Here is a 57,671-nt window from a genome sequence, read left to right on the forward strand (position 1 = left end):
ACAGGCCCGGGCTCGTGGAACCCCGCTCACCCGACGCGAGAGTCGGGCCGCCGGGCTGACCCGTAACTGAAAAGCATCAGTTGGTCGGCTCGCTACGCGACCCGACCAGACTCACGAAACATCGAGGTTAGCACTAGTGTTAGCAGATCGGACGACATCCTCACCGTGAACGACGATCAACCACGGTATCCCGATGCCAAAGAGCCCAGACCGCGCCAGGCCCGAGGATCGGAAGCCACCCGGCAATCTAAAGCACCCGGTTTAGGAGTCAGATGCGCTCCAGGGCGCAAACATGCTATCTACCTGCTGCGTTATCATGTTGTGTGTGACGCTGATGTGGTGGCTGTCATCTTCCCCCGCTTGGACTCGGTGCTGGTTTGAACGTGTCGAACATGAGGGCGTTGCGTTACGTGTAATCGCAAACCTGAACGTGCACCTGGCTGGCCAACTGGCCGAGCATAATCCAGTTCCTACCTACGCCCCCGAGCTGAACCCCGTCGAGGGCGTCTGATCTCTCCTGCGGCGAGCCTTGGGCCAACATCGTCGTCTCCGACCTGACAGGACTCCTCCGGCTCGTCAAACGCAAGCTCAAGAAGATCCAGTACGGCCTCAGCTGCTCACCGGATGTCTCACCCCAGACCGGGCCCACCTCGACACCCCAGCAGACCCAAGACCGACTCTACGAATTTAATCTGTGGTAGTCGTCGGACGACGATGGGATATCCATGCCGACCGCCCCAAGACACGGGCCTACCTCTTGTATCTTAATTAACTATCCTGCGCTCAGGGGTATGCCCTACGATGCTCTTATGGGTATGCCTTGGTCGTCAGACGGGATCACCACCAATACCGAGATCGCCCGTGGTGACTCCCTTACCGCTCTTCACGATCTGGAAGGGTTCCCGCCTTACGCGGCTTATGTTGCCAGAGGCAAGGAGATCGAGGAACTTATCTCGCTCACCTCGATATCATACGAGCTTTCCCAGCAACTTCTTTTCTCCACCCCACCGGAACAGCTCGCCGATGTTACGTTTGGCGAGTTGACGCCTGAGTGTTGGTCATATTCAATGGCCGATGTCGTCCTGAATGGCACTCCCGAAATGTCGGCTGCCTGGCTCAGATACGAAGAGTACGCACAGCACATGGATGGGACTCCCGAAGAAATAGCCAATCAGGCTAAGGCTGGCCTGCTTGGTCCGGTTCGGATCCATCCCTCCGATGGCGCCCCGGTCATTCTTTGGCCTCCCGAAAATGAGAGAGCAGTAGATTTTCAGGAGCCCGAACCCGGTACATATCGCTTCCAAATGGCAGCAAATGTTACGGCCAACGGCACTGTCGATCTATCGTTCGATCTATCTGACCCCGTACAACTCGAGGCGGCCCGCAAACATTACCTAAAATTGGCCACTTCCCTAGGAAAGGTTAACGAAGTGGCAAAACGAGCCAAATTCCTCCTATTTCGCGCAGCTTTCCTGCTCCAGTGGACCAGCTTCGAAGTCTTTCTCCGAGAGACGATTGAGGAGCTCTTGACCAGGCACCCCCAAGTAATACTTGAGTCTGCAGGAAAGAAGGGGACCCTGTCTTACGAGCAGTTGTTCTCGATGACCAATAAGCTCTCTACGATAGAGAGTCTACGCCGAGAGTTGATCGACATGGAGATTGAGAGGCTTCGCTCAAATGGTCGCTCGATCCATGGGATGCTCAATTTTCTGAAGGGCGCTTTCCGCTTCAAGAGCGATCCATACAAAGCCTGGTATGTATATAAAGGCGAGCGTCGCCAAGCATCCTATAACACGCTTATTGAGATCAAAGAACGAAGAAATACCCTGGTACACGAAGCTTCGGATAGCAGATCCGCTACATCAAGCAAGGAGGAACAGGAACTAGGCGACGAAGAATATATGAAATATATCCTGACCCTGCGCTCTGTCGCTTATAGTGTTTCGTTCAGTGTACACCACCAGAAATATGAAGTTCCAAATTCTGCCGGGCCTGCCTAGTCGTATCGATTGTCCACATATCTAGTGGGCAGCCCTGCATATCTATAAGCCTGGGACGCTCATTCTCTATCACACACTCCTTCGGGAACAGCGCCCTGAGCCTTGACATACCCTTCCTTGACCCACATAGATAAATTTCGTAGACGCCATCGGAATGGCCCGCCGCGCGACCCCCCTGAGGAAGTAATCGCCATGACGCACTGGAGAGGTTGTCAGTCGGTCAACTTGTGTTGGGAAGGATCAAGAAACTGACCGTCTTCGGGCGTTTGTCAAACGTGATGGAATCGATGGTCTCATCCATATTTCCCAACTCGCTAATCGCCAAGTCGAACACCTATCGGAGATAGTCACAGTCGGCGAGACGGTCACTGTCAAGATGACTGAGGTGAACCTTAACGTGGGCGGGTATCACCCTCACTCCGTGCGTTTCCCTGATGATCTACGCCAGTACGCGCTATCGCCATCCAATCGCCAGTCAAGCTTGCTCAGCCCGACGCCTCCGAAACTCTTGATACTGCGTATCTATCTCATTGCGCTGCGCAGGAATCACATAGATGTGATCAAGGAACGCCTTCGTTAGGGCAAGCGCATCTTCGATATCCGTCCGCCTGATCGGCTTACCTCCATGGTGGGCCCCGGCGTTTCTGAAGATCCGCAGGGCATGCGCCCAATCCAACAGTCGATTATCGATGATCGACTGTTCTCGAAGCTTGTTCAGCGCGACGTAGAGTTGCTCCGATGCGTTGTGATGGCTGCAAACTGCTTCAAGCGTCCGCCCAACTGCAACCGCAGCGGATTGATACTTCTTCAGTTCGAAACAGTCGAGCGCCTCTCTGAACTCTCGCCTGACGCCCTGTGGGATCGCCTCTGAGATCGGTTCCTTGGAATCGTCAGGCCAGATGACTTCGGGATCCCCCCAGTCTTCGCCATCGGGTACTTGCAGCGCGAGGAACGGAGCTTTACAGCGCCTACAGAGCAAGAGCGTCGCCTGGTACGGCTCCGCGTCCTCGTCTTTCCAGAAGATCGAGCGCTCCTTGGAGCCGGATACGGGACGCTTACACAGTGGGCAGTTCACCAGGAGAAACGGATCGTCGGACATATCCACCCATACGTTGCCAACCAAAGGTACCAGGATAGATCCAGATCACCCCTGTCAGGGCCCTACCTATGGAAGCTCGCTGTGTGCCCATGAGCGGGCCCCAGCTCCCCTCACCGCAGCCTTTGTGCCAGTCTGGAGGCACCTTTGGGTAGGGATAGCATCTGTGACTGTGCAGCGGCTTGCCCTATTCGACCTTGATAACACTCTCATCGACCTCAACGCCGCGTTCAGGGACTGGGCGGCTGAGTTCGCGCTCGACCGCCAGCTCGGGGCGGATGCCTTCGAGTGGTTGCTTGCCATTGATAAGGCCGGGCACCCACACCGTGCCGAGTTCTTCGCCACGATCCGCGAACGCTTCACCCTGGCCGAGTCGGTGGAAGGACTGTGGGCTCAGTATCGAACCCGCATGCCATACCTCGTCCACTGCCGGGCCGCGATCCTCGATGGCCTAACGGCTCTCCGGGCATCGGGGTGGTCAATAGGGATCGTGACCAACGGCATGGCTGATAACCAGCTTGGCAAGATTCAGCGGACCGGACTCGTTGATGTCGTCGATGCCTGGGCCATTTCGGGAGCCGAGGGCATCCGCAAGCCGGATATCCGACTCTTCGAGATCGCGGGACAACGGTGCGGCAAGTCCCTGACCGACGGCGGATGGGTTATCGGCGACAGCCTGACCTCCGACATCGACGGAGGCAACAAGGCAGGACTCCGAACTATCTGGATTAACTATCAGACCGTGTCTGACCTCGATCACGCCGCCCACCATGCTGTCCACCGAGTCGAAGACGCACTTAAACTGCTTCGAGACGCCACAGCACCGTAATGCTGATTTCCTTTAGTCTACGTTGTCGTCGCTACCTGTCCAATGTGGCGCGGGAGCGTATTGTGCGGAAGGTTTCGCGGAGGTCTGTTGCTTGGCGCAGGCGAAGGGCTTCAACGCCAGTGATGACCTCGGTGACTCGCCAATAATGTGAGGGCACCATGATTCCGCTGCTCATCGCTGTCATAGTGACGGCTGCGGCTTCGTCGGGCTGGTCTGTTGTAAGGAGCGCCAGGGCAAGGTCCAGGCGGGCGGCGAGTGCGCGGCGTGGACGTGCGGGCCCGTGGTGGGGGTGCTCCAGTCGGTCGAGTACCGCTCGTGCGTGGTGTTCGGCGGCGGTGTCGCCCAGCCAGGTGAGGGTGGTGGCGGTGTAGGCGTCGCTCTTGGCGGGGTCGTAGCGGTAGTGGTGTTCGGCCCTGTCGGGCATCGGCAGGTTGGCGGCGAGGTGTTCCACGTGGCTGAGCGCGCGGCGGGTTTCGGGGCCGTCGCCCAGGCGTGCCCATGCGCGTGCTTCCTGCGCGGTGGCCTGGATGTAGGCCGACCCACTCCGGGGGGCTACTTGGCGGGCGGCCTGGGACAGTTCCAGGGCGCGGCGGGAGTCTTGGCTGGTCAGGGATTGCCAGGCTTGTGTTTCCAGGCACCATGCCTGGATCTCCGGGCATTCGGCGTGCCGGCTCAACTGAGTGGCGGTGTCGAGCTGGGCATTGGCGGCGATGAAGCGGCGCAGGTCGATGTTGATGGTGGCGGCCAAGAGTGACAGCCACCCTCCCGCGACCAGCAAGCGCCGATGTTCGGCCAGCGTCTTCTTCGCGTCAAGCAGGCGGGCGACATAGGCCAGGTAGCGGCGGACGCGCACGTTCAGTTCCGCAGGTGGGGTGCGCGCGTAGGCCACCGCCAGGTCATCGACAGCCCGTTCCAGCTGAGTGAGAGTTACCTCGCCTACATCGCTGGCCATCGCGCGGCGGGCCAGTTCCATGACGGCGATCTCATCGTCATGGACGCCGCCCGGTAGCAGGCCAGGCTGGTCGTGCTCCTCGGCGAAGAGCTCGGCCTCGGTCATGCGGAAGACGCGGCAGTACAGCAGCCGGTAGGGGTCCTTGGGCTGGTGGTCTCCCGCTTCGTAGGACTTGACCCGCCGGAGGATGGTGTCGCGGCTGGGCAGGTGCTGGCGCAAGTTTCCGGTTGCGGCCTCTACCAGGGCCTTGACCATGTCGCGCTGGGACCAGCCCCGCTGCCGCCGCTGGGCGCGCAGCCGGACGGCCCAGGCGGGAGCCTCGCGTGGGGGATCGTCCTCGGTCGTCATGATGGGCCTTTTCCCTGGGGTGGGCCGGACACGAGTGCCTCCCCCTCAGTGTCCCCCGGGTGTCCCCCATCCGCACCTGCCCGCCACTGGCCTGCACCGACTGAATGGGAGGTGACCACAAGCACATAGACCCCTCACGGTGGGTGAACACCGGACGCGGGTCCAAGCCAGGAAACGAGGCCCTGAACCATGATGACCAGTAAAGCCACTCAGCGATCACCGAACACATTGCGCGGTGCGATCGATCTTCCCGGAGCCGCGATCGCGGTCCCCCAGGCTCGTGACTACGCCCGGCGCATCTGCGGCGAGCTACGGGAGGACCGTCTGGATGACCTGCTCCTGGTGATCTCGGAGCTGGTCGGGAACGCGGTGCGGCACTCGGAGTCGGGCCGCCGCCCGGATGGGCGGATTCGGCTGACGATCACCGAGTACGCCTATGCCCTCCAGGTCCTGGTGACCGACCAGGGCTCATCCTCCAGCGTCCCCCGCCTCCAGCCGGACGACGGCACCGTACGGGACCGGGGGCGCGGCCTTGCGATCGTGGAACAGCTGACCTCGGAGTGGGGGTGGCATGAGGAGCCGCCCAACCGGGTCGTCTGGTTCGACCTGGAGCTGACGCCATGACCACCGGACAGGTCCTCACCGGCCCCGCCGACACGACCGCACACAAGCAGAGCACAGTGGAGTTCTCCTGGCGGGACCGCCAAGTCATGCGCGCCCCCGAGATCCGCGAAAGAGCCGAACGCCGCCAGGAAATCGTCGAAGAACTGGCCCGGCGGATCACCAGCGGCGAACTAGCGCAGGGAGCGCCGTTCCCCACACTCCAGGAGCTGACGGGCCGCTACCTCATCACCCGTGCGATGGCCCGGCGTGTCCAGCGGAGCATCCGCGACCGCAAACTCATCCGCCGGGCACCGGGACAGCCCTACGTCGTCGGTGTCCCCGATCCGCCGCCGGAGGTTCCCCCGCCCTCGGTAGAGGAGCAGGTCTTCGAGGTGACGAGCTTTCTGGTGGAGCAGATCCTCAGCGGGCGGATCCGGCCGGGTGAGCGGCTGACGAGTAGGCGCCGATTGGTACGCGAGTTCGGGGTCAGCAGGTGGGTCGCCTGGCATGTGCTGTTCCGGTTACGCGCACGAGGCTGGGCCGTCGACTATCACGGCGGACGCCTGGGCACCTGGGTGCCCCCCGCCGACCAGTGGCCACCGCCCGACACCTCACTGGAAGAACATCCCATCCCCGACTGGCATGTCCCCAAGTCCAAGCGCACACCGGCAACCCAATCGGCACGGGGCACCCCACACGGTTGACCTCACCGAGGTCAACCAGAGCCCTGTCGATCCAGCAGCGCGGTTTCGGCAGGGCTGAGCCGGTTCGCCGAGGGTGGGCGCGATACTCAGCCCCAATCTCCGGTGGGCCGGGCTGAGGGACGAAGCCCGGACCGTCGATCGCCCCCAGCCAGCTACGGCGGCCGGCCACCCCGGGCGATCGTCAGGGCCGCATCAGTGCGGCGGTGGTTCTGCCCGGTGTTCAGGTGATCGGTTGTGCATCAGGGGGCGTTGCCCGCGCCGGGTGGGCGCGGGCCGGGACCGGCCGAAGGCCGCATGCCCGGCCCGCAGGTCCGCCCGGCGCGGGCGACGGCCGCGACGGCGCGAAGCGTCGTCGCCTTGAAGACGTGGAGAAAGTTCTCATCCGTCGGATCACTCAAGGCAGCCTGTGTCTATAGCTCCTGGGTTAGGTTCATCGCTCTGGCCTCTTGGTACGCCTTGCTGATCTGCTCGGCCGCCTCGTCTGGGGTCACGTCTTCTGTGCTGATGTGGAGATTGAGCGCCTCGTGGCCGTGGGTGTTGAGGTCGGCGAGTGTCTCATCCCAGGCGTGGAGTCGTCCGGCGGTGTCCGGGTCTCCTCGGCTGATCGATCGGCGTTCGCATTCTTCGCGGGAGATCCATAGCAGGACGGTCAGCCATGCCCCTCCGTCGATCAGGCGGCGGGTGTCGGGGATGTTGCCCATGTGGACGACGGGGACTTTCCCGGAGTCGGTGAGCGCCGCGATCTGGTGGCGGTCGATGGCGTAGGTGTTGCCGTAGCGGTGGGTCTCCGCTACGAGCCGTCCGGCTGTCCGGAGTTCTGCCAGGTGGGCTGGGGTGGTGAACTCGTATTCGCTGCCGCGTCGGTTTCCGGCCTTGAGCTTGCGCAGCAGGGTGAACCGCCGGTCGATGGCGGTGAGGGCGGTGGTGATGGTGGTCTTGCCGCTGGCGGGTGGCCCGTACAGGACGATGCCGGTCATGCCAGAATCCGGCGGAGGGTTTCGCGGGTGCGGTCGGCGAGGCTGATCGCCGAGCCGAGCCGGTTGTCGATGGTGATGTGGGCGGTGGGCGGGCTCTGGTCGGTGTTCAGGCTGCTGGTGTAGGTGTCCCAGTTGGCGAGTTTCCAGGCGTCGCGGCCCGCTCCGCGGAACTCGATGTACTCCCGCATGGATTCGACGTCGCAGCGGATCCAGATCACCGCGACGTCGATGCCCTTGGCCGCGCACCGGTTGGTAAGACGGGTCACCCAATCGGGGTCGGCGAGTTCGGCGATGAAGGGGGCCGACAGGATGGCCGAGGTGCCCAGGTCCAGGTTGTCCCACGCGGTTTCCATCAGGCACCGGTATCCCAGCGGGCGTACCTCGTGCAGGTACAGCTCAGAGTGACGGTCGTTCGGGTCGCCGCCGAGGGAGGTGAGGAGGCGTTCGGCCATGGGGCGGGTGATGGAGTCCTTGTCGAGGAAAGCCCAGCCGGTGATGTCGGACAGGAAGCGGGAGAACTCGGTCTTGCCGGATCCGGCGTAGCCGCCGACCAGGACAAGGATCGGTTTGGGGCTGCCCTGGCCGTGCCGCCGACGCCAGGCATCCAGAACGCGGCTGCGGAGAGCGTCCTGTTGGATGCCATCGGGGCTCAGGGCGGTGGAGACCTGGAGAAGGGTCTGCTGGATGAGCTGGGCCGCCTGGTTGTCGAGTGCGGGATCGGTGGGCTGTGGGAGTTCCGAGATGGAGTTTTCCACCCCGGGTTCTTCGCCGGGCAGGGGGTGGCGGAAACCGAGAGCGGGCTCACTGGCGCGATACATCAGGCAGTACGCGCGCCGGTAGTGCGGGCCGGGGTAGATGGTGCCACGTTCGTGTCCCCAGAGGGTCTGGAAGTTGGCGGCCGGGGCGGCCAGGCCGTGCCGGCTGGCCACCGTGCGGAGTTGATCGCCTGCCGCTTCCAGGCTGAGGCCGTGCGCCTCCCGGTGCTGGCGCAGGATGACGGGCTGCCATCCGGGGCGGGCAATCGTCTTCATTCCATCCATTCCGCTCGACGGCAACGAGCATGGCCGGTGGATATGAAAACGCATGTGTAAACGGTGTGGCGGCCGTTATGAAGAAGCTTGGCTAATCCGCCGTGATACTCAAAGCCGCGGGATCGCGATGAACTAGCGACATCCAGCCGGTGATGACCGGCCCGGTTGAAAGGGATGTCGATATGAGCAGCGATGGGCGGATTCTTGAAGAAATCCGGGCGATGCGGGCGGAATTGGATGAGCTGGTCTGCCGGGTCAGCGAGATTGCTTCCGCTCTGGGAACACGGCCTGTTCCAGATCCGCGATCCGGTCGCCCAGGTCCCGCAGGGCGCCCCTCATCTGGGAGAGTTGCTCGATGATCTCCGATTGCCCGCCTTCCGGCTGCTCAGGCTCTATGGGCTTGTCGGTGACGAACACGCCTTTGCCCTGCTGGCCGACAATGTATCCCTCGGTGCGCAGGACGCTGATGGCGGCTTTGACCACACTGGCCGAGACCTCGTACCGGGAGCAGAGCTGGGCGGTTGAGGGCAGGGCTGCGCCTGGCGCGAGTTCGCCGGTCTTGATCTTTGAGCGGAGGTCGTCGGCTATCTGGAGATAGCCCGCACGGCCGGTCTTTTGGACCAATTGCCCTTGCCCTTCGTGAGTGTGTGACCTTCAGTTCACCACAGCCTGACCGACACGCCAACCAAGTCCGCGTTGAATGCCTTGACAACTTAGAATGCTAAGTAGACCATGAGTGCTAAGCAGTTCTTGTAGTTCACCTCTGAGGAGCACCGACAAATGCGCAACATCCCTATCCCTGTCGACACCGCCCGCCTGACCATCACCTGCGTCAAAGCCCCGCAGCCCCGCGTCCTGAACCGAGACACCGGCGAGATCAAGACCGACAAGAACGGCCAGACCGTCTACGAGGTCACCGCCTCGGTGGAAGACGAGTTCGGCCGGATCGAACTGGTCAAGATGAGCGTCTCCGGCCAGCCGCCCATCACGATCGGCCAGCAGATCAACCCGATCGGCCTGGTCGGCTATGTGTGGGAGATCTCCGGACGGTGGGGCATCTCCTACCGGGCCTCGGCCATGCTGCCCGGCCGTCACCGGGGAGACCGCCGATGTCTGACCCGCTGCTCCCGGCGGTGATTACGGTCCTGGCCGGCTTGGTGGCGGGGCTGTGGGCCTGGCACCGCTACCACCACCGCTCGTTCTGGCTGATCTTCGGCTACCCCTCGACCGCCATCGCCGTCCGCTTCACCTGGCGACGGGTCGCCCTCGGCTGCGGCCTGACCAAGAAACGCGAACGCTTCTGGTTCACCCTCACCCCCAACCTGGTCCCCTCCACCGGGATCGTCAGCGTCAGACGGCGCTTCCAGAAGGTCGGGGTCGACACCAAGCCGTGGATGTGGTGGCCCCTCCCCACCCGCTACGGCTGGCGCGTCACCGTCTGGCTCCTGGAAGGACAAGTGCCCTCCGACTACACCAACGCAGCCGAACAACTCGCCCACGCCTGGGGCGTCCACGCCGTCCGCGTCTCCTCCCACAAGCGGGGCCGCGTCGTCCTCAACGCCATCATCCGCGACCCGTCGTCCGCGACCCGTTGTCCGCCATCGACCAGGTCCCGCCATCAACCGAGCTGCTCAAAGTCACCGTCGGACGACTGGAGACCGGCCAACCGTGGACGGTCGACTTCCGCACGATCCCGCACTGGATCAACGCGGGCGCCACCCAATCCGGCAAGTCCAACCTGGCCAACGCCCTCATAGTCGGTCTGGCCCCACAAGAGGTCGCCCTGGTCGGCTTCGACCTCAAAGGCGGCGTCGAACTCACCCCCTACGGGCCGCGCCTGTCGGCGCTCGGGACCACGCGATCAGAGTGCGCCAGCCTGCTTGATGACCTGGTCGCGCTGATGACCGACCGGATGGGGATATGCCGGATGGCCGGGGCGCGCAACATCTGGCAGTTGCCTCCGGCGCTGCGGCCGGTGCCGGTCGTGGTCCTGGTGGACGAGCTTGCCGAGCTGTATCTGATGGCCGACAAGTCTGAGAAGGAGGAGGTCGCCAAGACCTCGACCTCGCTCCTGCGGGTCGCTCAGCTGGGGCGGGCGTTCGGGATCTACCCTGTTCTGCTCCGGCCAGCGCATCGGCTCAGATCTCGGCCCCGGAGTGACCGCGCTGCGGGCGCAATGCTCGGGCCGCGTCTGCCACCGGGTCAACGATCCCGAGACGGCCACGATGACGCTCGGTGACCTGGACCCGGCCGCGCTGGAATCGGCGCGATCGATCCCGGCCGACACACCGGGGGTGGCGATCATCACCGGCTCGGACGGCCGGTGGTACCAAGCTCGCTCCTTCTACGTCACCGAGCAAGCCGCCGAACACGCTGCGCGCTCCCACGCTCACCGCGCCCCGAAGTGGGCGGACATCATCGCGGGCCAGCACACCGCGCCAATCGTCGCCGAGCAATCCGCCGCGTGATCCGGAGGAGGAAGCCCGATGCGTCGTCTTGCCGCCTGGCTGCTGGACAGCGGTCCCGTCCTGGTTCTGGCCCTCATCGCCGGTGCCGGCTCTTTCACCCACATCCGCGACACCGCCCACGACAGCGGCCAGACCGGATGGATGGCCTGGGCCGTGGCCGTCTGCGTCGACCTGACCTGCGTCATGGCCGCCCGGGAACGCCAGCGCGACAAGAAGACCGGACGTCCCCGGCATGGCTGGACGTCCTGGCCCACCCTCGTCCTGATCGCGGGAATCGTCCTGTCCCTGGCCGCCAACCTGCACCAGGCCGAACCCACCGTATGGGGCTGGCTCACAGCTGCGACCCCGGCCGGGGCGTTCCTGATCGCGATCTCGATGCTGGAGCGCCGGGCGTCCTCGGCCCGTCCCGAACCGTCCCCGGACGTCCTGGAGCCGTCCCCGGGCCAGGTGGCGACCTCACCTGAATCGTCCATGACCACCGGCATCCCAGCCTCATCTCTCGACGTGCCGTCTCCGAGCCCGCAGCCCGTCCCCGGTCATGAGGACGGGACGGATACGGCGTCGGCCCCGTCCCCGGCTCTGCTCGATTACGCCCGGCGGGTCGCTGAGGAACACCACAACCGGCACGGCAAGCCCATCACCCGCGATGCCCTGCGCGCCCGGCTCGGCGTCTCCAACCAGCTCGCCTCCGACCTGCTCCGCAACCTGCGGACCACACCAGAAACCGCCTGACCGAAAGGAACCTCAATGATCGACTTCAGCCGTACCGACTTCATCACCGGCCTGCGACACCTGGCCGACTTCCTGGACACCAACCCCGCCGTCCCGGCCCCGTCCTCGTCCTTGAACGTCTACTGCTTCCTTCCGAACGCCGAGGACGCGGCGATGGCTGCGGCCGTCGACCGTATCGCCGCCTACCTGGGCACCACCGTCGACCCCGACGACGTACGGCACGGCCACCACACCACCGCCATCTCCTTCGGCCCGGTCCGCTACGAGGTCGCCGCCCTCCTGTCCACCGCCCGCATCCGGCAGAAGGCCCTGCACGACCACTTCACCACCCCCGACGCCTGACCAGAAACGGAGAACCGATCATGCGAATCCGCATTGATGGCACCAGCACCGAGATCGCCTACGCACTCGCCGAACTCCGCCGACTCCTCCCCGTGGCCTCCGTCTCGGAGCCCATGGCCACCGATCAGCCCTACCGGTGGCGGATCTACCTCAACACCAACCCGGCACGCACGATCTGATCAGCCGCCCTCACGGAACCGCCATCGATTCCAACACCTCGTGCGCCCACTGCCACCGGGCCGGAGTCGACATCTACGGCGCATAGCCGTTGCGCCCCCCGCCTGGCCACACATCCGCCAAGATCCGCGCCAGGCCGGGGGCCATCCCAACCAGCTCACTGGACAGGACAGGACCCAATCTTGCCTACCACCAACACCCACGCGATAGCCGGGATCATCGAACGCCTCAACGACCCGCACTACGACCGCTGGGCCGCCCAGATCCGCCGGACCGGCGGCTGCCGACAACCGATCCACCTGCGCGGCCGAGTCGAACACTTCGACCGCACCACTGGCCAACTCCTCCACCGCTACACCACCGCCACCGAACCAGGCGGCGTCCTGCGCGTCCCGTGCAAGACCCGGCGCGCCTCCCGCTGTCCCGCCTGCGCCGAGGTCTACCGGGCCGACACCTTCCACCTGGTCCGCGCAGGCCTGATCGGCGGCAAAGGCGTCCCAGAAGCGGTCAGCACCCACCCATGCCTGTTCGTCACCCTCACCGCGCCCTCCTTCGGCCCCGTCCACGTCCACCGAATCAAGAACGGCAAGACCCTGCCCTGCCACGCCCGCCGCGACGCCGTCACCTGCCCACACGGAAGGGTGATGTCCTGCACTGTCAGGCACCGGCACGATGACGAGCAACTCGGCGAACCGCTCTGCCCCGACTGCTACGACTACACCGGCTCAGTCCTGTTCAACGCCCTGGCCCCCGAACTGTGGCGACGCTTCACCGAGGCCATCCGCCGCCGCCTGGCCAAGAACGCGGGCCTGACCCTGCGCGAACTCCGCGAACACCTGACCATCTCCTTCGCCAAGGTCGCCGAATACCAACGCCGGGGAGTCGTCCACTTCCACGCCGTGATCCGCCTCGACGGCCCCACCGGCCCCGACTCAACCGCCCCAGCCTGGGCCACCTCCGACATGCTCACCGACGCCGTCCAGCACGCGGCAGGCGCCATCTCGGTGCCCATCACCGTCCCCGGCGAACCGGCCCGTGTCCTACGGTGGGGCGCCCAGCTCGACGTACGCCAGATCACGATGAACGGCGAACTCACCGAACAAGCCGTCGCGGCCTACATCGCCAAGTACGCCACCAAAGCGGCTGAGTGCGTCGGCACCCTCGACCGGCGAATCAACGCGCTCGACGACGTGGCCAGCCTGCCCGTACGCGAGCACGCCCGGCGGCTCATCACCGAATGCCTCCGCCTGGGCTCCCTCGACGACCTCGCCGACCTCCGGCTGATCCAGTGGGCTCACATGCTCGGATTCCGCGGCCACTTCTCCACCAAGAGCCGCCGCTACTCCACCACCCTCGGCGCGCTGAGAGCAGCCCGCGAGGAACACCAACGCCAAGACGCGACCACCACCGGCCGCCTTCCGCTCTTCAACGAGGACACCGTGCTCGTCCTAGGCCGCTGGGAGTACGTCGGCATGGGTCTGAGCGCTGCTGACCAGGTGATCGCCAGATCTTCGCTCGGCGTCACTCCGTCTTCGGCGGGTGGCCGATGAATCGACTCCTTCTGACGGTGCCCGAAGCGGCGGCAGCCCTCTCGATCTCGCGGAGCAAGCTCTACCAGCTCATCGCCAGAGGGGCGGTCGAGTCCATTCGCATCGAAGGGTGCCGACGCGTACCTGTCACCGCCTTGCACGCCTACATCAACCGACTTGGAACGAAGGGGGACACCCAGTGAGCACGAACGACAAGCCACGCCGCAAGAAGGCAACCCCCAAGCTCCGCGACGGCGTGATGAAGCGCGGCAGCACATGGGCTTTTGTCATCCGCGTCAAGGATCCCGAGACCGGCGAGAGCAAGCCGAAATGGGTAAGCGGCTTCGCTAACGAAGACGACGCGAAAGCTGCCAGAGACGAGGCGCGCGTCAAGGCCAGGCGTGGGGAGTACGTCGATCGGAACACGATCACCGTGAGCCAGTACCTGGCTGACTGGCTGGATGCGCACGCAATGGAAGTCAAGCCGCGCACCCTCGACGACTACCGGAACTGCATTCGCCTGTACGTCACCCCCCGAATCGGTGACATGCGTCTTCAGGCGGTTCGGCCAACCACAATCACGAAGCTCTACCGCGATCTCAGTACGACGGGCGGCCGTTCCCGAAAGGGCCTCGCGGGCACCACGATCAAGCACCTTCATGCGATTCTTCGCAAGGCTTTCCGCGATGCCGTAGAAGTCGATGGCCTCCTCGAATCCAGCCCCATCGAGCGAGCCAAGCGGCCTCGAACTGATCCTGACGAGCCCGGGGTGATCTGGACCAAAGCCCAGGTCAAGGTGTTTCTCCAGGCGGCCAGCGAACATCGTCTGTCGGCCTTCTTCCATCTCGCGGCGTACACGGGAGCACGCCGAGGCGAGTTGCTGCATCTCCGCTGGGCGGATGTCGATCTCGATGGAAAGCAGATCACCATTACTGGCTCAACCGCTGTGATCAAGGGGGAACGGGTGAACGGCACGACCAAGAGCGGCCGGTCCCGCGTGGTCAGTATCGACTCTGAGACCATTCGCGTTCTGCGTGAGCACCGGAAACGGCAGGCCGCCGACAAGCTCTTGATCGGCAAGGAGTGGCGCGGCAAGGACGACTATGTGTTCACAACCGGCTGGGGCGAGCAGATCTATCCAGACACTGTCACGAGCCTGATGTCAAAGATCATCAAGGGCCACAACGACAAGGCCGACCCACCGGCCGTATCTCTGGCACACGCCAGGTTGCATGACCTCCGCCATGTCCATGCGACCACACTTCTCCTCGCGGGCGTCCCCGTCCACATCGTCGCGGCCCGCCTCGGCCACGCCGACCCGGCGATCACCCTGCGCGTGTACGCCCACGTCATCCGCCAGGCCGAGACGTCATGCGCCGACATCTTCACGAAGGCCATCACCGACGCCTGTTAGCACAGGTGTTAGCAAGATCGCAGATTTGTCCTGACAAACAAAGAGCCCCTGACCCGGAAATCCCTGGTCAGGGGCCTACTCGTAAGAGAGCCGCCTTGGGGAATCGAACCCCAGACCTACGCATTACGAGTGCGTCGCTCTGGCCGACTGAGCTAAGGCGGCGTGCCATGCGGCAGTGGAAGTCTACAGGGTTTGGGAGGGTTCTTGCGCGTGGGTTAGCAGCGGGTGCTGGGGGCGGGGGGTTTGCGGGTGATCATGTAGGTGTCGATGGCGGTGTCGATGCAGGTGGAGCCGGACATGTAGGCGGTGTGGCCGTCGCCGTTGTAGGTGAGGAGGACGGCGGAGGTGAGTTGTTTGGCCATGGCCTCGGCCCACTCGTACGGCGTGGCGGGGTCGCGCAGGGTGCCGACGACCACGATGGGCGGGGCGCCGTTGGCGGTGAGTTTGCGGTCGGGGTCGGCGGACTTGACGGGCCAGTAGGCGCAGGGCAGGGAGTCCCACATCACGAACTCGCCGAAGCGGGGGGACAGTTTGGCGGCGTCGGCGGCGGCGTCCTGGTACGCGGAGAGGTTGGCCGGGTAGGCGTGGTCGACGCAGTTGATGGCCTTGTTGGCCTCGGTCTGGTTGGAGTAGGTGCCGTCCGCTTTGCGGCCGAGCAGGATGTCGGCGATGCGGAGGAGGTAGGTCCCGTCGCCGGCGAAAGCGGTACGGAGGGCCTCGCGGAGCACGTCCCAGGAGTTGCGGTCGTAGAGCGGGGTGGCGATGCCGAACGCCACCCAGGTGTCGTTGATCTTCCGGTCGTCGAGGGTGTTGCGCAGCGGCGTCTTGTCGGCCCGGGCGAGCAGCGCGCTGATCTCCGCCAGGGCCCCGTCCACCGTACGGCTGGTGAACGGGCAGTCGGCGGCGGTCAGGCAGTTCTCCACGAAGGCGGTCAGGGCCACCTCGAAGCCCTTGGACTGTAGGGCGTTGGAGGTCAGCGCGGGGATGGCGGGGTCGACGGCGCCGTCCAGGACCAGGGCGCGGACGTTCTTGGGGAACAGGTCGGCGTACATCGCGCCGAGGTAGGTTCCGTAGGACTTGCCCAGGTAGGTGAGCCCCTCGTCGCCGAGGACGGCGCGGAGCACGTCCATGTCGCGGGCGGCGTCGACCGTCCCCACATGGGGCAGGAGTTTGGCGGATTTCTCCTGGCAGCGGGCGGCGAACTCGCGGGAGCCGCGGTCCATGGCGGTGGTTTCCGCCGGTGAGTCGGGGCTCATGTCGAGGCCGATGTACGCGTCGAGGTTCTTGCCCGACATGCAGGTGACCGGGGTGGAATCCCCGACACCGCGGGGATCGAAGCCGACGATGTCGAAGCGGTCGCGGAGTTTGGCGCTGATGTTGGATTCGGCGGATCTGGCGTAATCGATGCCGGAACCGCCCGGGCCGCCCGGGTTGAGGAGGAGAGAGCCGATCCGGTTGCCGGAGGCGGGGAGGCGGATGACGCTGAGCTGGATGCGCTCGCCGGTGGGCTGGTCGTAGTCGAGCGGGACCTCGATGCCGGCGCATTCGAAGCCGCCGTCGCAGTCGCGCCACTTGGGCTTCTGCTCGTAGTACGGCGCCAACGAGGCCTCGGGGGCCGCGATTCGGGGCGGTTCCTCCCCGTTGGAGCACCCAGCGCCGAGCAGAGCCATCAGAGCCAGAAGCACGAAGGGACGCGTCACCCCCAAAGAGTACCTACGACCAGCCCCTTCACCGGACCATCAGGCCGCGAACCCCAGTCCAGGGACCCCAACCGATCTACTCGTCCTCGGGCTCGGCCGGCGCCTCGTAGGCCGCCTCGTACGCCTTGCGGGGCGCGCAGACGCTGGCCTTGGAGCACGCGCACCGCCGCCCTCCGTCGTTGAGGCGCACGATCACCGAATCCGACGGCACGTTGTGCCCGACCACGACCCCGGGCCCTTCGGGCGTGTCCACCGCCAGGCCAGTCCGCGGCGCGGAAGCCCGGAATTCGCTGTACAGCGGGTGTTCGTACTTCAGGCAGCACATGAGCCGGCCGCAGGCCCCGGCGATCCGGAGGGGATTGACCGGAAGGTCCTGGTCCTTGGCCATGCGGACGGAGACGGGCTCGAAGTCCTTCAGGAAGGTGGCGCAGCAGAGGTCGCGGCCGCAGGGGCCGATGCCGCCCTGCAGCCGGGCCTCGTCACGCGGGCCGATCTGCCGGAGTTCGACCCGGGCGCGAAGGTTGCGGGCCAGGTCGCGGACGAGGGCGCGGAAGTCCACCCGGTGTGGCGCCGAGAAGTAGACCGTGTAGACGTTGTCCTGGTCCACGTAGTCGACGCCGATCACCTTCATGGGCAGTTCGTGGCGTTTGATCAGACGCTTGGAGACGCTCCGGGCTTCGGCACGGCGGCGGCGGTTGCTCTCGTCCCGGCTGAGGTGTTCCTCACCGGCGATTCCGGCGCAGACCGGCAGGCCGTCCACGTCCTCACTCACCCACTGGGGAGCCCAGACGCACTCGGCCACCTCGTTTCCGGCGTCCGTGGGCACCAGGACCTTGTCCCCGACCTTGGGGCTGTGGCCACCCGGATCCAGGTAGTACAACCGCCCGTACCGGGTGAAGCTCACGGCCATCATCATGCCCAAAGCCGGCCTCCTCGTCTGGTACAGCCACCCTACGTGGTGGGTGCGGCTGTCACCACGCGACGTCCGGGTTGGCGGGCGTCAACCACGCGGCGTCCTCGCCCGCCTTGAGAATCGGCCGGTACGTCCTCGCGTTGACCGTACCGATCTCGCCGGACCGCGCCAGCAGGAGGTGCTCCCCGGTTCCGTCCACGTCCAGGAGCTGCAGGCCGATGCCGGCGTTGGTCCGGTACAGAGTCTCCTCGATGTGCCCGTCCGCTGTGGAGATGGCCACGACGCCCGCGTCGCCGGACACGGAGGGCTGCGGGACGTTCAAGTCCGTCTGGCCGATGAAGCCCATCACGCCGATCAGCCGCTTGCCGTCCGGGGAGATCCGTACGCCGTGCGGGCCGCCGATGAGGCCCTCGAAGCTCGACGGGATGCTGAGCCTGCGGGCCTGGTCGAGGGTGTCGCCGGACTGGGTGATGTCCATTACGTACACCTCGGGCGACTCCGCGCAGTTCCAGACGATCTTGGTGCCGTTGGGGATCGGCTGTGCCGAAGGCAAGGTGTACGCGCAGGACGTCACCATCGGGGGCACCCCCTCGCCGGTTGGCACCGTATCCTCGGTCGCGGTGTCCATCGGAACCGGCTCCTCGAAGGGACGGACGGTCTCGGCGACCGCTGGGGACGGTTCGGGAATGCCCCAATAGGTGCCCGAGTCCTGCGGGGGCGGCCAGGCGGTCACTGCAGGCTCCGTTTTCGCGGCACCTCCGCCGGTCGGGATCGCGCTCGGCTCGACGCTGGGCAGCGGCTCTGCCGAGCTGACGGTCGCCATCGCGCTCGGCTCGATATCAGGCACCGGCAGCGGCTCAGCCGAAGTGATGGTCCCCTGCTCGGTCGCGATCGTCAGCACGGGTGAGGTGCGCCGGAACGCGAACTTGTTCCCGTCGGCGCTCAACGAGAGATCGAAGAGGTTGCGGTCGTCGGTCGAGGTCCAGACCCGGCTCTTCCCGGTCGCCAGGTCGGCGAGCACGAGCTTCTCACCCCTGGCGTTGACAGCGCAGGGCTGCATCCCGTAGGCGAGCTTCGTCCCGTCCCCGCTGACCGCGAGCGAGGTGGCCATGTACCCCGCCGCCTCGGTCATCGGCTCCTCGGCGAAATCCGTGATTCTCCCGTAGTCGTTGATCCCGAACCGGTAGAGCGACGACCCACAGGAGTTCTTTCCGGAGATCGCGTAGAACAGCCGGTTGTCCTGAGCGGCCTGAACCGCCACAACGCCCTTGCCGATGTCCGACCGCCGATCCGTCTCCGCGCCGTCCACCGCGGACCGGACGACGAGCGCGCCCGTCCGGGCGTCGACCAGGAAGGCCGGCGGCGCCGACGACCCGCCCACCCCGTCGGCCTGGTTGGGGCCGCCCCCGCCGTTCACCACCAGGGTTCCGGCGGCGATCGCCACCATTGCGGCGGCCGCGGCGGTGACTGGGACAAACCAATTCACTCTGGTACGGCTACCGCCGAGTTCCAGCGGCGGCACATTCGAGATGGTCTCCCCGGCCGCCTGGGTCGCGTCCCGCAGCCGGTCGATGATGTCGTTCACGAGCGTTCTCCCAGCAGGCGTCCCAGCGCGTCCAGCGCCCGGGACGTGGTGGACTTGACGGTGCCGCGGCTGACTCCCATGACCTTCGCGGTCTCTTCCTCCGACAACTCCGCGTAGTAGCGCAGGAGCAGGGATTCGCGTTGCCGGGCGGGCAGCCGGTGCAGGGCGGCCAGCACCTCACGGCGCTCGGCCCCGAGCAGCGCCGCCGACTCGGCCGACCAGACCGGCGGCTCGTACGTCCCGGCGAACCGCGAGGGCAACCGCCGGCGCCGCAGCACCGATCTGGCGTTGTTCAGTACGGCGCTGCGCAGATAGACCAGCGCCTTCCCCGGATCCTTGAGATGCCGGAACCGGCGATGCAGGCCCAGGAACGCCTCCTGCACCACGTCTTCGGCACTCTCCCGATCCCCCACCATGAGCAGGGCGAGCCTGGCCAGCCCGACCGCGTGCTCGGCGTAGAGCCCGCTGATCGCCTGCTCCTGATCAGGGGAGGTGTGAAGGTCCATGATTTCGGCCTGCATGTTCCAGAGACGCGGAAACGCGGCCGAGGTTGCTCAACCGCGCGGACTCCGTAGCGCGAGGGTCATGGCCTCCACCGCGATCTGCGGGTTGACGTTGGCGGCCAGGCGTTCCCGGCACTGGAGGATGGCGTCCAGGCGGCGGAGCGTGTCCTCGGGGGTGGAGGTGCGGGCGAGCGCCTCCAGGTCGGCGCGGCGCTCCTCGTTGGCGAGTTCGACGTGCGCGCCGAACTGCACGGCCATGACATCCCGGTAGTACGCCATCAGGTCGAGCAGGGCGAGGTCCAGCGATTCCCGCTTGATCCGGGTCGCGCGGGATTTCTGGGCGCTCTCCAGGTCTTTCAGGGCGCCCGCGCCACCCCGGATCAACCCCTTGTTGAGGCCCTTTCCTGAGGATCCCTCGCCGTAGAGGGCACGCAGTTCGGCGATCTCGGTCTCGTTGAGCTCGGCGGTCGCCGCGGCGGCGTCCTCGTCGGCGGTCTTCACCAGCCGTTCGGCCGCGTTGATGCAGTCCGCCACCCCGGTCAGGGTGCGGGGCAGGGCGAGTACGGCGTCCCGGCGGTGCCGTACCGACTCATCCAGGGCGAGGCGGCGGGCGCGGCCGAGGTCACCCTGGGCGGCGCGGGCCGCGGCCTCGGCGATGGGCGGGGGCACGTTGTCGCGGGTGACGAGCGCGTGGGCGACGGCCGGGGTGGCCGGGGTGACCAGGGTGATCACGCGGCAGCGGGAGCGGATGGTGACGATCATGTCGTCCGCGGCGGGCGCGCAGAGCAGCCATACGGTGCGCGGCGGCGGCTCCTCGATGGCCTTGAGCAGCGCGTTGGCCGCCTGCTCCGTGGCCCGGTCGGCGTCCTCGAACAGCACGATCCGCCAGCCACCGAGGGTGGCCCGGCCGGCGGCCCGCAGGATCAGCTCCCTGGTCTGCTTGACCCCGTACGACAGCCCCTGCGGCCGGACCGACTCAAGATCGGGATGCGAGCCCACCTCGACCTGATGGCAGGACTCACAGTGGCCGCACCCCTGGTCGGGACAGAGCAGCGCGGCCGCGAAGGCCTTGGCGGCCAGCGACCTGCCGGAGCCGGGCGGCCCGGTGAACAGCCAGGCGTGGGTCATCCCGGCGCCACGCCCACCGGCGAGGACTTCGGCCCCGGCCGCGGCCGCCCGCCGCAGCACGGCGCTCGCCCGCTCCTGCCCTACAAGATCATCAAACACGCCCACTCCCCCAGGTTAGTGAGAGACGGGCGGTCGTGGAGGACCTAGTCCTTGATCGCCGGAATGGTACCGGTGTTGGCCTCGGCGTCGGTCGGCACGGGATCGGGGAGGATCTCGCGCACCCGGTCCTGGATGAGGCGGGTGACCTCCCCCTGCGGGAGGGTGCCGTCGACGACCAGGTAACGGTCGGGGTTGGCGGCGGCCAGCGCGCGGAACTCGCGGCGGACCCGCTCGTGGAAGTCCATCGGCTCGGACTCGATGCGGTCGGCCGGGGAGGCGTGCCGGCGCAGCCCGACCGAGGGGGGCACGTCGATGAGCACGGTCAGGTCGGGCACCAGGCCCCCGGTGGCCCAGGCGTTGACCTTGGCCACCTCGTCCTTGTCGAGATCCCGGCCGGCGCCCTGGTAGGCGAGCGAGGAGTCCACGTACCGGTCGCAGACCACCATGGCGCCCCGGTAGAGGGCCGGGCGGATGACCTTCTCCACGTGCTCGGCGCGGTCGGCCGCGTAGAGCAGGGTCTCGGAACGGGCGGACAGGCCCTGGTGGGTGGAGTCCAGCAGGATCGCGCGCAGCCGCATGCCGACCTTGGTGGAGCCGGGCTCGCGGGTCTGCACCACGTCGAAGCCCTGGTCGCGGAGCCAGATGGCCAGCAGCCGGGACTGGGTGGTCTTGCCGGAGCCCTCCCCGCCCTCGAAGGCGACGAACATGCCGCGCGGCTGCTCGTCCTGCTCGGGCTCGAACCTGACGCCGCGCAGCGCGGCGATCAGGTCGACGCTGATCGGGATGCCGCGCCGGTCGTCCATCTGCTTGAGCGCGAGTGCGCCCACCACCACGGCGACCACCGAGCCGATGAGCAGCACCAGGTGGGAGCCGTCGAACGTGTAGCTCATCGCGCCGATGGTGAACGGGTGGCTGCCGAACAGCCCGGCCAGCGAGGCGGCGAAGGCCACCACCAGCAGCAGCACCACCCGGGCCAGCGACTGGAGGAACGCGAACGTCCGGCCGCGCAGCCCGTCCTCGACCTCGAGGCCGATCGTGGTGTACCCGATGATCCAGGCGATGCCCGCGCAGGCGCCCAGCAGCACGGTGAGCATGACCACGATCACCAGGTTGTGGATGAGCGCGATGGCGGCCAGGACCAGGCCGGCCGAAACGATCGCCAAACCGAAGAGCCGTCGCCGGGACAGCCCGCTGAGCAGCCGCAACCCGAAGAACATACCGAAGGCCATGCCCACGAAGACGGCCCCGAACACCGTCCCGTACGCCGCGTCCCCGCCCTGCTGCGCCTCCACGTACGCCTTGGCCACCCCGACCACGGCGCCGCCCGCGGCGAAGGCGCCCAGCATGCCGATGACCAGCCCGCGCACCACCTGGTTGGCGCCGACGAACCGCCAGCCTTCGACGATCTGCCGGAGCACCGAGGGCGCGCCCTGACGCGCGTGGCCCTTCGGGATGTCCCGCAACGTGAAGATCAGCACCGCGGAGACCAGGTACGCCAGGGCGTTGACGACCAGCGCGATGTCGGTGGGTTGCCCGCTGAAGGACGGCGCCGCCGACCCGACGAAGTCCATCGCCACCGACAGCACCGCGAACAGCACCGCCGCGACCGGCGCGGTGCCGTACGTGACGAGCAGGTTGAGCTGGTTGGCCTCCTCCAGCCGGTCCTTGGGCACCAGGTTGGGGACGGTGGCGTCCTTGGCCGGCACCCAGAACAGGTTCACGCACTCCACCAGGAAGGTGGCGATCACGATCCACTGGTAGCTGCCGATCACCGGGATGGACAGCACCAGGGCGAAACGCAGCAGATCGGCGAGGAACATGGTCAGCCGCCGGTCGAACCGGTCGGCGACCGCCCCGGCCAGCGGGCCGAGCAGGATCGCGGGCAGCATCTTGGCGATGAAGACGCCGCCGATGGCCAGGCTCTGGGTCTGGAAGCCGGCGTCCCGGGTGAGGTTTCCGGCGAGCGCGGTGAGGGCGATGATGTTGAGCCAGTCACCGAGGCTGCAGACCGACATCGCCGTCCACAACCTGCGGAAGGGGGCGTTGGCCAGCACATGCGGGGGTTTGCGGCGAGGGACCGCCCGGCCGGGGGAGCTCATGGTGTCAGCGTATCCAGGTGTTCGCGGGGCTAGGGGGAAGATCGGAGCGGGCCGGTTTTGCCCCGCCTGCTCATCGCATGAGGGTATTACGTCCGGCCTGTCCGGCGCAGTCAGGTCGGCACGATCGTCATCTCCGTTTCCGCCCCTTCCGTCCCACCGTTCGCCCTGCTCATCGGGCGGTTCACTGGCCCGGTCCCGTCGGAGTGCGGTGCTCAGCGCCCAGTTCGCGGGTGTGCGGTGTGTCAGGTCTGCAGTTCAACCAGGGTGAGCTCCGGAGGCGCGCCGACGCGGACCGGCGGGCCCCAGAAACCGGCGCCCCGGGTGACGTAGATCTGGGTGCCGTCCACCGTGTCCAGGCCCTGCACGACCGGCTGCTGCAACGGCACGATCAGGTTGAACGGCGCCATCTGCCCGCCGTGGGTGTGCCCGGAGAGCTGGAGGTCGACGCCGAACTTGGCCGCGTCGAACACCTGCACGGGCTGGTGGGAGAGCAGCACCACCGGGCGCGTGCTGTCCCGGCCGGTGAGCGCCTTGGCCATGTCCGGCCCGTCGTCCGCGACCTGGCCGTTGACGTCGTTCACCCCGGCGAGGTCGAGCACGGCTCCCGCGTGGTGGATCTCCACCCGCTCGTTCCGCAGCGACCGCACCCCGAGTGTGTCGAGCTCCGCGATCCATTCCTGTGGACCGTTGGCCGTGTAGTACTCGTGATTGCCCGTCACGAAATAGGCGCCGTAGCGGGATTCGATGCTCCGTAATGGTCGGGCCAGCGCGCCCAGTTCGGCGACCGTGCCGTCCACCAGGTCCCCGACGATCGCCACCACGTCGGGCTCCAGCTCGTTGATCATGCGGACGATGCGCTCGGAGTGCGTGATGCCGGTCAGCGGGCCCAGGTGGATGTCGCTCACCACGGCGAACCGCAGGCCGCTCATGCGCGGGTCCAGCCGGGGCAGCCGGACGGGCACCCGCTGGATGACCGGGTCCCCCAGCGCGGTGCGCACGCCGTAGCCCACCGTGGCCAGCGCACCCAGCCCGGCCACGGTGGCGGCCGTGCGGGACAGGAAGAGGCGGCGGTCCAGCCGGTGGACGGAACCCTCGGTCAGCGGGGTCTCGGCCAGCGTGGTCTCGATCAGCGCCGTGTCGGCCAGTGGCGTCTCGGTCAGGGGCCTCTCGGTCAGGGGCCTCTCAGGCTGGGGTGGGGCGGGCGCGCCGCCGGCGGGGACCGGCACCGCGACCACCCGCTCGGCGGGACGGCGCTCCCCGCGCTTCAGCACCAGCAGCGCGACCGCCCGCGGGATCTCCAGGACCACGAGGATGACCGTGAGGTAGAACATGACCGCCAGCCAGAGGTAGCCCGGCCAGGCCAGCAGGTGCCCCGCCTCGCCCAGGTCGAGCCCCCGGGTGCCGACCATGGCGACCATCAGCGCCACCAGCAGGCCGACCAGCACTCCTGTCAAGATCCTCCGGGCCCGCCCCGGCAGGGTCGTCGCCCGTACCAGGCGACGCCACAGGTAGTAGTGGACCCCGAAGACCACGGTCAGCACGACAACGAGAAAACCCACGACCTGCCCCACTCCGACCTCCGCCCTCCGGCGGACCGGCCGCCAACGTCCCCCGCCATGCTATTAACCCCTCACCCGCCGCGTTCCCCCCTCTCAGCCGGCCCTCAGCAACAGGCGCGTCAGGCCGGGATCGCGTCAGGCCAGGATGGGGAAGTTGGCGCGGAACACATTGTGCGGGTCGCGGGCCCGCTTCAGATCCCGCAACCGCCGCAGCGTCAGCTCCGGGAACGCCTGCGCGGCGCTCTCCCCGGGCGCGAGGAAGTTGTACGGCTTGCGCCCGCTGACGTAGGGCCCGAGCTCCTGGATGAGTTCCGCCTTCCGCGCCATCAGGCCCTTGGTCACCTCGGGCGTGGTCGGGCTGCCCGTCACGCAGAGCAGGAAGGGGTCCACCAGCCGCCCCGCCGCGCTGCCCCCGGGCGACTCCTCGGCCATGGCCCCGCCCAGCTGCCGGAGCTGCACGCTGACCAGCGGATCGATCGGCTTGGCCAGCAGCGTCTCGGCCACCTTGTCGTCCAGCCGGGACAGCAGCTCGGCCTGGCCGGCGCCCTTGGTGGGATCGGTGGGCTCGGCGCTGATGCCGAGCAGGTTGGCCAGCGGGAGCTCCCCCCGGCTGTCGGCGATGGAGTCGTCGATCTTGTCCAGCGGGCTGAGCAGTTCCCGACCCTCCCCGGCCTCGCCCAGGTAGGCGGCGTCGACGGCGACCATGGGCGGGGCGCCGGGGAACTGGAAGAGGTCGAACCAGAGGGTCAGCTCTTCCGGCGCGGTCGCGGTGATCTCGCGGAACGCGTCGAGCACGGCGGGGGCCCGGTCGACCGGCCAGAGCACGCGCCCGCCGTACAGCTCCGGGGCGGGGAAGAGCTCGAACTCCATGCTGGTGACCACGGCAAAGTCGCCGCCGCCGCCGCGCAGCGCCCAGAACAGGTCGGGGTCGGTGTCCTCGGTCACCCGGGCGGGCAGGCCGTCGGCGTCGACGATGTCGAAGGCGCGGACGCTGCCGGAGGCGAACCCGTGTTTGCGGGCGAACCAGCCGAAGCCGCCGCCGAGGGTGGAGCCGACCACGCTGACCGCCGGTGAGGTGCCGGGCAGCCCCGTCAGGCCGAGCGGCGCGGCGGCCGCCTGGACCTCGCCCAGGATGACCCCGGCGCCGACCCGGGCCTGCCTGGTCCTCGGGTTCACCTCGACGGCGTTCAGCCGGCCGGTGCGGAACAGGATGATGCCCTCGACGTTCCCGCTGGCGGTGTGGCCGGTGCGCTGGCCGCTCACGGTCATGCCGTTCTGGCGGGCGTAGGTCACCAGGGTGGCCACGTCCTCGGCGTCGTAGACCTCCACGACGGCCGCCACCGGCTGTTCGATGGCGAGGTTCCAGGGTTTGCTGGCCTGTTCGAAGCAGTCGTCGCCGCGGAGCAGCACCCGGCCCTTGATGGTCTGGCGCAGGTCGTTGAGAGCCATCCGTGTCCCCCCAAGTGACGTGGTCGGCAAAGCGGACATGAGCAGCACCGGCCGAGTCCCTCGGGGACCGCGCCCCTGCTGTCCTCTCATACCCGCCGACCCTAGACACCGCCACCGACAGAACCGGCTCGGCTCAACCCCAGGTCAACGCGGCATCAGCTGTGCCACGATCCACCCTGAAACCCGCCCAAAGACCAGCAAGACCCCCCGCACTCCCCCTCCCTCCTCGGGCGAAATTTCGTGACAAATCGCTTAAAAGTGGGCCAGGAAGCGGAACAGGCGGCCCCGCCAACGAGACCGCCTGAAAAGGTGGAGTCCCAGGACGATCACGCCCTGGGACGTCCGCGAAGCCGAGACTGCGCCGGGGACTACCCGGGATTACTTGGCCGCCGCCTTCGCCCGGGGAGCCCGCTTCGGCTTGGTCGCCGGCCCGCGCGCCCGCCGCTCCGCCAGCAACTCGGCCGCCCGCGCGATGGTGATGTCCTCCACCGTGTCCCCCTTCCGCAGGGACGCGTTGGTCTCCCCATCCGTCACGTACGGCCCGAACCGCCCTTCCTTGACCACCACGGGCTTCTTCGAGTTCGGATCGTCGCCGAGCTCCCGCAGCGGCGGCGCCGCCGCGGCCCGCCCGCGACCGCGTGTCTTTGGCTGCGCGAACAGCTCCTTGGCCTGCTCGATGGTGACCGTCAGCAGGTCCTCCTCGGCCGCCAGCGACCGCGAGTCGGTGCCCTTCTTCACGTACGGCCCGAACTTGCCGTTGTGCGCCACGACCTCCTCGCCGTCGATCACCCCGACCACCCGGGGGATCTGGAGCAGCAGCAGCGCGTCGTCCAGCGTGATCGTGTCCAGCGACATCGACTTGAACAGCGAGCTGATCCGAGCCTTGGGAAGATCGGCCTTCTTCGTCCGCTTCTTCCCCGTCTCGACCGGCGGCTCCTCGGGCAGCACCTCGGTGACGTACGGCCCGAACCGCCCGTCCCTGGCGACGATCGGGTACCCCGTCTCCGGGTCCTTGCCCAGCTCGCGGACCCCGCTCGGGCGGGCGAAGAGCTCCTCGGCCTTCTCCGCGGTGAGCTCGTCCGGCGTCATGTCCTCGGGCACGTTGACCCGAGCGCCGGCCCTGTCCAGGTACGGCCCATACCGCCCCACCCGGATGACGATGTCGCTGCCCCTGATCGGGAAGGAGCTGATCTCCTTGGCGTCGATGTCGCCAAGGTCGGTGACCATCTCCTTGAGCCCTTCCTCACCTTCGCCCTCGCCGAAGTAGAACCGGCGCAACTCGGGCACCCGCTCGGCCCGATCGTTGGCGATGTCGTCGAGGACCTTCTCCATCTCGGCCGTGAAGTCGTAGTCGACCAGGTTGCCGAAATGCTGCTCCAGCAGGTTGACCACGGCGAACGCGAGGAACGATGGCACCAGCGCGGTGCCCTTCTTGAACACGTAACCCCGGTCCAGGATCGTTCCGATGATCGAGGCGTACGTGGACGGCCGCCCGATCTCGCGGTCCTCCAGCTCCTTGACCAGCGACGCCTCGGTGTAGCGCGCGGGCGGCTTGGTGGCGTGCCCGGCCGCGTTGAGCTCCAGCGCGGTGAGCGGGTCGCCCTCGGCCAGGTTGGGCAGCCGCTTCTCGGAGTCGTCCCGGTCGGTGGCGGGGTCGTCGGCACCCTCCACGTACGCCTTCAGGAAGCCGTAGAAGGTGATCGTCCGGCCGGTGGCGCTGAACTCGGCGCCCTCCCGGTCGGCCAGCACCTTCACCGAGATCGACTCGCCCACGGCGTCCTTCATCTGGGAGGCCACCGTGCGCTGCCAGATCAGCTCGTACAGCCGGAACATGTCACCGGAGAGCCCGGTCTCGCCCGGCGTGCGGAACTCCTCCCCCGACGGGCGGATCGCCTCGTGCGCCTCCTGGGCGTTCTTCACCTTGCTGGCGTACACCCGCGGCTTGTCCGGCACGTAGGCGGCGCCGTACAGCTTCACCGCCTGGCTGCGGGCCGCCGCGACGGCGGTCTCCGACAGCGTGATGCTGTCGGTACGCATGTAGGTGATGTAGCCGTTCTCGTACAGCTTCTGGGCCACCTGCATGGTGTACTTCGCGGAGAAGCCGAGCTTCCGGCTCGCCTCCTGCTGGAGAGTGGTGGTCCGAAAGGGGGCGTAGGGCTTCCTGGTGTACGGCTTGCGCTCGACCGACCGCACCGCGTACGAGGCGCCGGAGAGACGGGCCGCCAGCGCGTCCGCCGCCGCCTGGTCCAGGTGGAGCACGTCCTTGGTCTTCAGCTGGCCGTTGGGCCCGAAGTCCCGGCCCTGGGCGACCCGCTTGCCGCCCACCCCGGTCAGCGTCGCGCCGAACCTGTTCGGGTCGTCGGCCTCCCTGCCGGTGTCGAAGACGGCCTGCAGGTCCCAGTACGCGGCCGAGGTGAACGCCATGCGCTCCCGCTCCCGCTCGACCACCAGCCGGGTGGCCACCGACTGCACCCGCCCGGCCGACAGCCGCGGCTTGACCTTCTTCCACAGGACGGGGCTCACCTCGTACCCGTACAGCCGGTCGAGGATGCGCCGGGTCTCCTGGGCGTCAACCAGCCGCAGGTCGAGGTCGCGGGGGTTGGACACCGCGTCCTGGATGGCCTGCGGGGTGATCTCGTGGAAGACCATGCGGTGCACGGGCACCTTCGGCTTGAGCACCTCCCGCAGGTGCCAGGCGATGGCCTCGCCCTCGCGGTCCTCGTCGGTGGCGAGGTAGAGCTCGTCGGCGTCCTTCAGGAGCTGGCGGAGCTTGGAGACCTGGGATTTCTTGTCCGGGTTCACGACATACAGCGGCTCGAAGTCGTGCTCGACGTTCACGCCGAGTTTGGCCCATGACTCGCCCCGGTATTTCTCGGGAATGTCGTCGGCCTTGCCAGGCAGGTCACGGATGTGGCCGATGCTGGACTCCACGATGTAGCCGCGCCCGAGGTACCCGGCGATCGTCTTCGCCTTGGCGGGCGACTCGACGATCACCAGGCGGGTTCCGCCGGCGTTGCCGTTGTTGGCTGGCACGCTGCTACCTACCTCGCTGTTCGCTGTCGTTTCCCCGTACTTACCGGAGCCGTGGACCCCGGTGGCCCCGTTTCGACGGTAACCCGTCGCCGGTAGTCCTTCCCCCTTGGGCTTCCTAGCCCCCGTGGGCTCCCGCCCTGGAACCGTCGCCCACGAGGACGCAGAATAGAGCCCAAGTGGTTCCACCGTCCCAACGGGAGACTAATCGCTGTGCTCGAGTACTCCTACATGGAGCTGTATCTGCCGCGCGGAACATCGCGAGAAACCGCACGTCAGGTACTTACCGAGCATGCCGAGCACGGTCACTGGGAACTGGACCGGCTGCGACTGTATCCCGACGGAAGCCGACGGGTCTGGCTGCGTCGCAGGATCATACGGGCGATCCGCACGATGTGACCATGTCAAGTCACGATGACATAACCGCGAAGTCACTGTGAAGTCACGGTGAAAATGGCTTTGCCCGCCCCGGGCCGCGCCCCCGGAACGGGCAAAGCTTCTGTGCTCACTTCCGCTGGATGCGGGGGAGCGTCCTTGGTCACCCCATGTGGGGTGAGAAAAACCGTTACCTCCGTAGGAGCGCCGCCTTACTTCCGGTCAACTCCTATATGGCCATTTTCTGCCAGCCGATTCCTCTGACCGGCCACTTTTCGGCCCACCACTCTTGGCCGACTACTCCCCCGGTCGGCTCGCGGTCTGCCTACTGGCGGCCCGGCGGCTGAGCTACTTGCGGCCGGGGCGGAGGCGACGGCTGGCGGCGAAGAGTGCCGCCGACACGGCCAGCAGCGCGCCGGCCAGCAGCGCCCCCAGCGAGCCCTCGTTCATCCCGGTGACGCCGACCGGCTGGGCGGCGCTCATCAGGCCGAGGCCGCTGACCGGCAGCGCGCCGCCCACGGGCAGCGTGCTGGTCAGGTTGCTGACCGGAGCGAGCGGGCTGGCCGCGGTGCCCCTGGACGGGGTGGCCGCCGGCGCGGTGGCGGTAGCGGTCTTGGCCGGGTTCTGGCCGCGGGCCGGAGTGCCCGGCAGGGCGGGCATCCCCGGCATCCCCGGCAGCGCCGGAAGGCCGAGCATGCTGGGCAGATCGCCGACGACGGGCAGCGCGGGCAGACCCGCGGCGCTCATCGGCTGGGTGAGGTTGCCGATGTCCTTGACCCCGGCCAGCGCCGGGACCGCCGGCAGGGCGGGCAGCATGCCCCCCGCCTGGGCGGTGTTGACCTTGTTCCAGCTCCGCGTCCAGTACGCGTACCCATCGTTGGCGAGGTCGGCGGACTGGCCCACCCGGGAGCCGCCCAGGCAGCCCGCGGCGGCGTCGCCCAGCACCGCGGCGGAGTTGCCGCAGGCGTTGATCGGGGCGGTGATCGGCGCCACCACCTGGTTGCCGGCCGCTACGCCGTACCGGCCGGAGGTGGTGTTCCCGCCGCCGCCGGGCCCGCCGTCAGCGGAGACCCCGCCCGCGCAGTGCGCCTCGGAGGCGGCCAGCGCGGCCACCGCGTTCCCGCAGGCGTTGATCGGCGCCGTGATGGGGGCCACCACCTGGTTACCGGCGAGCACCCCCGAGCGCCCGTCGGTACGGTTGCCGCCCGCGCCCCGGCCGCCGTTCTTGACCGAGGCCCCACCGCGGCAGCCCGCGAACGCCTCACCGGCGAGCGCCACCGCGTTGCCGCAGACGTTGATCGGCGCGGTGATCGGCGCCACCACCTGGTTACCGGCGAGCACCCCCGAGCGCCCGTCGGTACGGTTGCCACCGGCCGCCGTGCCCGGAACGGTGTTCTTGACCTCGGTGCCGCCCTTGCACCCGGCGATCGAGCCGCCGATCGCGTTCCCGCAGACGTTGACCGGCAGGCTGACCGGCGCGATCACCTGGTTGCCGCTGCCGGCCCCGAACCGCCCGTCGGTGTCGTTGCCCGTCGAGCCGGGACGGCCGATGCCGTTGTGGTACCGGGGCCCGGGCCCGCCGGTGGTGTTGGTGACCGAGGACCCACCCTTGCAGCCCGCGAACGCCTCACCGAAGATCGCGACGGTGTTGCCGCAGATGTTGATCGGGCCGCTGATCGGCGCGATCACCTGGTTGCCGCCGAGCACCGAGGACCGCCCGGAGGTGGTGTTCCCACCGGGCCCGACCCCTGTGTTGCTGACCGAGGTACCACCCTTGCAGCCCGCGGTCGCGCTTCCGAAGATCGCGATGGCGTTGCCGCAGCCGTTGATCGGTGCGCTGATCGGCGCGGTGATCTGGTTGCCGCCGAGCAGGCTGTGGTCGCCGTTGGTGGTGTTTCCACCCGCGCCGCCCTGCCCGGAGTTCTTGACGGACGACCCGCCCTCGCAGCCCGCGTCCGAGCCGCCGAACAGCGAGATGGCGTTGCCACAGGCGTTGACCGGCGCGCTGATCGGCGCGTTGACCTGGTTGCCACCGGCCACGCTGCTGTTGCCCGAGGTTCGCCCCGGGATGCCCTTGGTGGTGTTGCTGGCCGAGGCGCCGCCCTTCGACCCGGCGGTCGAGTCGCCGGCCACGCCGACCGCGTTCCCGCTGATGTCGATCGGGAGGGAGACGGGCAGGTTGAGCTGGTTGCCGCCACCGACCGAGCTGCTGCCCGAGGTGTCGGCGAGAGCCGTACCGCTGCCGAGGGCCATGACCCCGGCGGCGAGAAGCGCAGCGGGGGCAGAGCCCTTCGCCCACGTTCGCATGATGAATGCTCCTAGTGGTTCTATCTGGGGGTACCTGACAGCTCGCGACAGATGTCCATGCCGAGGTCACAGCGGGGCCATGGCGCGTCACGAGGATTGGGAGACTTCCGCGTCACCCGCGCGGGGAGCGGCGTGCCCGGTTGGCGGGCAGGCTGCGTCACCGGCCGGCTCGGAAAACGAGGGACCGGCGGGGAAGCGGGGTCAGTCAGGAGAGAAGGAAGGGTCGTCCGCCGCTGTGCGGACGACAGGGGAGACGAGCGCCGCAGGCACCGCGGGCGACTCGGTGAGCCGCGGGTCGGCGAAGGACCGCGCGACGTCCCCGAACAGAAGGGATCCACCGCTGCTCTGGGGAACCAGACCGTTCCCCGGGGTGTGGTCAGCGGTGGACGGATCGGGAAGGACGGGCGTGGACTGGCTGGTGAGCCCGTCGACGTTCCGGCCCGCCATCGCCTCGGTGTTGCCCGAGGCGTCGATGTCGGCCGCCGTGGGGAAACCGTCGGGATGCCCGCTGACGGGCGCCGACCCGGCGACGACAGGAGAGGGAGAGGGAGTCGTATCGGCGACGGCCGAGGCCGAGCCGAAGACACCGAAGATCACGCCGAGTAGCCAGCCGACGGCGATCAGGCCGCCGACGACCAGGAGACGGCTCAGCCGGGAAGTGGCCGCGAACCGCGCCATCCGAGCATCCCGGGCACGACGGGAAGCAGCCGCGGGCACGCCACCGGCAGCGTCGACCAGGGACGGAACCGTCCCCTGCCGATGCTCCGGTGAGCGTGCCACGCGGCCTCCCCAACTCCGTCGAGCCGCCTGACGCGGATCAACCCCTCAACGGAGGGTTACGTTATCAGTACTCACTGTCAACGCAACCTGTTTCTCAGCAGTAATCGAGGAACCGGTCAAGAACCCGAACCCCAAACCGCAGCGAATCCACCGGAACTCGCTCGTCGATCCCATGGAACATCCCAGAGAAGTCCAACTCCGGGGGAAGCCGCAACGGCGCGAACCCGAACCCGCGCACCCCCAGCCGGCTGAACGCCTTGAGGTCCGTCCCGCCCGACATCGTGTACGGCACGGCCTTCGCCCCGGGATCCTCCGCGAGCAGCGCGTCCGTCATGGCCGTTACCAGCCGTCCCTCGAAGGCGGTCTCGACCGCGATGTCGGCGTACACGTGCTCCCGGGTGATGTTGGGCCCGAGCAGCTCGTCGATGGTGGCGTAGAACTCCTCCTCGAAGCCCGGCAGGAACCGGCCGTCCACGTGCGCGGTCGCGGTCTGCGGGATCACGTTGGCCTTGTAGCCCGCGTCCAGCATGGTGGGATTGGCGGTGTTACGGAGAGTGGCGCCGATCATGCGGGCCAGCGGGCCAAGCTTGGCGACCGCCTGCTCGGCGTCCTCGGCACGGATCTCGATGTCGAACGCCTCGCGGAAGAAGGCGCGAACCGTGGGCGTGAGCCGTACCGGCCATTCGTACCGGCCCAGCCTGCCGATCGCCTCGGCCAGCTCGGTGACCGCGTTCTCGCTGTTCAGCATGGACCCGTGGCCCGCCCGCCCGGTCGCGGTCAGCTTCATCCAGGCGATGCCCTTCTCGGCCGCCTCGATCAGGTAGATCCGCTGCCGCTCCCCGACGGTCACGCTGAACCCGCCGACCTCGCCGATCGCCTCGGTGCAGCCCTCGAACAGCTCCGCGTGCTTGTCCACCAGCCACTGCGCGCCGTAGGAGCCCCCGGCCTCCTCGTCGGCGGTGAACATCAGCACGACATCACGCGCGGGCCGGCGCCCCTGGCTCAGCCGCTGCCGGACCACCGCGAGGATCATGGCGTCCATGTCCTTCATGTCCACGGCACCGCGCCCCCAGACGCACCCGTCCGCGATCTCCCCGCTCAGCGGATGATGCCGCCAGTCGCCCGGATTGAACGGCACCACATCCAGATGCCCGTGCAGCAGCAGCGCGTCCCGCCCCTGGTCCTCCCCCGCGATCCGGGCCACCACATTGGCCCGTCCCCGATCGCTCTCCAGGATCCGCGGCGTCAACCCCACCTCGGCCAGCTTCTCCGCGACGTACTCCGCCGCCCTCCGCTCCCCCGGCCCCGCGTTGTCCCCCGCATTGGTGGTGTCAATCCTGATCAGATCACCACAAAGCTCAACGACCTCATCCTCACCGTTCAGGGCACCCATCCTGTTCCTCCCGAGTCCGGTACGGCTTGCGCCTCCCATCCTGCCCTCCACGGAAAGCCGGGATGAACCACGCACCCGACAGTGCTACCCTTTAACAGCCGACGCGGGATGACGGTCCCGCGTGCCAGGCACCACGTCCGGGTGGCGGAATAGGCAGACGCGCTAGCTTGAGGTGCTAGTGCCCAGTGATGGGCATGGGGGTTCAAGTCCCCCCTCGGACACGTTCGATTCGCCCATGGAGTCCTGGTCGGATGTAGAGCTGACCAGGACTTTTTGTTTGCTCGGGTGATAGGTCAGCCGGACGCCTAACTTCGCGTACAACTGGGCCTTCTTGATCGGTTCAGCCTTTCCCAGGAGCCGTACGGCGTCGCCCACGGTATGCATCACCCCCGCCAGGTCATCTCGACTGAACCGCCGTCTGCGAGTCGGTTCTCGGCGAAGCCGTGCTTCGGCTTGAACCTTCTTGGCCTGCTCATCCCGGATCCAGCCAGCGACGACCACGGGATCGGCACCCGCTTCCAGGGCGGCACGGTGCTGGGCGAGCTTCCGGTCGCATTCGGCCAGTTGCCGCCGTGATAGGGCCAGACCCTCATGCTCCGATGGCTCGATCTTCTGAGCTTCGACCAGGAGATCAAGCGTCTCATCCACTCGGTGAGGGGCGAACAACCTCCCAAGCCACCGATCCAGCTTCGGGACGATCATGTCCTCTCGGACGTAGACGTTGCGAGGATGCATGATCCGATTCGCCAGGGCGTACTCCTCCGGAAAGCGACACCGGTAGTAAGGCGCCTCATTGGACCAGTTGCCCTGCATCCGCCGATCGCACGCCCCGCAGAAGATCAGCCCTCGGAGAATGTACGGGTGGCTCGCGGCTTTAAGACGGCGACCGGTCTGCTGCCCACCGCGCCCGGTACGCAGTTCTTGGACGGCGTTGAAGTCTTCGGCCGACACGATCGGAGAGTGCACGATGTCGTTGGACCACGCCCACTCTTCGGGCGAGTTCCAGCGCAGCTTGGTGGTGTGGCCAAGGCCGACATCGTCAATATCGATGAGTACCTCATCCTTTCGCTGCCGGTTCCACACCTGGTGGCCGGTGTAGCGAGGGTTGGTGATGATGGCCCGGACCGCGCTCCTGGTCCAGGCGATCCCAGATCTGTGGCGGTTGCGTTCCGGGTCGTGGGCCGAAGGACTGGGAACGCCATCGGCTGTCAACCGTTCGGCGATGGCGTATAGACCCCTGCCTTCTAGGAACTCGCGGAAGATCCGGGCCACGATGGAGGCGGCGAACTCGTCGATTTCCAATCGATGCTGTCGCTTGCCGTCTGCGGCCTTGGCGGGTTTGGGGTGAGGGCCTGCGTCGGCCAACTGGTAGCCGTAAGGTGGCCGACCTCCTAGGAAGCGGCCTTCTATCTGGGCCTGGGCCAACATGGCGCTGCGCACGCGGACTTTGATGCGGTTGCGTTCGCCCTTGCTCATGCCGCCGAACACGCTCATGACCAGGTCATGGGCCTCGTTGTTCGGGTCGATCGGGCCGCCCACCTCGGGCACCCAGAGTGGGACCCCGAAGTGCTCGAAGACGGGAAAGGTCAGGCCGTACTGGTTGCCGTAGAAGGCCCGGTGCGGCTCGCCGATCACCACCGCGTCGAAGCCGCGGTCAGGGTTGCGCAGTTCGGCGAGCAGCGCCGCCGCCTGCGGGCGGCGCTGCCAAGGGATGGAGCGGGATTTGTCGATGTCGAAGAACTCGGTGACGATCACGCCCCCGCGCGACTCGATGAGCGCGCGGGAGCGGGTGATCTGCCAGGCCCGCGAGGAGCGGGGGTCTTGGTTGTCCTCGGTGGAGACCCGGCCGTAGAAGGCGAAGGGGATGGTGTCCATGGATTCCTCAGGCCGCGTCTGGGCGGCCGGTTCGCAGGTTCTGTTTGTGGTGGGCTTCTAACAGGATGGCGAGCAGTTCGGCAGCGGCGCCCCGCGTGAGGCGAGGCGGTCCGCTCGGAAAGACAACTTGCAGAGTCGGTTGGTTGTGGGTGGTGGATTCGGCCATGATGGGGGCACTCCTATGCGGTCGTTGATGGCGGTAGGGGTGCGGCCCCGGCGACGTGCTTGGAGGTATGGCGTCGGGGCCGTGGGCTGCCGTTCTTCGGTATCCGCGTTGCGGGATGCACCTTTGCAGGCAGCAGTCGGAGTCTCGAGGGCTGTCAGATGTGTGGGTAGAGCCGGACACACTGTGTGCAATCCGAGGTGGGAGAGCATGACGTGGTCGAGGACACGTACCCGCACCCGGCAAGGTCGTGGAGGTCTCGCTGTGTTCCTCACCGTGAGGGCGTCTGACGATAGCCAGCCAGCCTGCGGCTCCGAGGAAACCGGCAAGGCGCCTGTGTAACGCCAGAGGATCACGAGAGTCAGGCAGCCGATAGGCAAGCGCCACTGACAGGCACCAACGTCTCACCCCCTCGACGTCGGGTCACATAGGTAGCAGAGGTACCAAGTACATCCGCATAAACATCATTACACAATCCTGACTGAGATTGTCAGACTCCCTGACTGCAGGCCTCAACACTGCCACCTCCGTCACAGCTTGTTACATATCGATTCAATTCAGCGACCGACCAACCGAGGGCCGCCCGGTGGAATCGACAGGCGGCAACGGGCCACTCGGCCCACTTGAAGGTGCCAGCGGACACTTTCGCTTTCCACTAGCTTACTAGCTAAGTATTACTGTACTAGTTCAATCTGTCATTAGCTCAACACTACTCACCTGGTACAGCCGGAGGATCTAGCCTGGATGCGTGCCAGTGCCTGATTTCAGCAATCCCCGGGCGGCTTACCTTCAGATCGCGGATGACCTGCGCCAAGAGGTGACGGCAGGCCGCCTCAAGGTGGGCGAGCGACTGCCGGCTAGGCGGCAGTTAGCCCAGCGTTATGGCGTGGCCATCGAGACGATCCGTCGAGCGTTGGACGAACTCACGCACGAGGGCATGATCAGCACGCAGTCCACGCGCGGTACGTACATCATCAAGGCTCCTGGCCATGCCGAGTCGCCCTCCGAATTGCAGCAAGCCATCAGCGAGGTCCGGCGACTGGCCGAGCGCTTGGAAAGCCTGGAGGCGCGCGTGAAGAGCCTCGAAGACCGCTGAGCACTCATGTCCAATCTGCTCACCGAATCTGCGCCAGATGGGCACCTGCAGCCTTACCCTCCACGGCTCCAGGGCCAGCGCAGCTTCCTGGATTCAGGACGGTCTCCCAGGTCGAGTGGTGGAGGGGTGACCGCAGCTGAGGGCGGTGCCGCAGGAGTCGTGCCGAGCACGGCCTTCCGGATCGCCGGCCAATCGCATGCGGCCCACCAGGTGAATAGATCTCGGCTGCTGAGCACCACGACCTTGAGCGAGTCAACGAACTCGCGTCGTTCGTATACCTGCGCGGAACGATCGTGCGGGTCCTTTCGGTACTGATGGTTCACCACCAGCACGCCTGCGCCGACCGGCTGATGGGGGCGCAGGATCGGCCAGGTCGACAGGTGCCGCTCCAGCGCTCCCACGAGCTTCTCGGACGCGTTGCCGGCGGCCGACTTGACCTCGATCATCTGCACCTCGGACCCATAGGTCGCCAGCAAATCGGCGGACTTGCTGTCGCCAAGTTCGTCGTCGAGATTCACCGTGGCAAACCCTGCCGCCCGCAGCACCGTTGCGACAGCGTCTTCCAGCTCATCGCCGGTGCCGTAGAACAGGCCATACCGGACCGGCTCGGCCTCAGCCTTCGCTTTCTGCAGTTCGCTCTCCAGTCGTGCATGCTCGACCGCGTAACTGGCTTCCAGTGCCTTGAGCGCCTGGCGCGCGACCGTCTCGGCGGCGGTCTGCAAGGCCGGGTCGACGAAATGCGGCGACCTGGCGCGCCGCATCGCGCCGGGGACATACTCCGGCAGCGCCTGCGTGACAAGCCAGTCCAGCACGGCGTTGCCGTCGGATTGGTCTGGTATCAGGTAGACACGCTGGTCGGAATCCGGTGAGATCCACACCGCGACCACGGGCTCTCCAAGGCCATCGACCAGAATCGGCGTCAGCGTACCCACCGGTTGATAGGTAACTGCCGGCCCGCCAGAGCCCGGGTATTCGGTGTAACTGGACAACGTCATTGCCCACCATGGTGCATCCGCCGGCCTCGCCAACAGTCGCAGACCCAGGTCGCGCTCCGGACCGGTCGCCTGGTCGACCAGTCTCGGCTTACTGCCGGTAGGCAATCTGCGACCCGCGATGTTGGTTCCAAAAGGCGGGGTCACGTCAACCGATGCGTCAGAATTGGAAAAGACCGATCTGGGCGGATTGTCATCCGCGCGGCCCATCGTGGCGACGATCAGAGCGATCTCCCCGCGATCGCGAGCACCGTCGAGATACCGCTGCAGTTCGACACCCCCATAGTTGTGGAACCTGCTCGGATCGAGTGCGGCGGCGCAGTCGCTGCTCTCCTGCTTGAGCCAGCGTGGCTCAAGCCCATGCTTGGCCCAATCGATCCCCGAACCGCTGAAGGTCTCGGGGTCCCTGTGGTGGGGCGACCGCCACATCGGCGCCGGCGTTGAGGGATGCGGGAGCGCCAGGTGAAGGGGGATCGGCGTTGATCCGGATGCAGTCACGGCCAGCAACATTAGCCGCAGAACTCGTCAAGAAACGATGATGCCATCAAAGGGGTGATGCACCACTATTCGTCGATCTTGTAGTGGTGGGGGACATGCGTGCGTGACTACGGCTTCTCAGCGGCCCAGCAGGAGGAGATCTGGCAGCGATGGCGTAACGGGCAATCGTTCAACTCGATGGGACGGGCGCTGGCGGCTCCCATGCACCGCGTCTGCAGCTTTCTGGCTCAAACCGAACCTTCGCCCGCGTGGACGAAGTTGGGTGCCGTACCCCGCCCAGTCGGGCGTCAAAAACATCAGCGTATTTTCGCGGGGCTGATTGTCGGTCGGCGCTGCTACCGTTCACGGCCATGTCCAATATCGGATACATCGCAGCATGGGTTCCCGATGACGACCCGCACCGTGACTGGGAAGACGCGGCGAAGTTGGCTATCGCTTGGGTGCTTGAGCAGGCTGCCCAGGAAGGCGCCTCCCCGCTGCTAGTGACGCCGCATCAGAACCAATGGAAAGCCGGCGTGGAGTCGATCACCTGGTTCGCGAACACCTACCCGGCGATCACTCCACGCAGCAGTCGCCAACGGGTGAGCAGAGGCCAAGGGCCGGTGCTGGTGTATGTGCCCGACTTCGGAACGCTCACCCTGGCCGCCAACTACGCCCGAGGTTCCTCCCTCGCCGTAGTGGAGACGGCGTCGACTCCGTTGATCGGCTGGGCGATGGAGACCAAGGCGGTAAACCTGCTGACCGGCCAGGCGACACCGGAAACCCGCACGAACAGTCAGCGGGAGGTGCTGGAGCGGGTCCACTTTCACGGGAACAACGGGTGGACGCGCGGGTTCGGCCGAGACCAGACGACGCGAATCCTCCGCGGCGCGTACGGACGGGAGGGCCTTACAAGGGACGTTGTCCTTGGAGCGATGGCGGCCAAGGGCCACAACAGCAAGGCCGTCGGCCGTCTCGGCGAGCTGCTCGACGGGTTGGCGTGACATTCACCGAACCCGGGAACGCGTCGCCAGGACGCGTACTGGGGCGAGTGCCTAGCGGCGCTTACGCATGCTGCGCAGCAAGTCCCCCAGATCAGAGACCCCGTCCAGTCGCAGGAGCGGAGCTTGACGAGCAACTGGACCATCTTGGCGTCCTGGACGACCGGCATCCATTTCGCCAGCAGATGCCCTCCACACTGATGTAGAACCGCGGGGAGTCCGCCTTACGGACGTAGACCGTCAGCACCATCGCAGAGTGGGGGTACTCACCGACCTGGAGCTACTTGCCGAATCCCAGTTTGAGTGTGCGAGGCCCCCCGTAGCGACTGCCCAGCGACGGCAGTTCCACGTGGTATTGCGCGCTGAAGGCGATAATTCGCGAGAGGAGCAGAGCGGGGACAATCCAGGCAATCTGGTAATCGTAGAGCCTGCCCGCCCCGGCAATCACCACCTAAGCGGGCAGCCAAACCGGAAGGATCCAGGGCAAGTTTTAGGGTGGCCGAATTGTGTGGATGGAACGATCCGGGAGCTATTTATGCAATTTCCTGCAGCGCGCCGAAAACAGGCCGTAGCCTGCCGGGGCAAATGAGGCCAGAGGAAGGTGGGCGGGCATGAGTGACCAGGCAGTGCAAGCGGCGTCCCAGGCGACGGGGAGCACGAGCGGGGAACCGGCGCCGACCGCGGTGCTCGCCAAGAAGACGGTGGCGCCCGCCCGATCAGCGCCCAAGTGGGAGAGCGACGCCCGGGACCGCATCCGGACAGCCATCCGCCGCTTTTCCAAGCCGCTGGCTGATCTGGTCGCGCGAGACGCCAACGAGGGCGACACCCGCCTGCTGGTGACCGATTTCCTTTGTGAGGGCCTGGGCTACGACAAGTACGAGGACCTGACCACCGAGTACCAGGTCAAGGGCGAGTTCGCCGACTACGGCATCCGCATCGAGAAGCAGCTGGTGGCCTTCATCGAGGTCAAGCGCTGCAGCCAGAAACTGGGACTGCGACACCTCCGCCAGGTTCAGATGTACGCCGTCAACGAGGGCGTCGAATGGATGATCCTGACCAACGGCCAGGTTTGGCAGGTCTACCACCTCACGGGCGGGCTGCCCGTGGAGATCGACCTGGCCATGGAAGTCGACCTGCTGGGCAGCGACTCGCCCGCTGCCAAGGCCGACGCGCTGTTCTACCTGAGCAAGGACGCCTTCAAGCGCCGTCTGATCGACGAGTTGTGGAAGGCTCGCGCCGCCACATCGCCCAAGGCCTTGGCCCAAGTGCTCTTGTCAGAGGTGGTCCTGGACGCGATTCGTAAAGAAGTACGCCGCCAGACCGGCCACAATGCCGAAGCCAAGGACCTGGCTCGAATTCTGCGCGAGGACGTACTTCGGCCCGAAACTTTGACCTAATCCCTAGAAGTTCGACGGACTCGATGGCGAGCGGGAGCCCAAGATGCGATTTCAGCGGCGAACCGTGATGCAAATCGCTGACATGATCTGCGGGAACTTCCCGCATGAGTCAACGTTCTTCCACTACCGCAGCAGCTCGCTCCTCACCGAGTTTTTCAGCGATGTCGGCACCGACTACACCCATGACGGATCGACTCGCCAACGGTGGGTCGCCGACAGGTTGGAGGAGATTCTCCAAGAACCCCACGCCAGCAGTGGAAAGCTGCCGGCCACCTTCGCCCGCGTAATCTGGCGGCTGATGGATCCGGCGGATGCGACCAACGAAGACCATCAGCGCCCCGGCGCGCTGGCGATAATCAACTCGGCACTGGCCCGGGAGGGGTTTGAGGCTTACTACGCCCCGGACCGGCAGTGCTACGTGAGGCATTTGGCCACCAACACCACGACCGCTCCCGAGCACAACCCGCACAGGCCGTTTTCCACTGCCGAGCTCCAGCGTCGCGACCAGCTGCGCGCCTACCTCGACAAGGCATCTGAAGACGAGCTGACCGAGGAGATCCTGCTGCCTTTGTTTCGCCAGCTGGGCTTCCACCGCGTCACCGCGGTTGGCCACAAGGACAAGGCATTGGAGTACGGCAAGGACATCTGGATGAAGTTCACCTTGCCCACCCAACACGTCCTCTATTTCGGCCTGCAGGTGAAAAAGGGAAAGCTAGACGCTTCTGGTGTCAGCCGCGCCGATAACACCAATGTCGCCGAGATCTACAACCAAGTACTGATGATGCTCAGCCACGAGATCTTCGATCCCGAGTTCGGTAAACGCGTTCTGGTCGATCATGCCTTTATCGTCGCAGGCGGGGAGATCACCAAGCAGGCGCGGAACTGGCTTGGCAACGTCCTGGATGCCACCCAACGGCGATCGATTATCTTCATGGATCGCAACGACATCTTGGACTTGTTCGTGGTGACCAACCTTCCTTTGCCCGCGGCCGCGCTGCCAGCATCCACCTGGCCAGAGGAGCCCCCCTTCTAGGCATGCCACTCCGAGATCTGCTGCCAACCCACAACATTCGATCACCTCTCCGTCGCCATGACGAAGATTCAGCGGCCGAAGGCCCGGCCGGGACCATCCCGGCCGGGGAATGATGGCGGCACGTACCTACGGCTGCGACTGGGCCGGTCAGCACCCTGGACCTCGCGGCCGACGCTAGCTCGCGCGCCGACCTTCTCCGCCTGCCCACGCCGTACAGCCTGTTCCTCGTCCCGCTGGACAGGGTCCAGTCCGGCCCGGCGGGACTGCTCGTCGATGGCGGCCTGTCGGCGCTCGGCGGCGACATCTCTCCGGGCCTGGGCCGCTTGAACGGCCTGGTTGCTGGTGGTGACGTCGGCGGCGCGGGCGGCGCGGCGGGCGGCATCGATGTCGTGGGTCAGCCCGTCGTGCTGGGCGCGGACCATCGGCCAGGTGGCGGCGGGCGGGGCCTGAGCAGTGCTGGCCCGGGCAGCTTCGGCGAGCGCGGGCCTGGCCTGGCTGACCGGTTCGGTGCGGGCGGCCAGCTCGCCGAGCTCGCGCTCGATGGCGGGCAGCTCGGCCTCGAGTTCGCGGCGGCGGGCCCGGTGGCCGGGCCGCCAGGAGGTCAGTCCTTCCAGTTCGCCCGTCAGTTGCCGGTGACGGGAGCGCAGCTCTTCGGCTTGGCGGCGGGCGGTGGTGATGGTGGCGCGGGCCTGGGCCAGGCGGGCGGCGTCGGCCTCGGCCCGCTCGATCGCCGCGACCTGGTCGCGCAACCGGGTGACCTTGGCATCCAAGGTGCGTTCGGCGCGGCCGCCGCCGTGCTCGACGGTACGGGCCAGCGCGAGCCGCGCGCCCACCAGCTCGGCGAGAGCGTTCTGAAGGTCGGCGGCCAGGCAGCGGATGCGGTCGGCCAACTGCTGGTCGTCGACCAGGCCCAGCCCGTGCGGGACGCGCATGAGGGGCAGCAGCAGGTTGGCGCGGCGCTCCCTTTCCAGCACCTGCTGCACGTCCCGGTCCCTGGGCTCAGCGGTGCGGGCGGCCTCGGCGCGCTGCTCGGGGTGTGCCGCGCGATCCGGATCGCGCGCGGGTTCGCCGGGCACGCCCTGGCCCTCGCCGACGGGGGCGGGGGTGGCGATCGGGTCGGGCTCGGGGGTGAGCAACCGGTCGGCCCGGTCGCCGTCCAGGGTGGCGGCGTAGGCGGCCAGGGCGCGCTGCAGCTCTTCGCCGGGTGTGCGGGCCTGACCATGGCGGGCCCGGTCGGCGTCGGACTCCAGCAGGTCGCGGGGAAGGTACAGGCGGGCGGTCTGCCGGTCGCGGGCCATGGCGGCGTACAGGGTGTGTGGGTCCAGGCCTAGCCCGTAGATCAGGGCGTGCTCAGCGGTCAGCCCTTGGGCGGCCGCCACCGTCATGGCGGTGCCGTGGGTCAGGCCGCCGGCCGCGATGTAGTCCGGGCTGATCCACTCGCGGACCAGCCGCGGGCCGTCCGCCGTACGGGAGCGCCACTCGACCTCCACCCGCCTGTCACCGCCGATGGAGGCGATGCGTCCGCGATAGCCGTTCAGCACGTCCAGGCCCTCGCCGCGTGCTGAACGATAGTCGTTGCGGCGTACGCGGACGTGGTCGCCGACCGCCAGCGCCAGGATCTTCCCGCCGGGGAGAAGGTAGCGGCGGTCGGGGCCGTCCAGCTCGCCGCGGGCGCGGCGGATCGCGCGGGCGGCGGCGTTCAGCCGGTCGGCGGCTTCGTTGGTGCCCGAGAGCAGCAGCACCTCGCCGAGCTCGTCGTGGATGCGCTCGGCATCCTGCCGTGCGAACTCCGCCGGCCAGCCGAGTTCGCCCTGTTCGGCCACGTCACAGGGCTCGACAGGGGCGACGGGGTGGTAGGTCTGGCGGGCCTGGATCCAGTTGGCCAGCATCGCGGCCAGGGTGTCATCGGCGTCCCGTCCGGCGTGTACGCGGCCGCCCTGCCCCCAGGTTTGCAGGGCCTGGCGGCGTTCCCCGGCCCGCCACAGCTCCAGCGCGGCGCGTTCGAGCGGGTCGCGCTGGCGGCGGTTCTCGCTCAGCAGCGCGCCGTCGACCTGGCGGTGGATCGCGGCGAACCCGCCGCCGACGCCGACCGCTCGCAGTTGCACCGGGTCGCCGATCAGCACGAGCTTGGTGCCGGTACGGCCGGCCTCGGTCAGCAGGACGGCCAGTTCGCGGTCGTCGACCATGGCGGCTTCGTCGACCACCAGGACGTCGACGCCGGACAGGCCGGGCCCGTCCTGGATGCGGGCCAGCCAGGAGGCGATGGTGGTGGCGGGGATGCCGGACTCGCCGTAGAGGTGGGCGGCCGCCACGGCGGCGGTCGCGGCACCGGCCACGACCAGGCCGCGCGAGGACCAGGCGGTACGCGCGGCCGCCATGATGGTCGTCTTCCCGGCCCCGGCGACGCCGATCACCGCCTCGACCCCGTGCCCGCCGGTCAGCAGCCGGTCCAGGACGGCGCGCTGCTCATCCGACAGGGTCAGGCCGTTGCCGGTCTCGTAAGTGGTGATGGCCAGGCGGGCGGCCTGCTCGTCCACCGTTGCCCAGCCTGCGCCGTACCGGTCCCGGACGGAGGCCAGGATGGTTTTCTCGGCGTCCAGGATGTCCTGGCTGGTGTAGCGCTGACTGTTGGTCAGGTGGGTGGCCCCGGAGTCGGGTCGGCGTACGGCCGGGGCCAGCGCGAGCACCTGGTCGGTCAGGGCCTCGGCGTCGGCCAGGTCCGCGACGCCGTCCGGGCAGGTGTCGATCACGGCGGCCAGCACATCCGCCCGCGACGCTTCCTTGGCATGGGCGGTCAGCCCACCGTCTGGGCGCCAGATCCACGCCGCGATCTCCTCTGCCGCTGGGCGTTCCGGAAGCACAGGGCCTGGCCCGCCGGGGCCGGCCAACCCGGCCGGGCCAGTGCCGGGGTCGGGGCCAGAGTCGCGGCAGGCGTCGACCAGGGCGTGGCCGTCGATGCCGACGGCTGCCAGCTGGGCGTGCCAGTCGGCGGCCAGGCCCTGCTCAGAGACGGGGCTTTTGGCTTGGCGGCTTTGGGTGGAGGCGAGTTTGCGGGCCTGGCCGCTGGCCTGGTCGTAGGCGATGCCCAGGCGGGCCAGGGTGGCGCGGACCTGGCTGGCACGCTTGGAGAACAGGGCGCGCACGTGGGCGGGGATGGCCTGGAGCTCCCAGGCTCCGGTGTCGGGGTCGCGGGCCCAGGTGATGCCCCAGGTCTGGGTGAGCTCGCGCCGTAACCGGGCCTTGAGCAGCGCGTCGGCGGCGTGGGCGTGCCGGTAGATGTCGCGGCCACCGGCGCCGATGGCCGACCACTTGCCGTCCTCCCGGCCGCGGACCAGGTTGGCGATGACGACGTGGGCGTGCAGGTGCGGGTCGGGGGCAGCGTCGCCGACCGGGCGGGCGGTGTCGTGCCACATCACCCAGCCCAGCAGCCCGGTTGACTCGGCGCGCTTGGCCAGCTGACCGTCGCCCTGGTGGCCGCGCTGCCCGTAGGCGGCCCACTGCTCAACGGCGGCCACGGTCTCGATGACGGCTTCGGCGAAGGTCTTCTTGATGGCGGCGGCGAACCGCGGGGCTGACAGGGTGGCCAGGCCGTGCAGGCCGGACAGGCTCTTGGTGACGTCCAAGGTCAGGTCGTAGCCGCGGTTGCCGACCCGCACCATGGCATCCCGCCAGCGGCGGGCCAGTGCAAGCTCGTCGGCCGGGTACAGGTCGGCCAGGTCAATCCCGGCGGCGACGGCCAGGCGCTCGGCGTCGCGGATCGGCAGCCGGTGGGCCTCACCCTGGCGGGCCACGCCCCGGGCCAGCCGGGCGGCCCGCTTGACCAGCGCCGGATGGTCGGCCAGCAGCGCCGCCGCACCCCCGGTCAGGCCGCGCAGCACGGCGGCCTCCTCCAAAGCCTCCAGGAGCGGGGCGGCTCCGAGCTTGGCGCGCGGGTCCACGGCCTGTTTGGGGGCCAGCAGGACCTGGCCGTCGCGGGGGTCGGCGCCGTCCATGATGGCCCGGGCGGCGTCGTGCTGGCCGGGGGTCAGCGTGGTCAGCGGGGTGATGCCGACCTCGTGCAGGCCCTGTCCGATCCACATCAAACCGCGGTCGCCGGCCAGCCGGTAGGCAACCTGACCGTCCGGACGTACGTCGGGGTGGTCGTGCTCGGCACCGGGGGCAAGTTCGGCGTGGCGATCCGGATCGCGGACCTGGTGGCCGCACCCGGCGCCCTCCTGCAGGCGGTACTCGACCTGTTCCTGAGAGGGCCCGATCACGCTGACCCACGCCACCCGCCCGGCCCTCCCTTCGCCGCCTGTCGCGCCCCCGCGCGGCCTGTTGATCTTGACCGGAGTATCGATAGATACCTTGGTCCATTCTGGATTGATCTTGTCAGATACTATGACACATATTGTAAACTTTGACTAGAGTTCGAACTTTCGTACGCAATCATGCTAAGTAGATCTTGCAGTGTGATCAGGTTCAAATGGCCATGACATGATCATTGATTGAGTGCGGTAAACGCTCTCATGCACCCCAATCGGGTGATCTTGCAATGCTGAAAGGGCTCCGGGAAGAAGTCTCTGCCTGGAAGCGGTGTTGAACCCCATTCGGCACATCTCAGCATCTCGGTGAACGTTCCGAGTCGAAAGCGTGACGGACAGGTTGCAGGCGGTGGTCAGGTGATGAAGGTCGTCGTTCTGTCAGATACGCACGCGCCGCGCTTTTGGAAGACGTGCCCTCCCAGAGTGGTCGAGCACCTGCGCGGCGCCGACGCGATCCTGCACGCCGGTGACGTCTGCGTCGGCTGGGTCCTGGACGAACTGGCCTCCTACGCGCCCGTCCACGCCGTCAAGGGCAACAACGACGGCCCGGACGTCGAGGCCCCGGAGACGCTGGAGCTAACGCTCGGCGGCCTGCGAGTAGCCATGATCCACGACAGCGGCCGGGCTAAGGGGCGGCTGGCCAGGATGCGAGCCAGGTTCCCCAAAGCCGACCTGGTGGTGTTCGGCCACTCCCACATTCCCATGGACCAGAGCGCCGGCGGATTGCGCATTCTCAACCCGGGCTCGCCCACCGACCGCAGGCGCCAGCCGTACGGCACGCTGGGGTTGTTGTGGATAGAGGGCGGCACACTCGCAGAGGTGAGGATCGTGCCCGTCACCTGACCAGCCCCGGACCGCGGTAGGAGCTCTGGCGATTCGCATGTACGCCGAGGCGTGGACTGCCGAGAGGCACCAGTACGGGCTACGGACTGCCCAGCAATCGAAGGAGGATGCGCTGGCGGCGATGGCGGCCACCGCTGACCCGCCCCGACGGAACGTGAGCTCCCGGTGAAGGCCCCCACCGCACCAGAAGCCGGGGCAAGACCACCGTCACTTATAGCGTCACCTCGAGGGTGCATTGTGAGCCCCTTCAAAACAGACCTGGGGACCCCTCGCCGTTCTTCAGGACCTTCTGGGCGCGCGCGTGCGCTTCGTCCCGCACTTTCGCGGACGCGGGCCTACCACCCGGGCATGGAATGCCACGACCCACAGTTCCTATGCCAGTTCGAGCGGACCGACCGGGCGGGTGTCCGGACTTGGCGAAGTCGAACAGCGCGTCCGCCCGCTCGTACGGCGTAGCTGGCGGCTCCTCCGGTAATGGGGGCGACGACCAAGCCGTGCTGCTTCTCCGAGAGGTAGGCGAAGTCGGGGAGTTCAGCGCCGAAAAGATGGCGTCCCGCCACGCGTGTGCTTCATTTCGGACAGCGTTTGCCTGCGCCGCCAGGCGTCGTACGAAAGCCGCAGAATGTTGGTCCGCCTGGTCGTCCTGGTGGCCGCGCTCTGCAGCCAGGCCAGCGCCTCGCCTTCCAGTGCGTAGCCGTCGATCGCCAGGCGTCGGGCGGTCCAGGCCAGCCGGTGAGCCGCCGCCATCAGAGGCTGCGACGGCATACGGTTCGACGTGGTGCCACCCTCGGCGTCCGGCACGTGCCGGATTGTCACCTGGCGGTCCTGCGACAGAAGGTTGAGCACCTCGGCCGCCATGCCCTGGTCCTGGCAGCCGCCCGTGACCACGCGGGCGCGGTGATTCATCAGCTGTACCGCTTCCAGTATCTGGAGGTTGTCCAGCATCAGCATCACGTGGCCGTGGCCGGACCGGCGTAAGGCGTACATGACAGCGGCCATCTCCGCGGTCTGGCTGTGGGGGGCAGGCCCCTCGATCACGCTGACCGTCACGTAGCCGTCGCCGTGAACGGCCGCGACGCCAGCGAGGTCGCTGCCCTCGGTGACCGACCCGTCCGTGCCGATCAGCGTGCGCGGGCCGGAGAAGCCCGGCAGCAGGAAGCGCGCCAGCGCCACCTGCCGGTACCGCCACGACACCGGCTCTGGCCCGGACCACCCGCGCTCCGAGGATCCGCCGCTTCCGCCGGCGAAGTGCTCCCTCAGCGCCTCTAACGCCTCCTGGGTAACGTTCAGGTCGTCGTCCGCGTGGATCATGAGGTCCCTCCGGATTCGAGGGCGGGCCTGGCGTGAGAGCCGGTCATGAGGGGGCCTTTATAGGGATTGGTCACGTGGACAGGGGGAGGCGCGGCGGCCGTGCTTGGGAAGCGTTGATAAGCGCAGCCGCGCCAGCTCATGAAAGGTCCGCTGAAACCGCGGCCTCTCATCGTCATGTGGGGAGCCTGGACAGGTCCTTGCGGTTACCTAGGTTCCCTGGCCCCGCGAGGGCGGGCGATTGTTTTCCGCCACTCCTCCGCAGAGGGCCATCTATCAGCCGGGGTGACGAAATGCCCGTTGCGCGGGACGGTGACCAGCCAGCCCTTGTCCCGCAAGACGGCCACCGCTTCGGCCACCGTAAAGATGGTGACCTCGTATTGTCTGGCGAGCATGGTCCGGCTCGGGATCTTCTCTCCGGTGGGAATGTCGCCACGGCGGATGAATCCGGCCAGTTCGTCGGCGATCACGAGGTACGTCGGCATCACGTAGGGGGCGGGTGGGGTGTCCTTCGAGCCCACGAACGTTCCCGCCCCGGCGACGGTGTGCACCAGACCCCGTCTCTGCAATGCCTGATGCGCGTTTCGGGCCGTTTTCATTGAGACGCCGAATTCGCGGACTATCTCGCTTTCGCTGCTGACCCGATCTCCCGGAGCCAGCTTGCCGCTCCGGATCAGTTTCTCGATCCTGTCGGCGAGCTGGGCATACAGCGGTGTGTCGCTGCCCCGGTCCAAGCCCGGCTCTGCGCCGTCACGGTTCTGGCCGGCCATGCGGCCGTTTCCGGTGAGGCTGGCCGGCCTGTCTGCGGCCAGTCCTGGACCAGCCGTTTCGCGCACCCGTCCGCGGTCATCGCTGGCGGTTCCCGGGCTACCGGGCATCGGGAACTCCCGCGCCGGCTGGGGGGATAGGAAGACCGGGCAGCCGTTTGCGCAGCGCGGACTTCGACATCCCCGCCAGCTTGGCCAGTGACCCCAACGACTGGCCCGCCGCGTGCCGTTCCCGCAACTCGCTCTCGCTGAGACGGCCCGCCAGCGGCTTCAGCGGCACGCGCAGCGTGACACCGGCATCATGCAGACGGTTGCGCACCACCGAGGGGTCGCGACCGTTCTCCTTGGCCAGCTCAGACAGCGTCGCGCCGGATTCGTACCGGCGTATCAGCTCATCGACATCGACCTTCACCATCAGCCAGGGAACGCTGCTCTGGCGGCGCATTACCACCCCCTCCCGGTCCAGCGCCGCCCGTACCTTCCGCCAGGACAAACCCACATCCTGAGCGATCTTCCGGACCGACTTCCCAGACCGGTACCGGTCCGCCAAATCCGCATCGCTACAGATCTCGGCGGCGGCAACGCCCATCTTCGCTGGCTTCAGCCCACGCTCCCACGGGCGGAGCGCCAACACGTCGCCGTCATCACCGCTGTTCACGCCGATCGCCACCGCCCCCGGAAATTCGCCGATCACGCTCGCGGGCTGGAAGCAAATCACGGCGCGACCTCCTGCGTTCTTCCCCCCTGGCCCCCGTCCTGTGCCGGCCACTTGTCCTCCGCAACCACGAACGAACCCCGGTAGGGGATGGTCTTCACCCAGCCCCACTCCCGCAGCGTGGACAAGGTCATCCGCACGGTGGCCTTGGCCACGCCGTGCCTCTGCATCAGGTCCCGCTCGGACGGGATCGGCTCGCGCGGCTTGAGCCTTCCTGATCGGATGTCCCCGACGATTTCCTTGGCCATCTGCACATAGAGGGGAAGCAGGTATTCGGGACGGGGGGTTTCCGCCGGGCCGACGAAGGACCCCTCTCCGGGCACGGTGTGCACCAGGCCACGCTCGCGCAGCTCCCGGTGAACCCGGCGCGCGGTCATCTGGGCGACGCCGTACTCGTTCTTGATCTCGTTCTCGCTGGGCACCCGGTCGCCGGGGCTCAGCTCGCCGTTCTCGATCCTCTTGGCGAGGATGTCCGCCACCTGCGAGTAGAGGGACACCTCGGTCCGTCCCCGTTGCAGTACTACCGGGGTGCTCTCATTCGGGCCCATGCCCGTCATCGGCACTACTCCATTCGATATCGATATCTGTCCGTTCCCCCGATCGATGGGGAAGGGGACCAGGCCCTCCGCTTGCCCGGGGCAGACGCGAACTCATGCGAGCAGCAGGCTAGGTCGCGTCTACCTGGGGCTATCTGGCCATTAGGGACCCTCCCCGCCTGCCTAAGGCCCCTCGCTCAATGCCATGCAGGCGCACGACCAGCTGGTTTGCCAGCACACGAGGGTGCCTGGCGAACTCGTCCAGGCCGACGTAGACCTGGCGCTGAACCGGGCTCGGCAACTGCCAGCCGACCCCTGGGCCGGGCCGGTACAGGTCACCCAGCACGGCTATGGGCTCCCGCCAGGCCACCGTCACCACCTCCGCGCTCACCCCCAGCCGCGGGCATTGCTCCAGTGCCACCGGAATGCAGTCCCAACAGGTGGGCGGGGCGTTGGTGTCTCCCGCGTCCGCCCGCCACGACAGCGCGTGAAAGGCGGTCTCGGTCAAGATCCACGGCATGGGCTGCCCAGGCTGAGCCGCCTCCCGGCCGCACACCTGGCACAGGCCCTCGTCCATGCACCGCCACTGACGCAGCGTGTTGACCTGCCGCCACATCGGCTCGCCTTCGGAGGTGTCCAGCACCCTCGCCCGGAGAATCCCGTGCAGCCAGTCAGCCGCCCGCCGCCGCTGATAGGACAGGAACACCCCCCAGCGGGCATCGCTGTAGAAGTACAGCGGATCGCAGACGATCTCCTCCGACCGGGCGATCACGTACGGCACCACCAGCCCGCCAACTGATTCCGACATGGCGATCACCTGGCCACCTGGAACCACACCGTGCGGCCGGCCACGTCCTCATGCCAGCCCCAGTCCAGGGCAAGTGCCTGCACCAGCCACAAGCCCCGGCCGTCCACGTCCTCGTCTTGGGGAAGGTCGCCGATATCCGGCTTGTTGGTGTCGGAGCCCTCATCCATCACGTCCACCTGCACTCTGGCGCCGAAGTCGCGCAGTGCCACCCGTACCTGGCCGCCCGGCTGTCCCGACGCAGTGTGTCTGACGGCGTTGGTCAGCACTTCCGAGAGCAGGAGCAGCGCGTCCTCCACCTCCCGTACGCCTGCCTGCACCAGCAGATCGCGCACCTCGTCACGCGCTCGGCGTACCGACGCGGCCTCGCCCGGCAAGTCCACCGTGGCCAGCACTCCCAGGCCCGCCACTACGACCAGCCCCGTAGAACCGGTTGGGAAGCGGCATTCATGAGGTCCTGCAGTTCGCAGGCTGTAACCGCTTCGAGGATCAGCCCCCGGGGGGCTGCCCACACCGGAAGTGCGTAGAAGCGGCGGCGGCCAATCCCGTAGATCACATGCCAGAGAGGGGCGGTCTGGTCGAGCCGGACCGCTTCTCTGCGAGCCTCCAGATCCCACGCCTTCCGTGAGACGGGGACGATGGGCCGTCCTTCCCGGTGGCGGCCGACCAGAGGCGCGGGGTTGGGTGCGTAATTGGTACTCATGCGGACCTGCCCGTTGACGAGGCCGGCACGAATCTCCTCGGAGGTCTTCTCGCGGTGGTGGTGCTGCGCCCTCTGTCCCGCACAGAGCGGGCCATGGGGGCGTTCCGCGCTCGGCCCTGCCAGAAGCCGTGCCGTATACGGGCTGCGGTGGCCGCGGGCGGGCGCCGCGATGCGAGGCGATCAGCGCGGCACAGAGCGGTCGCCCCGTGGGAGATCGGCCCACATCGCATCGGCAGGAACTGCACGGCGCAGGGTGCGGCCTCGAGGTCGGCCGCAGTCGTCTCGGGATGGACAGCGGACGGGACGCCACCGCACCGTGGTGCAGGCACCGGGGGGACCGTCTCGATAGGAGTCACGACCTCGGCAGGAGCGGCGAGCTCGGGCTGGATAAGGCGGGGCATCGGACGAGAGCCGGTGCATCGGGCCTCCAGGCGAGCCGCCATCAACCCTCCGTCCGGGACCTGGTAGTCGTGGTCCGGCGTGTGCAGTTGGGTACAGCCGTGGGCATAGGGGGCGTGCCCGCAGACCGCGCATCCCATTGGCAGTGGCGGCGCATCCGCGAAGCAGTCGCATCCGCTTACTGTCACCCGCTCCAATACCGGGGCATTAAGGTTGGGCATCAGGTCAGGGGTCCTTCCTGGCCAAGGCCCCGGAGTCCCCCGGTGTTCGCGCACCGGACCGGGGCCGCTTTGTTCATGGGCCAGTCCATGAAAACGTTGCGTTAAGGCGCGTAACCAGGTGGTGATAGGGGAAACTGGGGGAAGACGCCCCCCGAGCCCGGAAGGTGCCTGTTGTGAAAAAGCTTCCGATCTGGGCCGAACGGATCAAGGGTGAGAGGCGGAGGCTCGGCTGGTCGCAGAACGAGCTGGCCAAGAGGCTGACCGAGGCTGCCGACCAACTCGGCGTTCGCATGGCGGAGCGGGCCTCGCTCATCCGCAACATCAAGAACTGGGAGGCAGGCGTTCACCAGCCGCGCGACCCCTACCCTCAATTGTTCGCGCTCGCCCTCGGAATGCCGGAGAGCGATCTGTTCGGTGGCTATTCGTCGGCTGGTTTTGATCCGAATCAGGAAATAGTAGAAAGGGAGCCGGAAAATAGCCATCTCGCTCAGGAGGCTATCCCTGCAACGCGGTCATTGCTGGTCAGTCTTGACACCTTATTGCGCGGACATATACAGACAGATGCGATGCTGGGTTCGGCTCTGGTTCTACCTTCGGCGGAACACTATATTTCAGTACTCACCCAAACTTGCCGGGTAACTCACGGCAGTGATCGAAAGCCTCTCCTTGAACTTGCCAGCCAGTTTGTTGAATTCTTTGGTTGGCTCTATCAGGATTCGGGAGACTACGTCAAATCCATTGCATGGACAAATATGGCACTGGACTATGCGATGGAGTTGAACGATGCGAGGGCGATTTCATACATTCTTATGCGCAAAAGCAATATAGCGAGCGAATCGGGCGACCCGGGGCATGCTCTAGGCCTTATAAATGCAGCTCTCGCTTATTCTAGTGATTTGACGCCAAGGCTGCGAGCCGCCCTTTTTCGGCAACGAGCGAATGCGTACGCCATGAGTGATGATACCGGCAGGTTTATTGGTTTTCAGCGGGCTTCGGATGAAGCCATGTCCGAAGCGGTATCGGGAATTTCTCAGATTGAGGATGATCTAGCTACGTACTGCACGCCAGCCTATGTTGAAATGGAGCTGGGCGCGTCTCTGGTTTCGCTGGGGCAGTCGCACGATGCGATTCAACTACTTGAGAAGAGTCGGTCTCGATGGGCTGATGAAGCCCAGGCCAGAGACAACGCACTATGCTTCGCTAGGCTGGCGACTGCTTATGCAGTCATGGGGGAACCTCTACGTTCGTGTATGGTTGCACAAGATGCCTTACAGGTCGCTCGCTCCGTGAGATCTGCTCGACTTACGCAGGAGTTGCTACGATTGGCTCGCCATCTTAACGGATGGTCTTCTGAGGCAGAAGTACATAGAGTCATAAGTCTAATCAAAGAGCGTACTCCTTCTCGCTCCTAGTATGAAAGATTTCCCTTCCCCGTGAACTACCTTCTCCCCGTTTCTACCATGCCTGAAGTGGTAGCCCGTAATGCCAAGGTTGCCATTCTTCCAATCGGTAGCTTTGAACAGCATGGCGATCACCTTCCATTGGCTACGGATACGATAATTGCGTGTACGATTGCAAATGAGCTGGCCGTCAACTTCCCGGTATTTCTGCTTCCCCCGATCACTATTTCTTGTTCTCATGAGCATTCCGGCTGGTCGGGGACGGTTAGCATCTCTTCCCGAACGCTTGGGGCAATGGTTGGGGATATATGCACTTCACTAGATAGTTCTGGCATGCATGCCGTTGTTCTGGTCAACGCGCATGGGGGAAACTATATTCTCTCCAATTTGGTTCAAGAGGGTAGTTTCTTGGGTAGGCATATGGCCCTGTTTCCCTCTCGTGAGGACTGGGCGGATGCCCGCAAAGCAGCGCAACTATCAACTACGGCACATGAGGACATGCATGCTGGCGAGCTAGAGACATCCATACTTCTGTACTCGCACGCAGAACTAGTGAAGCCCGGCTATCGATCTGCTGACCATATTGCCAATGATCGAAGGTACCTATTGTCCCTCGGTATGGCGGCCTACACTGATACGGGCGTAATCGGTCGCCCGTCACAGGGAAGCGCAGAGAAGGGAAGGCTACTAATCTCTTCTCTGGTCGAGAGTTTTCGGCCGTTGCTGACGATGCTTGAAAAGCGCTAGGAATCCTGGATCGACGCCGAAGAGCTTGAGGTTCAGATCACGCTCGCTCCAGTCCTGGCGTGCTGGAGGAATCGTGGCGTCGAGCGGGGAGATGCTGATGATGCGGATCGGTGTGACCGGCCACATGAACCTGATCGCCGACACGGTTACCCTCGTCTCCGGGTACTGCGTGCGCATCTTGAGCACGTGATCGGCGAGGTAATCGGCGTCTCGCGCATCGCTCGTGGAGCCGACAGCTTATTCCGAAGCCGTCCTGAAGTCGGGCGGAACGCTCGAAGTCGTGCTGCCCTCGCGGGATTACCGGCAGACCAAGGTCAAACCGGACCACGCTGAGCAGTTCAACCGACTGCTGAGCAGGGCCGTTCACATACGGGTTATGGACTTCGACCACGCCAGCCGGGAGGCGTACGTCGCAGCCAACGAGGCGATGCTGGGGTCTGTCGACGAACTCGTTGCGGTGTGGGATGGAGAGCCTGCCTCGGGCGGCGGCGGAACTGCCGATGTGGTGGCCGAGGCCCGAGAGCGGGAGTTGCCGGTGAGGGTGAACTGGCCGAAGGGGGCAAAAAGAGACCCGTTGGGAGCCCGGTTTCCCCAGCACCCCGGATTCTGCTTCGGCACCCCGGCCCGGGTGGTGCTGGGGGAAACCCGGGGAAAACGTCCCCCGATGCTTGGTCTCGGGTCGTTACCTGTAGATGATCCCCCGTCATGGGGGCGGCCGATCAAGCTCTGACCGGGAGCTCCAATGATCACGACCGACCTGCACGACGACACCGCCACATCCACAGCGCTCATTGACCAGGTGGGCTGCCTGGCCTCCATCACGGACACGCGCCTTGAGCGCCTGCGCCACGAGGCGCTCACCGTGCCCACTGACTGGCAGATCTCCTATGAGGAGTACCAGTCCGGCGGCTGGGCCACCCTGTCCCTGCTCAACGGAAGCGGCGATCCCGCTGACGTGACGATCACCGACTGTGAGCGGCCGGTCGCCACGTTGCTGCTGGAGCGGATGCCCGCGACCCGGGCGCTGCTGGACGAGCTCGGCCTGTCCTACATGTGGGTACGGCTGGCCCGTCTCGACAGCAACGCGTTCCTGTGGGAGCACCGCGACTACACCGAACTCAACACGATCGAGCGCTACCGGCTACATCTGCCGATCCTGACCAACAGCTCCGCCTACCTGGTCACCGCCGGCGCGGCCGTGCACATGACGGCGGGCCGGTGGTGGCGGCTCACCCCCACCTACGCTCACGGTGTGTGCAACCTGCGCGGGCCACAGCGGATCCATTTGATCGCCGACTGCTACGACGACGAAGCCCTGCGCCATCTCACCGCAGACGCCCACCTGCCCGAGACCGGCGTGCGGATCCTGCCGACGGCCACCCCTGACGAACTTCTTCAGCACGCGCAGACCGCCGCCGACCTGGCCGCGCTCGGCTGGGTCGAGGCCGCCGAGCGGTCTCTGCTCCAGCTCTTCTATCACTATGCCCTGTCCGAGGGGCATACCTACGACATGATCAGGGACCTGCATGCCGGGCGCGGTGACGCCGCCGCGGCGGCCGGGTGGCAGGCCAAGAAGGCTTTCATGCTGACGGGGGTGAGGGCATGACCCTGCCCCAGTCCAGGATGCTGGCGGAGCTGACGACCGCGAACCGTCCGGGGCAGCTTGACCTGCTCGACCACATTGTTGGCCTGTTCGCCGTGAGCCCTGCTGTCACGCACCTGCTCGTGCGCGGGTCCCTGGCATACGGCACCTCCGACCGGCTCTCGGACGTGGACCTTGTCGTCGGGGTCCAGCCGTCACGGTTCTCGGCGTACGCCGCGGTGCTTGACGCCGTCGTCCGCGTCGAACTGGGCGCGATCTTGCCCGGTTGGCCCGACAGGATCGTTCCCGCCATGGGCGGGCTCGGCAGCGTCCATCTTTTGGAGCACCAGGGACACCTGCAACAGCTCGACCTTTACCTGGCGCCAGCCGACCGCATCCCCGCCATCGCAGGACTGGCTCGCGGTGTCCTCGTCTACTCCAACTCGGACGCCGCGCCGGAACAGCCGAACCCGGCGGTCGAGGCGTTCGTCCGCGACCGCCTGGCCGTGGCCCCGAGCTGTCACGAACTGCTGGTCGAGGCGCTCGTGCTGGCGAGCATGCTGCGCAAGCGGCTGGCACGCCGGCAGCGCATGATGGCATACGCCGAGTACCACATGCTCGTCACGGCCGTACGGTCCCTGATCCGCACGGCTCTGCAACCCAGCCGTGCGGCCTACGGCTGGTATCACCTGGACACCGAGATCGGTGCCTCGTCGCTGGGCCGTGCCTGCCTGGACGACCTCGCCACGCTGATGGACGCGCCCTCGGTGCCCACGCGCGAGACCCTCGCACGCGCTCTGGAAGTGGTCATCACCGTCGCCCACCGGGTGGCCCCCGACACCATGGACGACCTGCGCCTCGACCTCGACGCCTACCTTCACCACATGACCTGACCGTGCGTTCCGCTCCGCGCCGGGCGGGGGCCTGCGGTAGCGTCCATACATGACCTGTGATCGGCGAGCTACCAGCGCCGGGAGGGAAAGGGCCGCAGCAGCCTGATTCCCCACCCGGCGCTTGGCCGTGCCCATCCGCCGTCCGATCACGAAGGTCCTGCATGTCTCCTGCCGTTCGCCCGTCCTGGAATGACCTGCCTCAGGGCTTGCGCGACGCTCTTTCCCATCGCCTCGGCCATGTCAGCAGGGCAGAGGTGCAGTCGGGGGGATTCACCCCCGGCATCGCCGTCCG

General features: G+C 66.9%; 52 protein-coding genes, 2 tRNA genes and 3 pseudogenes (1 of these 57 running past the window's edge). 29 read left to right on the plus strand and 28 right to left on the minus strand.

Annotated features, from left to right (window positions below):
• The first annotated feature begins 791 nt into the window (after positions 1-791).
• Positions 792-2,000 (plus strand): hypothetical protein, encoded by a 1,209-nt coding sequence (locus KIP79_RS24390; RefSeq protein ID WP_214107239.1) that lies wholly within the window; start codon positions 792-794, stop codon positions 1,998-2,000.
• Positions 2,001-2,259: 259 nt separating this feature from the next.
• Positions 2,260-2,580, plus strand: a pseudogene (locus tag KIP79_RS50160) (S1 RNA-binding domain-containing protein); the annotation flags it as partial.
• Here the strand turns inward: KIP79_RS50160 and KIP79_RS24400 are convergent.
• Positions 2,476-3,123, minus strand: a complete 648-nt coding sequence (locus tag KIP79_RS24400; protein ID WP_214107240.1) for a DUF4145 domain-containing protein — start codon at positions 3,121-3,123, stop codon at positions 2,476-2,478. The pseudogene KIP79_RS50160 and the gene KIP79_RS24400 sit on opposite strands and share 105 nt — an antisense overlap.
• Before the next feature lie 139 nt (positions 3,124-3,262).
• On the opposite strand from KIP79_RS24400, the gene KIP79_RS24405 reads away from it, so the two are divergent.
• Complete coding sequence (locus tag KIP79_RS24405; RefSeq protein WP_308169862.1) at positions 3,263-3,925, plus strand: HAD family hydrolase; 663 nt, start codon at positions 3,263-3,265, stop codon at positions 3,923-3,925.
• 31 nt (positions 3,926-3,956) lie between these two features.
• On the opposite strand, the gene KIP79_RS24410 is transcribed toward KIP79_RS24405, so the two are convergent.
• Positions 3,957-5,225: an NsdA family TPR-like regulatory protein gene (locus tag KIP79_RS24410; protein ID WP_214107241.1), complete on the minus strand. Its 1,269-nt coding sequence runs from the start codon at positions 5,223-5,225 to the stop codon at positions 3,957-3,959.
• Positions 5,226-5,453: 228 nt separating this feature from the next.
• Here KIP79_RS24410 and KIP79_RS24415 point away from each other — a divergent pair, with 228 nt between their 5' ends.
• The gene (locus KIP79_RS24415) at positions 5,454-5,849 is read left to right on the plus strand and encodes an ATP-binding protein (protein WP_214107242.1); all 396 of its coding nucleotides are present in this window, start codon (positions 5,454-5,456) and stop codon (positions 5,847-5,849) included.
• Complete coding sequence (locus tag KIP79_RS24420) at positions 5,846-6,532, plus strand: GntR family transcriptional regulator (protein WP_214107243.1); 687 nt, start codon at positions 5,846-5,848, stop codon at positions 6,530-6,532. Before KIP79_RS24415 ends, KIP79_RS24420 begins: the two co-directional genes overlap by 4 nt.
• A 239-nt stretch (positions 6,533-6,771) precedes the next feature.
• Here KIP79_RS24420 and KIP79_RS24425 read toward each other — a convergent pair whose 3' ends face one another.
• The 4 genes from KIP79_RS24425 to KIP79_RS24440 all read right to left on the minus strand — a co-directional run bounded on the left by KIP79_RS24425 (position 6,772) and on the right by KIP79_RS24440 (position 9,164).
• On the minus strand, positions 6,772-6,930 hold the full coding sequence (locus KIP79_RS24425) for a hypothetical protein (RefSeq protein WP_214107244.1): 159 nt from the start codon (positions 6,928-6,930) through the stop codon (positions 6,772-6,774).
• Between the two features lie 12 nt (positions 6,931-6,942).
• Positions 6,943-7,509, minus strand: coding sequence for a P-loop NTPase family protein (locus KIP79_RS24430; RefSeq protein WP_214107245.1), 567 nt, complete (start codon positions 7,507-7,509; stop codon positions 6,943-6,945).
• Positions 7,506-8,540: a P-loop nucleotide/nucleoside kinase family protein gene (locus KIP79_RS24435; protein ID WP_214107246.1), complete on the minus strand. Its 1,035-nt coding sequence runs from the start codon at positions 8,538-8,540 to the stop codon at positions 7,506-7,508. Before KIP79_RS24435 ends, KIP79_RS24430 begins: the two co-directional genes overlap by 4 nt.
• 255 nt (positions 8,541-8,795) lie before the next feature.
• A complete protein-coding gene (locus KIP79_RS24440; protein WP_214107247.1) occupies positions 8,796-9,164 on the minus strand; it encodes a GntR family transcriptional regulator in 369 nt (122 codons plus the stop codon).
• Positions 9,165-9,320: 156 nt separating this feature from the next.
• Here KIP79_RS24440 and KIP79_RS24445 point away from each other — a divergent pair, with 156 nt between their 5' ends.
• From KIP79_RS24445 to KIP79_RS24480, 10 genes and pseudogenes are all read left to right on the plus strand, one after another.
• Positions 9,321-9,677 carry an SCO3933 family regulatory protein gene (locus KIP79_RS24445; protein ID WP_214107248.1) on the plus strand — a complete coding sequence of 119 codons (357 nt, stop codon included), beginning with the start codon at positions 9,321-9,323 and terminating at the stop codon, positions 9,675-9,677.
• Positions 9,650-10,090, plus strand: a pseudogene (locus KIP79_RS50450) (FtsK/SpoIIIE domain-containing protein); the annotation flags it as partial. The gene KIP79_RS24445 and the pseudogene KIP79_RS50450, both read left to right, overlap by 28 nt.
• A gap of 41 nt (positions 10,091-10,131) precedes the next feature.
• Complete coding sequence (locus tag KIP79_RS47275) at positions 10,132-10,779, plus strand: FtsK/SpoIIIE domain-containing protein (RefSeq protein ID WP_250213760.1); 648 nt, start codon at positions 10,132-10,134, stop codon at positions 10,777-10,779.
• Positions 10,766-11,008, plus strand: a complete 243-nt coding sequence (locus KIP79_RS47280) for a hypothetical protein (protein WP_250213761.1) — start codon at positions 10,766-10,768, stop codon at positions 11,006-11,008. The genes KIP79_RS47275 and KIP79_RS47280 overlap by 14 nt, the downstream gene beginning before the upstream one ends.
• A gap of 18 nt (positions 11,009-11,026) precedes the next feature.
• Positions 11,027-11,740, plus strand: coding sequence for a DUF2637 domain-containing protein (locus tag KIP79_RS24455; RefSeq protein WP_214107249.1), 714 nt, complete (start codon positions 11,027-11,029; stop codon positions 11,738-11,740).
• A 15-nt stretch (positions 11,741-11,755) separates the two neighbouring features.
• Positions 11,756-12,082 carry a hypothetical protein gene (locus tag KIP79_RS24460; protein WP_214107250.1) on the plus strand — a complete coding sequence of 109 codons (327 nt, stop codon included), beginning with the start codon at positions 11,756-11,758 and terminating at the stop codon, positions 12,080-12,082.
• A 20-nt stretch (positions 12,083-12,102) separates the two neighbouring features.
• Positions 12,103-12,261, plus strand: a complete 159-nt coding sequence (locus KIP79_RS24465; RefSeq protein WP_214107251.1) for a hypothetical protein — start codon at positions 12,103-12,105, stop codon at positions 12,259-12,261.
• Positions 12,262-12,441: 180 nt separating this feature from the next.
• Positions 12,442-13,809: a replication initiator gene (locus KIP79_RS24470; RefSeq protein WP_214107252.1), complete on the plus strand. Its 1,368-nt coding sequence runs from the start codon at positions 12,442-12,444 to the stop codon at positions 13,807-13,809.
• A complete protein-coding gene (locus KIP79_RS24475; protein WP_214107253.1) occupies positions 13,806-13,991 on the plus strand; it encodes a helix-turn-helix domain-containing protein in 186 nt (61 codons plus the stop codon). Before KIP79_RS24470 ends, KIP79_RS24475 begins: the two co-directional genes overlap by 4 nt.
• Entirely contained in the window at positions 13,988-15,202 is a 1,215-nt protein-coding gene (locus tag KIP79_RS24480; RefSeq protein WP_308169863.1) for a site-specific integrase, read from the plus strand. Before KIP79_RS24475 ends, KIP79_RS24480 begins: the two co-directional genes overlap by 4 nt.
• An 88-nt stretch (positions 15,203-15,290) precedes the next feature.
• Here KIP79_RS24480 and KIP79_RS24485 read toward each other — a convergent pair.
• From KIP79_RS24485 to topA, 10 genes are all read right to left on the minus strand, one after another.
• Positions 15,291-15,364, minus strand: a tRNA-Thr gene (locus KIP79_RS24485).
• 53 nt (positions 15,365-15,417) lie between these two features.
• Complete coding sequence (locus KIP79_RS24490; RefSeq protein ID WP_308169864.1) at positions 15,418-16,902, minus strand: alpha/beta hydrolase; 1,485 nt, start codon at positions 16,900-16,902, stop codon at positions 15,418-15,420.
• A gap of 76 nt (positions 16,903-16,978) precedes the next feature.
• Complete coding sequence (locus KIP79_RS24495) at positions 16,979-17,812, minus strand: PSP1 domain-containing protein (protein ID WP_372453664.1); 834 nt, start codon at positions 17,810-17,812, stop codon at positions 16,979-16,981.
• A gap of 61 nt (positions 17,813-17,873) precedes the next feature.
• Complete coding sequence (locus tag KIP79_RS24500) at positions 17,874-19,400, minus strand: hypothetical protein (RefSeq protein WP_214107255.1); 1,527 nt, start codon at positions 19,398-19,400, stop codon at positions 17,874-17,876.
• On the minus strand, positions 19,397-19,906 hold the full coding sequence (locus tag KIP79_RS24505; RefSeq protein WP_214107256.1) for a SigE family RNA polymerase sigma factor: 510 nt from the start codon (positions 19,904-19,906) through the stop codon (positions 19,397-19,399). Before KIP79_RS24505 ends, KIP79_RS24500 begins: the two co-directional genes overlap by 4 nt.
• A 48-nt stretch (positions 19,907-19,954) precedes the next feature.
• Complete coding sequence (locus KIP79_RS24510; RefSeq protein WP_214107257.1) at positions 19,955-21,136, minus strand: DNA polymerase III subunit delta'; 1,182 nt, start codon at positions 21,134-21,136, stop codon at positions 19,955-19,957.
• Positions 21,137-21,174: 38 nt separating this feature from the next.
• Positions 21,175-23,229, minus strand: a complete 2,055-nt coding sequence (gene tmk / locus KIP79_RS24515; protein WP_214107258.1) for a dTMP kinase — start codon at positions 23,227-23,229, stop codon at positions 21,175-21,177.
• Positions 23,230-23,471: 242 nt separating this feature from the next.
• Complete coding sequence (locus KIP79_RS24520; RefSeq protein ID WP_308169865.1) at positions 23,472-24,788, minus strand: metallophosphoesterase; 1,317 nt, start codon at positions 24,786-24,788, stop codon at positions 23,472-23,474.
• A 135-nt stretch (positions 24,789-24,923) separates the two neighbouring features.
• Positions 24,924-26,237 carry an FAD-binding oxidoreductase gene (locus KIP79_RS24525; RefSeq protein ID WP_214107260.1) on the minus strand — a complete coding sequence of 438 codons (1,314 nt, stop codon included), beginning with the start codon at positions 26,235-26,237 and terminating at the stop codon, positions 24,924-24,926.
• A gap of 378 nt (positions 26,238-26,615) precedes the next feature.
• Positions 26,616-29,270, minus strand: coding sequence for a type I DNA topoisomerase (topA, locus tag KIP79_RS24530; RefSeq protein WP_214107261.1), 2,655 nt, complete (start codon positions 29,268-29,270; stop codon positions 26,616-26,618).
• 228 nt (positions 29,271-29,498) lie between these two features.
• Between topA and KIP79_RS47285 the strand changes: the two genes are divergently transcribed.
• The gene (locus tag KIP79_RS47285; protein WP_250213762.1) at positions 29,499-29,666 is read left to right on the plus strand and encodes a DUF5703 family protein; all 168 of its coding nucleotides are present in this window, start codon (positions 29,499-29,501) and stop codon (positions 29,664-29,666) included.
• A 324-nt stretch (positions 29,667-29,990) separates the two neighbouring features.
• Here the strand turns inward: KIP79_RS47285 and KIP79_RS24535 are convergent, their stop codons facing one another.
• The 3 genes from KIP79_RS24535 to KIP79_RS24545 form a co-directional block, all read right to left on the minus strand.
• Complete coding sequence (locus tag KIP79_RS24535) at positions 29,991-31,949, minus strand: chaplin family protein (protein WP_214107262.1); 1,959 nt, start codon at positions 31,947-31,949, stop codon at positions 29,991-29,993.
• Between the two features lie 201 nt (positions 31,950-32,150).
• On the minus strand, positions 32,151-32,627 hold the full coding sequence (locus KIP79_RS24540) for a hypothetical protein (protein ID WP_214107263.1): 477 nt from the start codon (positions 32,625-32,627) through the stop codon (positions 32,151-32,153).
• A 196-nt stretch (positions 32,628-32,823) separates the two neighbouring features.
• On the minus strand, positions 32,824-34,122 hold the full coding sequence (locus KIP79_RS24545; protein ID WP_214107264.1) for a M20/M25/M40 family metallo-hydrolase: 1,299 nt from the start codon (positions 34,120-34,122) through the stop codon (positions 32,824-32,826).
• A gap of 135 nt (positions 34,123-34,257) precedes the next feature.
• On the opposite strand from KIP79_RS24545, the gene KIP79_RS24550 reads away from it, so the two are divergent.
• Positions 34,258-34,343 (plus strand) — tRNA-Leu (locus tag KIP79_RS24550).
• A 232-nt stretch (positions 34,344-34,575) separates the two neighbouring features.
• The gene (locus KIP79_RS48575) at positions 34,576-34,698 is read left to right on the plus strand and encodes a hypothetical protein (RefSeq protein WP_256447450.1); all 123 of its coding nucleotides are present in this window, start codon (positions 34,576-34,578) and stop codon (positions 34,696-34,698) included.
• Positions 34,699-34,872: 174 nt separating this feature from the next.
• Here KIP79_RS48575 and KIP79_RS50165 read toward each other — a convergent pair.
• A pseudogene (locus tag KIP79_RS50165) lies at positions 34,873-35,997 on the minus strand (recombinase family protein); the annotation flags it as partial.
• Positions 35,998-36,908: 911 nt separating this feature from the next.
• Between KIP79_RS50165 and KIP79_RS24565 the strand changes: the two are divergent.
• On the plus strand, positions 36,909-37,256 hold the full coding sequence (locus KIP79_RS24565) for a GntR family transcriptional regulator (protein ID WP_214107265.1): 348 nt from the start codon (positions 36,909-36,911) through the stop codon (positions 37,254-37,256).
• A gap of 53 nt (positions 37,257-37,309) precedes the next feature.
• On the opposite strand, the gene KIP79_RS24570 is transcribed toward KIP79_RS24565, so the two are convergent.
• On the minus strand, positions 37,310-38,758 hold the full coding sequence (locus KIP79_RS24570) for a hypothetical protein (RefSeq protein WP_214107266.1): 1,449 nt from the start codon (positions 38,756-38,758) through the stop codon (positions 37,310-37,312).
• A gap of 338 nt (positions 38,759-39,096) precedes the next feature.
• On the opposite strand from KIP79_RS24570, the gene KIP79_RS24575 reads away from it, so the two are divergent.
• From KIP79_RS24575 to KIP79_RS24585, 3 genes are all read left to right on the plus strand, one after another.
• Complete coding sequence (locus KIP79_RS24575; protein ID WP_214107267.1) at positions 39,097-39,729, plus strand: hypothetical protein; 633 nt, start codon at positions 39,097-39,099, stop codon at positions 39,727-39,729.
• Positions 39,730-40,337: 608 nt separating this feature from the next.
• A complete protein-coding gene (locus KIP79_RS24580; RefSeq protein ID WP_214107268.1) occupies positions 40,338-41,123 on the plus strand; it encodes a type I restriction enzyme HsdR N-terminal domain-containing protein in 786 nt (261 codons plus the stop codon).
• Positions 41,124-41,166: 43 nt separating this feature from the next.
• Positions 41,167-42,156, plus strand: a complete 990-nt coding sequence (locus KIP79_RS24585) for a hypothetical protein (RefSeq protein ID WP_214107269.1) — start codon at positions 41,167-41,169, stop codon at positions 42,154-42,156.
• 68 nt (positions 42,157-42,224) lie between these two features.
• Here KIP79_RS24585 and mobF read toward each other — a convergent pair whose 3' ends face one another.
• Positions 42,225-46,427: a MobF family relaxase gene (gene mobF, locus KIP79_RS24590; RefSeq protein ID WP_214107270.1), complete on the minus strand. Its 4,203-nt coding sequence runs from the start codon at positions 46,425-46,427 to the stop codon at positions 42,225-42,227.
• Between the two features lie 393 nt (positions 46,428-46,820).
• On the opposite strand from mobF, the gene KIP79_RS24595 reads away from it, so the two are divergent.
• The gene (locus KIP79_RS24595; RefSeq protein ID WP_214107271.1) at positions 46,821-47,303 is read left to right on the plus strand and encodes a metallophosphoesterase family protein; all 483 of its coding nucleotides are present in this window, start codon (positions 46,821-46,823) and stop codon (positions 47,301-47,303) included.
• A gap of 531 nt (positions 47,304-47,834) precedes the next feature.
• On the opposite strand, the gene KIP79_RS24600 is transcribed toward KIP79_RS24595, so the two are convergent.
• The 6 genes from KIP79_RS24600 to KIP79_RS24625 form a co-directional block, all read right to left on the minus strand.
• Positions 47,835-48,614 (minus strand): ribonuclease H family protein, encoded by a 780-nt coding sequence (locus tag KIP79_RS24600; RefSeq protein ID WP_214107272.1) that lies wholly within the window; start codon positions 48,612-48,614, stop codon positions 47,835-47,837.
• Positions 48,615-48,817: 203 nt separating this feature from the next.
• Positions 48,818-49,381, minus strand: a complete 564-nt coding sequence (locus KIP79_RS24605; protein WP_214107273.1) for a winged helix-turn-helix domain-containing protein — start codon at positions 49,379-49,381, stop codon at positions 48,818-48,820.
• 97 nt (positions 49,382-49,478) lie between these two features.
• Positions 49,479-50,096, minus strand: coding sequence for a helix-turn-helix domain-containing protein (locus KIP79_RS24610; protein WP_214107274.1), 618 nt, complete (start codon positions 50,094-50,096; stop codon positions 49,479-49,481).
• Complete coding sequence (locus KIP79_RS24615; protein ID WP_250213763.1) at positions 50,093-50,650, minus strand: GntR family transcriptional regulator; 558 nt, start codon at positions 50,648-50,650, stop codon at positions 50,093-50,095. The genes KIP79_RS24610 and KIP79_RS24615 overlap by 4 nt, the downstream gene beginning before the upstream one ends.
• 130 nt (positions 50,651-50,780) lie before the next feature.
• Positions 50,781-51,437 carry a hypothetical protein gene (locus KIP79_RS24620; protein WP_214107275.1) on the minus strand — a complete coding sequence of 219 codons (657 nt, stop codon included), beginning with the start codon at positions 51,435-51,437 and terminating at the stop codon, positions 50,781-50,783.
• Between the two features lie 5 nt (positions 51,438-51,442).
• The gene (locus tag KIP79_RS24625) at positions 51,443-51,844 is read right to left on the minus strand and encodes an ATP-binding protein (protein ID WP_214107276.1); all 402 of its coding nucleotides are present in this window, start codon (positions 51,842-51,844) and stop codon (positions 51,443-51,445) included.
• A 1,086-nt stretch (positions 51,845-52,930) separates the two neighbouring features.
• Between KIP79_RS24625 and KIP79_RS24630 the strand changes: the two genes are divergently transcribed.
• The 6 genes from KIP79_RS24630 to KIP79_RS24655 all read left to right on the plus strand — a co-directional run.
• Positions 52,931-54,169: an NsdA family TPR-like regulatory protein gene (locus KIP79_RS24630; protein ID WP_214107277.1), complete on the plus strand. Its 1,239-nt coding sequence runs from the start codon at positions 52,931-52,933 to the stop codon at positions 54,167-54,169.
• A gap of 21 nt (positions 54,170-54,190) precedes the next feature.
• Positions 54,191-54,904, plus strand: a complete 714-nt coding sequence (locus KIP79_RS24635) for a creatininase family protein (protein ID WP_308169867.1) — start codon at positions 54,191-54,193, stop codon at positions 54,902-54,904.
• Positions 54,905-55,127: 223 nt separating this feature from the next.
• Positions 55,128-55,634, plus strand: coding sequence for a hypothetical protein (locus KIP79_RS24640; protein ID WP_308169868.1), 507 nt, complete (start codon positions 55,128-55,130; stop codon positions 55,632-55,634).
• A 12-nt stretch (positions 55,635-55,646) separates the two neighbouring features.
• On the plus strand, positions 55,647-56,510 hold the full coding sequence (locus KIP79_RS24645) for an aspartyl/asparaginyl beta-hydroxylase domain-containing protein (protein ID WP_214107278.1): 864 nt from the start codon (positions 55,647-55,649) through the stop codon (positions 56,508-56,510).
• Positions 56,507-57,379, plus strand: a complete 873-nt coding sequence (locus KIP79_RS24650; RefSeq protein ID WP_214107279.1) for a hypothetical protein — start codon at positions 56,507-56,509, stop codon at positions 57,377-57,379. The genes KIP79_RS24645 and KIP79_RS24650 overlap by 4 nt, the downstream gene beginning before the upstream one ends.
• 254 nt (positions 57,380-57,633) lie before the next feature.
• A protein-coding gene (locus KIP79_RS24655; RefSeq protein ID WP_214107280.1) for an aminoglycoside phosphotransferase family protein crosses the window boundary here: on the plus strand, positions 57,634-57,671 show its start. 808 nt of this gene lie beyond the right edge of the window; 38 of the gene's 846 nt are visible here — the first part of the coding sequence; the start codon lies at positions 57,634-57,636; the stop codon falls past the right edge of the window.

Origin of the sequence: Acrocarpospora catenulata (assembly GCF_018476525.1) — a bacterium.
GTDB classification, from domain to species: Bacteria; Actinomycetota; Actinomycetes; order Streptosporangiales; family Streptosporangiaceae; genus Acrocarpospora; species Acrocarpospora catenulata.

Excerpts from the sequence above, each read along its gene's own strand:
- KIP79_RS47280 (WP_250213761.1), top strand. The coding sequence starts at position 10,766 with ATGACGCTCGGTGACCTGGACCCGGCCGCGCTGGAATCGGCGCGATCG.
- KIP79_RS24475 (WP_214107253.1), top strand. The coding sequence starts at position 13,806 with ATGAATCGACTCCTTCTGACGGTGCCCGAAGCGGCGGCAGCCCTCTCG.
- KIP79_RS47285 (WP_250213762.1), top strand. The coding sequence starts at position 29,499 with ATGGAGCTGTATCTGCCGCGCGGAACATCGCGAGAAACCGCACGTCAG.
- KIP79_RS24580 (WP_214107268.1), top strand. The coding sequence starts at position 40,338 with ATGAGTGACCAGGCAGTGCAAGCGGCGTCCCAGGCGACGGGGAGCACG.
- KIP79_RS24575 (WP_214107267.1), top strand. The coding sequence starts at position 39,097 with ATGTCCAATATCGGATACATCGCAGCATGGGTTCCCGATGACGACCCG.
- KIP79_RS24445 (WP_214107248.1), top strand. The coding sequence starts at position 9,321 with ATGCGCAACATCCCTATCCCTGTCGACACCGCCCGCCTGACCATCACC.
- KIP79_RS24420 (WP_214107243.1), top strand. The coding sequence starts at position 5,846 with ATGACCACCGGACAGGTCCTCACCGGCCCCGCCGACACGACCGCACAC.
- KIP79_RS24495 (WP_372453664.1), bottom strand. The coding sequence starts at position 17,812 with ATGGCCGTGAGCTTCACCCGGTACGGGCGGTTGTACTACCTGGATCCG.
- KIP79_RS24540 (WP_214107263.1), bottom strand. The coding sequence starts at position 32,627 with ATGGCGCGGTTCGCGGCCACTTCCCGGCTGAGCCGTCTCCTGGTCGTC.
- KIP79_RS24505 (WP_214107256.1), bottom strand. The coding sequence starts at position 19,906 with ATGGACCTTCACACCTCCCCTGATCAGGAGCAGGCGATCAGCGGGCTC.
- KIP79_RS24605 (WP_214107273.1), bottom strand. The coding sequence starts at position 49,381 with ATGGCCGGCCAGAACCGTGACGGCGCAGAGCCGGGCTTGGACCGGGGC.
- KIP79_RS24535 (WP_214107262.1), bottom strand. The coding sequence starts at position 31,949 with ATGCGAACGTGGGCGAAGGGCTCTGCCCCCGCTGCGCTTCTCGCCGCC.
- KIP79_RS24600 (WP_214107272.1), bottom strand. The coding sequence starts at position 48,614 with ATGATCCACGCGGACGACGACCTGAACGTTACCCAGGAGGCGTTAGAG.
- tmk (WP_214107258.1), bottom strand. The coding sequence starts at position 23,229 with ATGAGCTCCCCCGGCCGGGCGGTCCCTCGCCGCAAACCCCCGCATGTG.
- KIP79_RS24650 (WP_214107279.1), top strand. The coding sequence starts at position 56,507 with ATGACCCTGCCCCAGTCCAGGATGCTGGCGGAGCTGACGACCGCGAAC.
- KIP79_RS24390 (WP_214107239.1), top strand. The coding sequence starts at position 792 with ATGCCCTACGATGCTCTTATGGGTATGCCTTGGTCGTCAGACGGGATC.
- KIP79_RS24455 (WP_214107249.1), top strand. The coding sequence starts at position 11,027 with ATGCGTCGTCTTGCCGCCTGGCTGCTGGACAGCGGTCCCGTCCTGGTT.
- KIP79_RS24435 (WP_214107246.1), bottom strand. The coding sequence starts at position 8,540 with ATGAAGACGATTGCCCGCCCCGGATGGCAGCCCGTCATCCTGCGCCAG.
- KIP79_RS24620 (WP_214107275.1), bottom strand. The coding sequence starts at position 51,437 with ATGTCGGAATCAGTTGGCGGGCTGGTGGTGCCGTACGTGATCGCCCGG.
- KIP79_RS24525 (WP_214107260.1), bottom strand. The coding sequence starts at position 26,237 with ATGGCTCTCAACGACCTGCGCCAGACCATCAAGGGCCGGGTGCTGCTC.
- KIP79_RS24585 (WP_214107269.1), top strand. The coding sequence starts at position 41,167 with ATGCGATTTCAGCGGCGAACCGTGATGCAAATCGCTGACATGATCTGC.
- KIP79_RS24460 (WP_214107250.1), top strand. The coding sequence starts at position 11,756 with ATGATCGACTTCAGCCGTACCGACTTCATCACCGGCCTGCGACACCTG.
- KIP79_RS24645 (WP_214107278.1), top strand. The coding sequence starts at position 55,647 with ATGATCACGACCGACCTGCACGACGACACCGCCACATCCACAGCGCTC.
- KIP79_RS24615 (WP_250213763.1), bottom strand. The coding sequence starts at position 50,650 with ATGACGGGCATGGGCCCGAATGAGAGCACCCCGGTAGTACTGCAACGG.
- KIP79_RS24545 (WP_214107264.1), bottom strand. The coding sequence starts at position 34,122 with ATGGGTGCCCTGAACGGTGAGGATGAGGTCGTTGAGCTTTGTGGTGAT.
- KIP79_RS24595 (WP_214107271.1), top strand. The coding sequence starts at position 46,821 with ATGAAGGTCGTCGTTCTGTCAGATACGCACGCGCCGCGCTTTTGGAAG.
- KIP79_RS24430 (WP_214107245.1), bottom strand. The coding sequence starts at position 7,509 with ATGACCGGCATCGTCCTGTACGGGCCACCCGCCAGCGGCAAGACCACC.
- KIP79_RS24410 (WP_214107241.1), bottom strand. The coding sequence starts at position 5,225 with ATGACGACCGAGGACGATCCCCCACGCGAGGCTCCCGCCTGGGCCGTC.
- KIP79_RS24570 (WP_214107266.1), bottom strand. The coding sequence starts at position 38,758 with ATGTTGCTGGCCGTGACTGCATCCGGATCAACGCCGATCCCCCTTCAC.
- KIP79_RS24465 (WP_214107251.1), top strand. The coding sequence starts at position 12,103 with ATGCGAATCCGCATTGATGGCACCAGCACCGAGATCGCCTACGCACTC.